The following is a 56936-nucleotide window of genomic DNA, read 5'->3' as shown; positions in this document are numbered from 1 at the left end:
TTGGTCGGCCAACAGCGCGCGCACGGCAGGGGTCAGGGCAGCGGGCTCGGCGCGCAGGTCTTCACGCCGCACGCCATGGGTGGCGCAGTCGGCATCGGTCAGGTAGTGGCGCCCGCGCGGCAGGTCCACGCTGAAGTCCTGCCAGAAATTGATCAATTGCAGAGCGGTGCAGATGGCGTCGCTGCGGGCCAGCGATTCGGCATCATCCACCCCGTACAGATGCAGCAGCAGCCGGCCCACGGGGTTGGCCGAGCGGCGGCAGTAGTCGAGCAGCTCGGCGCGGTCGGCGTAGGTGGTGCCGGATTCGGTCTTGTGCACGTCCTGCGCGAAGGCGCTGAGCAGGTCGTCCATCAGCGCCAGCGGCAGCTTGTGGGCGCGTACTTGCGGCGCCAGCCCTGCAAAGACAAGAGGCCAGGCCGTGCGGGCGAGCATGGAGGCCTCGCCTTCGGTGCCCAGCGCCATCAGGTCGGCACGGTAGGCGGCCAGCGCGGCCAGGCGCTCGGACGGCGTGGCGTCGCCCTCGTCGGCCAGATCGTCTGCAGTGCGTGCGAAGTGGTAGAGCGCGGCAATCGGCGGGCGCAAGCGGGGCGGGCACAGCCAGGACGCAACGGGAAAGTTCTCGTAGTGCGTGACCGGGGCGGGGGAGGCGGGCAGGGTGGGAGCGTTGGACTTCACGGTGGCCGATTGTCGATGCTGCGCGCAAGGCCATGCATTTCACTTGACGGGCTCAAGGGCTTCTCCTAAATTACTAACCCGTCAGTCAGTAAACGGCGCCAGCCAGCTGCCGCGGCATGTTGCCCGGACCTTGCAGCCCGCAGCCGCTTTTCGCACCAGCCCTCCCGGATCCACATGCCCGACTTGCCATCGAACCCTGCCGCGCCCGCTTTGCCGCGCCATCTTCTTCTTGCCCCTCTGTGCCTGGCCGCCGCGCTGGCGCTGGGCGCCTGCTCCAAGGCCGAGCCGCCGCCCGAGCCGGTGCGCGCCGTCAAGCTGCTCACCGTAGGCGTGGGCGCGCTGGACACGCAGCTGGAGTACGCGGGCGAGGTGCGCGCGCGCATAGAGTCGCGCCTGGGCTTTCGCGTGGCTGGCAAGCTCGTTCGCCGCGAGGTGGAACTGGGCCAGCACGTGCAGGCAGGCCAGTTGCTGGCGCGGCTCGATGCCAGCGACTACCGGCTGGGAGCTGACGCCGCGCGCGCCCAGGTGGCGGCCGCGACCACGCAGCGCGATCTTGCCGCCGCCGATGTGAGGCGTTACTCGCAGCTGCAGGCGCAGAATTTCATCAGCGGTGCGGAGCTGGAGCGGCGCGAGGCCACGCTCAAGTCCGCCCAGGCCACGCTGGACCAGGCCAAGGCGCAGCTGGCATCGCAGAGCAATCAGGAGTCCTACGCGCAGCTGCTGGCCGATGTGCCCGGCGTGGTGACCGGCATAGACGCCGAGCCCGGCCAGGTGGTGTCGGCCGGATCGCCCGTGGTGCGCATTGCCCAGGACGGCCCGCGCGACGTGGTGTTCGTGGTGCCGGAGGACAAGCGCGGCGCCATCCGCGTGGGCCAGAAGGTGAATGTGCGCCCCTGGTCGGCCGGCATGCAGCCGCTGCAGGGCCAGGTGCGCGAGGTGGCGGCCAGTGCCGATCCCGTCACGCGAACCTACCAGGTGAAGGTGGCACTGCCCACTTCGGACGCCGCCGCCGTGCCGCCGCTGGGTGCCACGGTCCACGCACTGCCCGAGGGCATGGGCCCCACGGGCCAGCCCGTGATCAAGCTGCCCACCACCGCGCTGCGCCAGGAAGGCGGCGGTGGCCAGGGCACGGCCGTGTGGGTGTTCGATGCCGCCAGCAGCACGGTGAAGCTGCAGCCCGTGCAACTGGCCACGGCCGATGGCAACGAGGCCGTGATTGCCGCAGGACTGACGCCCGGCATGCAGGTGGTGGCCGCCGGCGTGCATGTGCTCACGCCAGGCCAGAAGGTCACGGTCTATCAGGACCGTTATGACAAGGCCCCGCAGCCGGCACAGCAGCGACCGCAACAGACACTGCCTGCACAGGCGCCTGCCGCCGCAGGCGCTGCGCCCAGCGGAGCGGCCCAATGAGCGGGCCCAAACACAAGGCGCCGCAGGGCGGGCACTTCAATCTTTCGCGCTGGGCGCTGGACCATGTGGCGCTGACGCGCTATTTCATCGTCGTGCTGCTCCTGCTGGGCTTTGCCTCGTACTTCCAGCTGGGGCAGGACGAGGACCCGCCCTTCACCTTCCGCGCCATGGTGGTGCGCACCAACTGGCCCGGCGCCACGGCGCAGCAGATGGCCGAGCAGGTCACCGACAAGATCGAGCGCACGCTGCAGGAGGTGCCCTACGCCGACAAGATCAGCAGCTACTCCAAGCCCGGCGAGTCGATGATCATCTTCCAGCTCAAGGACAACTCGCGCCCCGGCGATGTCCAGCAGCTGTGGTACACGGTGCGCAAGAAGATCGGCGACATGCGCTACACCCTGCCGCAGGGCGTGCAGGGGCCGTTCTTCAATGACGAGTTCGGCGATGTCTATGGCGTGATCTACGCCCTGCAGGCCGACGGCTTCAGCTACGCCGAGCTCAAGACCATGGCCGACGACGTGCGCCAGCGCCTGCTGCGCGTGCCCGATGTGGCCAAGGTCGAGCTGTTCGGCGTGCAGGACGAGAAGGTCTACATCGAGCTGTCGCAGCGCCGCCTGTCGCAGCTGGGCCTGGACATGAACCAGGTGCTGGGCCAACTGGGCCAGCAAAACGCCATCGAGGGCGCAGGCGTGCTGCAGACGCCGCGCGAGGATGTGCAGGTACGCGTGGCCGGCCAGTTCCTGGCGGTGGACGAGCTGCGCGCCATGCCGATCCGCGGCGCATCGGGCGCGCAGCTGCGCCTGGGCGATATCGCCGAGATCCGCCGCGGCTATGCCGATCCGGCCAATGTGAAGGTACGCCACCAGGGCCGCGAGACCATTGCCCTGGGCGTGTCCATGACCAAGGGCGGCGACATCATCCGTCTGGGCAAGTCCCTGCGCGGCGCCGTGGGCGACATCGCGCGTACGCTGCCGGCCGGGGTGGAGCTGGCCAACATGCAGGACCAGCCCAAGGCGGTGGCCGATTCGGTCAACGAATTCCTGCAGGTGCTGATCGAGGCCGTGGTGGTGGTGCTGGCCGTGAGCTTCATCAGCCTGGGCCTGCACAAGCGCGAGGGCCACCAGCCGCTGTGGAAGCGCTGGTACATCGATCCGCGCCCGGGCCTGGTGGTGGCCATCACCATTCCGCTGGTGCTGGCCGCGACCTTCCTGGCCATGTGGTACTGGAACATCGGCCTGCACAAGGTGTCGCTGGGCTCGCTGATCATCGCGCTGGGCCTGCTGGTGGACGACGCCATCATTGCCGTGGAGATGATGGTGCGCAAGATGGAGGAGGGCTACGAGAAGTACCGCGCCGCCACCTTCGCCTACGAGATCACGGCCAAGCCCATGCTGACCGGCACGCTGATCACGGCGGCGGGCTTCCTGCCCATCGGCATGGCCAAGTCCATGACGGGCGAGTACACCTTCGCCATCTTCGCGGTGACGGTGATTGCGCTGGTGCTCAGCTGGTTCGCCTCGGTGTACTTCGTGCCCTACCTGGGCATGCTGCTGCTCAAGCGCCCGCCGCACGCGGCCACGCTGCCGCCCGAGGTGGCCTCGGGCGAGGTGCCCATCGAGGAGACCAACCTCAATGCATCGTCGGCCGAGCATGAAGTCTTCGACAGCCCGTTCTACAACCGCTTCCGGCGCGCCGTGAACTGGTGCGTGACGCACCGCTGGCTGACCATCGCCATCACGGTGCTGGTCTTCGCGCTGGGCCTGGTGGGCATGTCGCGCGTGCAGCAGCAGTTCTTCCCGGATTCCAGCCGGCCCGAAGTGCTGGTGGACATCTGGTTCCCCGAGGGCACGTCGCTGGCCGCCAACGAAGCCGTCACGCGCCGTGTGGAAGAGCGCTTCATGCAGCTGGACGGCGTGCGCACGGTCAGCGAGTGGGTGGGCTCGGGCGTGCCGCGTTTCTACCTGCCGCTGGACCAGGTGTTCCCGCAGAACAACGTCTCGCAGTTCATCCTGGTCGCCCAGGACCTGCCCACGCGCGAGCGTCTGCGCAAATCGCTGCCGGCGCTGCTGGCCCAGGAGTTCCCCGAGGTGCGGGGCCGCGTCAAGCTGCTGCCCAACGGGCCTCCCGTGCCCTATCCGGTGCAGTTCCGCGTGTCCGGCACCGATCCGCAAAAGCTGCGTGCCTATGCCGACGAGGTCAAGCAGGTCATGATCGCCAACGCCGACATGCGCGGCGTGAACGACAACTGGAACGAGTCCGTCAAGGCCGTGCGCCTGGAGGTGGACCAGGACAAGGCGCGCGCCCTGGGCGTGAGCAGCCAGGCCATCGCACAGGCGGCCCGGGTCATGCTCAGCGGCTCCACCGTGGGCCAGTTCCGCGAGGGTGACAAGCTCATCGACATCGTGCTGCGCACGCCGTATTCGGAGCGCGACGCCATCACCGACATCGCCAACGCCTACCTGCCCACGGCGTCGGGCAAGTCGATCCCGCTCACGCAGATCGCCAAGCCCGTGATGGTCTGGGAGCCCGGCGTGATGTGGCGAGAAAAGCGCATGTTCGCCATCACGGTGCAGGGCGATGTGCGCGAAGGCCTGCAGGGCGCAACGCTGACCCATGCGCTGCTGCCGGGCCTGCGCGAGATCGAGGCGCGCTGGCACGCTGCGGGCGACACGGCCTACCGCATCGATGTGGCCGGCGCCGTGGAGGAAAGCTCCAAGGGCTCGGACGCCATCGTCGCTGGTGTGCCCGTGATGCTGTTCCTCACCTTCACGCTGCTCATGCTGCAGCTGCGCAGTGTCAGCCGTTCACTGCTGGTGTTCATCACCGGGCCGCTGGGCATTCCCGGCGTGGCGGCGGCGCTGCTGCTGTTGGGCCGGCCCTTCGGCTTCGTTGCGCTGCTGGGCGTGGTGGCGCTGATGGGCATGATCCAGCGCAATTCGGTGATCCTGATCGACCAGATCGAGACCGACCGCGCGCGCGGCGTGCCGGCCTGGGACGCCATCATCGAAGCCGCCGTGCGCCGCCTGCGCCCCATCGTGCTGACGGCCGCCGCCGCCGTGCTGGCCATGATCCCGCTGTCGCGCAGCGTGTTCTGGGGCCCCATGGCCGTGGCCATCATGGGCGGGCTGATCGTGGCCACGGTGCTGACACTGCTGGCCCTGCCGGCCATGTACGCCGCCGTGTTCCGCGTGCGCCGCGAGCCCACGCATTGATGCGGCGAAAACGCAGAGGCCGCCGCTCAAATCCGGGGTATGGCAATCCACCCCGCAATTGCGGCTAGAATCTGCGCCCTGACCTAGGAGCCGCTGCGCAGGCGGCTCCCCCAAGAACCAGCGCGGGTGGCGAAATTGGTAGACGCACCAGGTTTAGGTCCTGACGCCAGCAATGGTGTGGGGGTTCGAGTCCCCCCCCGCGCACCACAATAGAGAAAAGGCAAAGTACGCCTAATCTCACTTAAACCCGTTTTCTTCGACGAAAACGGGTTTTTTTTCGCCTCTGCATGTCACGGACGTGGGGGTAACAGGTGTGTGGATGTGATGCCGCTATGCCACAGCAACGTTCTTGGAAGGCTTGTAGCGAGATAAATGAAAATATCACCTGAGCATGATATATTTGCAATATTATCTTGAGGTAATAATTTGAATTAATCATCTTGAGATGATATTTTGAATGCCCTGGCCAGGAGAACACCATGGACCACCTGTTGCAACTGCCCGATCAGCTTGCGCTGCACCTGAAGTCGCTGCGCAAGGCCGCTGGCGTGAGCCAGGCCCAACTGGCACAGCGGCTGGGCGTGTCCCAGTCGCGTGTGGCGGCGATAGAGCGTGACCCGGCCGCCATCAGCGTGCGCCAGCTGATGGAGATCCTGCAGCTGCTGGATGCCGATCTGCTCATGCGGCCCAGGGCGGATGCGGTGGCTTCTTCTGCGTCTGCACCTGTGCCTGGGCCTGTGCCTGCTGCGTTGAGGGTTGCCGAGCCAGCTCCACAACCGTACGCGGGTGACAACGTGCCCCGCAAGCCTGCCGACCGCCCCGTGACCTTCAAGCCGCAGGCGCTGCCGCCGCACTGGCAGGACCGCAAGCCGAAAGGGTCCTGGTGATGGCGGCGCTGGGCGTCTGGATGAATGGGGAGCGGGTGGGCACCTGGGAGGTCACGCGCACGGGCCGCCATGTGTTCGCCTATGACCCGGCCTGGCCGCAGAGCGCGCATGCGCGGCCGCTGTCGCTGTCCATGCCCTTCACCCGCGACCTGACGGTGGCGGGCGAGGTGGTGGCCCACTATTTCGACAACCTGCTGCCGGACGGTGAGGGCATTCGCCGGCGCATTCACCAGCGCTTCGGGCTGCGCGGGATCGATGCGTTTTCGCTGCTGGAAGCCATTGGCCGCGATTGCGTGGGTGCCGTGCAGCTGCTGCCCGAGGGGGCCGTGCCCGAAGGGTTCGACCAGGTGCGCTTCGAGCCGCTGAGCGAGGCGCAGATTGCAGAGCACCTAGCCAGCCTGGGTGGCGGGTTTGGTGCGCTGGAGGTGGACCAGGAGTTCCGGCTGTCCATTGCCGGTGCGCAGGAGAAGACGGCGGTGCTGCGCCAGGGCGACCAGTGGTGCCGCCCGCTGGGTGCGACGCCGACCACGCATATCCTGAAGCCGGCCATCGGCGTGGTGCCGCACTGGCACTACGACCTGAGCGAGTCAGTGGCCAATGAGTGGCTGTGCGCCCGCCTGCTGGCCGAGCTGGGCTTTGCCGTGGCCGACAGCAGCATCGAGAGCTTTGGCGGGCAGCAGGTGCTGTGCGTGGAGCGCTTTGACCGCGCCTGGACGGCCCAGGGCTGGATTGCGCGTCTGCCCCAGGAAGATTTCTGCCAGGTGCGCGGCGTTGCCAGCGCCAACAAGTACGAGACCCACGGCGGGCCCGGCATGCTGCAGTGCCTGCAGGTGCTGCAGCATGGCAGCGAGCCTGCCCAGGATTGCGCCCGCTTCGTGATGGCCCAGCTGGCGTTCTGGCTGCTGGCGGCCACGGACGGGCATGCCAAGAATTTCTCGGTGTTCCTGCAGCCGGGCGGCGGCTATGAGATGACGCCTCTGTACGACGTGCTGTCGGCCTGGCCCATCATCGGTCACGGCCACGGCAAGATTGCCCGCCAGCGCGCCAGGATGGCCATGGCCCTGCCGGGGCGCAGCCGCCACTACCGCCTGGCCGAGATCCAGCGCCGCCACTGGAAGGCCTTGGCCGAGACCACGCGCATCGCAGGCCTGTGGGAAAGCATGGTGGAGATGGTCGAGGCGCTGGATGGCGCCATCGACCGGCTGCAGCCGCGCCTGCCGGCCAGCGTGCCGCAGCCTATGGCCCGGCAGATCTTCGACGGGGCGCGCGACCAGGCACGGCGCTTTCTGCTTAGGGGTGATCACTGAGCCATATGGGCGGCTGGCTCAGTATCGCGATGTTGCTGTGCATCGAATTCTGACAATGGCATGGCTGCCATCTGTCGTGCGACTTCCCGGCGCTTGATGTGTGTGCTTATCGGAAGTATCACAGACGGATTGGGGATGGCGCTGGGAGAGATAGTGCGGTTGATCTCCGTCACTGCTGAAAATACGTGGCCACATTCGAAGTTGCGGCACTGGAATATGGTTTCCCGGCTGGTGTTGGTCAATTGCAAGCTGGTGCGTGTGTACGCGTGTTCATTGCAGTGTGGGCACATCATTCGCATGGGTCATGTTCCTTTCGAGGCCAGTTGACGGTATGAGCGGCTGTTCAACAGCAGGGCTTATGGGATGCCAGGCTTCCTGGTCTTGGGGTGAGCACTTGCGTTGCACGCATGCGGGCGTAGCCGCCTATCCAGGCGTCCAGCGTGATGCCCATGCTTTCGAGGCCCTTTGGACATTGCTTTTCACCATCGATGGCAATCTGTTGGGCAACGCGGTAGGGCATGTCATGCAAGGCCTCCTGGATGAACTCGGCGACCCAAGGCGGTCCGTAGTTTTCCAGCACGTAGGCATCCAGGTACTCGGCGAGATACTGCTCGTGGCCTTCGCTGCTGGCATGGCTGGATGCCGCCGTGTGGGCCCAGCAGGCTGTAGACGCGTTTGCTTTCATGGCTGTCTGCAATCGATGTGGCAAGGCGAGGTGGGTGTGCGTGGTTGCTGGAACCGATGTCTTGAATATACCTTAAGGTTCTGTTTTTGATGGTTCTTTAGGTATTGTCCTTTGGGTATTTATGGGTATTGTTGACAAAAAAAGCCACCCCTGAGGGTGGCTTGGTAGTCTTCTGTGCGGGTTAGTAGACTTTGCTTTCCCAGGCGCGCAGCACCTTGGCCAGGATCTGAAGGTTCATGCCGGGTTTGATGTACCACTCCCGGTATTTCTTGTTCTCGCTGATCACCAGAATGCCCTCGCCGGGAATTCGCTGAAGGCGCTTGATAAAACCTTCTCCGTCGACCGAGAAGAAGTAGACGCCATCGAACTCGCACTCCCTGACGCCAGTGTCCACCAGGAGTGGATCGCCTGGATTGAACATCCCCAGCATGGAGTCTCCAAAGCCCGTCACGATGGCCAGGTTGTCGTAGGACGTCACGTAGGGGAGGTTTTTCTGGGCCCACTCACTGTTCACGCTCCAGCTGTTGATGACGCCGGGTTGGTCTCGCAAGACCAGTCCGCCGCCCATGGCGCCACCTGTGGAGTACTGTCGAATCACTATTTCGTCTCGTGTGAGTTTCTTGTTGGTATTTTCCACCAGGTGGGGGGTGTGCTTTAGAGCTGCGGCTGCCTCATTGGGTGTCATTTCCCAAAATCCGCGCGGCAGATCGAATGCCGTCCGCGTGGCTTCCATCAACTCTTGCCCAATTCCTTTGGCGCCCTTCTTGTCTTGAGGGTAGAAAAGTCGGTTGACGTAGCTTGCGTCCTTTCCTATGGCGCGTGCCATCGCGGCCCGATTGCCTTGGGTGAATTCCGAGCAGACGATTGTAAGAAGTTGTTGCAGGCGTGTGTGCTGATCCATGGGCTGATTTTCGCGTTGAGTACCTGTGGGTACAAGATACCTTTGGGTATCTTTTTATGGGTTCCTTGGGTATCATGTGCTGCATGAACCCATTCAAATTGTTTTTTTGTGAACTGGATCGTCGCGGGCGTGCCGAGTTCGCCGAGCGGTGTGGCACCACGCCAGGGCTGCTCAGCAAGCTGGTCTATGGCGGCGGGAAAGTGGAGTTGGGGCTGGCTGACGTGATGGTGGCTTTGGGGGGCGGCAGGTTTTCCCTGGATGCGCTGCCATTGACCGAAAGGGCTCGTTTCCAGAACGAAGCTCGCTCGATAGGCCATGGGAGGTGCGCATGACAAGCCAATGCAATGCCGTTCTGCCTGATCCCATGGTGCCCTGCGACTGTGATCTTTCCGACTTTCCGTTCATGCCACTGGATGTAGCCCGGCTGAGGGATTCGGACCTGGCGGCCAATGAGACCCCCGATGCATGCTGGGCCGCCGTGCTGCTGTGGTCTGCCGCCTGGCACCAAGTTCCCGCTGGCTCCATGCCGGACAACGATGCCTGGATCGCGAAACAGGCGGGCTATGCCCTGCGGGGACGTATTGACCCCAAGTGGAAACGCGTGCGTGAGGGAGCCATGCGAGGCTGGGTGCTATGCAGCGACGGACGCTACCACCACGCGGTGGTAGCGGAGAAGGTTCGCGACGCCTGGAGTGCCAAGTTGCTGCAGCGTTGGCGCACCGAATGCAGCCGCATCAAAAAGCACAACGACAGGCACGGGACAGATGTGCGCCGTCCATCGTATGAGGAATGGATAGATTGCGGCCGTCCCACCGGACAGGTGCTGTCCATGTCCGGGGACGGTTACGCATGTCCGGGGGAACAAGATGACAGTGTCCCTGGGGGCAGTGCTCCGGTGTCCCGTGGAGGCTGTGTTGCGGTCTCTGCGGAAAGCGCCTCCAAGGGACAGGGAAAGGGAAAGAGACAGGGACACCCTGATGTTCGCTCCAATCCTGGCGGTTCGATCCGCCAGCCCGTTCCTGCCAGCGACTGCAGCGAGATCATTTTCGGCTATGGGCTGTCTCTGCTGGTCAACTCGGGTACGCCGGAAAGACAGGCACGGTCCTTCCTTGGTGGGTTGCGCAAGGTCCATGGTGACGATGCGTTGATCGACAGGCTGCGTGCCTGCGCCCAGGCCAGGCCGCTGCAACCGCTGGAATGGCTGGCTGCCGCACTTCCGCCACCGACGAGGGCCGCTATTCGTCGCTCCGTCCCCGTGGGCAGGCACGGCGCAGCTTACGCGGCCATCATGGAGGCGTAGGCATGCAGAGCATTTCTGCCCTGTCGTCCGTTGCGATAACGGGAGAGCTCCGGCAGCAGGCCGCGAGTTCCGCCGTGAAAAACCTGTTCCTGGTCATGCAGGGGTCCTACGGTTCGCTGTTTCTGAGCAAATTCGCCACAGGCGTTCTGGATGATGGCGGGCGAGATCTCGGGGTCCGCGCGGCCATGCGTGTCTGGAGCGCAGCGCTGGCGAAATACGACTCCAGTGTGATTGAAACTGCCGTGGCCCGACTGCCTGCGGCCCATCCGGATTTCCCGCCGCACCTGCCTCAGTTTGAAGCGCTGTGCCGTGCCGCCACCCCCCGCAGCACACATGCCGAGTTGCAGGGGTGGGCTCGTCTGCCAGCACCTGGTGCTTCGCCTGTCCGTGTGCAACTGGTGCCTGTAGGCGATGGCAAGGACTGGGCGCGCCGCATCCTGGCCCGAACCCGGGCCGGTGACCAGACCATCACCCGCGCAGTGCTTCGCAATGCCATGCAGGCCCTGAGCATGGATGGGTGGCCGCGATGACTGTCCAGACTTGTCCGAATGCCCTCCACAGCCTATCTCCGTCGTCCTGACGTCACTGCCTGCTGCGCTGTGGCACCAATCGCCCCCTGCCGTGCCCAGAGCCGCCCCGTTTCCCAGCCTTCCATTGAAAGGGTAGAACCTTGAATTCCACGCTTTTTCGCAACAACGTATTCCAGTGGCCTGAACGGCGCGGCCCGGTGTGCGCCATCCATGCCGGATCGGCTCGTTGGTTGCCACATCTGAGCCTGGCTGAAGCCCGTGCAGGAAAGGTCTGAACGTATGGGAGACGAAGCGATCAACTGGCTGGCGGGGCAACTGCAAGGCCGAAAGGATGGCAGGCCCAGGAATCACAACCCTCGCCCTGCCGGAGTCGTGCGCCCAGGCAGTGGTACGGACGCATTGTTGCGCCATCTGCAGCAAATGCCGGACCGCTGGTTCTTCCATTGCGAACTGGTGCTGGCGCTAGGGCGTTCAAAAGGAGAGATCGATTGGGCGCTGCAGTACCTGACGGGGCGGGGCCTGGTCCAAGCCAGGCTCACCGAATTGCCCGGGCGCAAGCCTGTTCTGCGCTACCGACTGATCTGCGACCGTCGCGAGGTGCCGGCGAATTCTTCGGGCCTGCCTGATGGCGCGTCCCAAGCCTGACAGGTTCGCAGGCATGAAAACGCTAATCTCCAACACCGTCCTTTCCGGGGGGGAGCAAGTCTCCTCCTCCCGTCAGCACAGCAGCACGCAGGAGCGGCATCGTTGCTTTGCACGGGAGTACGTTGCATCGGGTTTCAATGCCACGCGGGCGGCAGTCGCCGCAGGCTACAGTCCATCCTCTGCGGCATCTCAGGGCGCCAGGCTGCTGAAGGATCCACGGGTGCAGGACTATGTCAGGGAGTGCAGCCAGCGCGTCGCGGAGCACGCCGAGGTTCGGGCCGAGGAAGTGGTGCGCCGGCTCCATGAAATGCTGATGGCCGATCCGCGCGATCTGGTCGAGGTTCACGTATCGTGCTGCCGGCATTGCTACGGAGCCGCCCATGACTACCAGTACACGCTGTCCGAGTACAACTCCAAGCGTGAAAAGTGGATTGATGCCGGCAAGCAATTTCAGGACTTTCCCGAGCTCGGCGGGGTGGGCTACGAGGCCCACCGTCCCCCCCTGGCGGAGTGTCCTGAGTGTTTTGGCGCCGGCCTGCCACGCACGGTCGTCAAGGACACGCGCGGCCTTGGGCGGGGTGCGCTGGCGCTGTTCGGTGGCGCAAAGGAAGGCAAGTACGGCACGGAGATCAGCCTCCGCAGCCAGTTGGATGTGATAGAGAAACTGATGCGCTATCACGGCCTGTACCAGCGGGACACCGCTCAGAAAAGCATGGGCATGGGGCACTTCGAAGTGCATTTCATTGAGCCACCCCGGCGCAGTGACGATCCTCGCGAGGAGCGTGCATGAGCACCATGTCTGATGAATTGCCGATGCTCGCGCTCGACAGCCTGCCTTCGGGCGAGCCTCCTGATTTTGCAGCCGACTATGAGGTCGAGCGCTCGCGCGTCACCGTCGAGTTCCCGCTCAAGCTCAGGCCGCTCTTCGAGCCGCGGCGGTTCAAGGTCATGTACGGTGGCCGCGGAGGCGCGAAGTCGTGGTCCGTGGCCATGGCCTTGCTGGTGCTGGGCAGCAACCGCCCCTTGCGCATCCTTTGTGCGCGCGAGGTGCAGAAGTCCATGCGCGAGTCCGTGCATCGCCTGTTGCAGGACCAGATCGAGGCCCTGGGGTTGGGGGCGTTCTACGAGGTGCTGGGTACGGAAATCCGCGGAGCCAACGGAACACTGATCCTGTTCGCAGGCCTGCAGGCCCATACGGTGAACTCCATCAAGTCGTTCGAGGCCATCGATATCGTCTGGGTGGAGGAGGCGCAGGGCGTCAGCGCGGGCAGTTGGGAGGTGCTGGTGCCCACCATTCGGCGTCCAGGATCCGAGATCTGGCTGACGCTCAATCCTGGCCTGGCCAGTGACCCAACCTATGACCGCTTCATCACCCATGCGGATGGTGATACTTGGCTCTGCGAAATCAACTGGCGCGACAACCCATGGTTTCCCGATGTGCTGGACAAGGAACGGGGACGCCATTTCAAGCGTGATCCAGACAGCTATTGGAACATCTGGGAGGGCCGTCCCAGACGCAGTCTGGCTGGTGCCATCTACGCCAAGGAGGTAGAGCGCCTGCACAACGACGGCCGCGTTTGCCCCGTCCCCTGCAATCCCAGGTTGCCCGTGCATACTGTCTGGGACCTGGGATGGGCCGACGACATGGCGATCGCTTTCGTGCAGCGCACGGCCGTGGACTTTCGGATCATTCATTTCATGCAAGGCCACCAGAAGACCTTGGAGTGGTACGTGCAGGAGATGGAAAAACTCCCCTATCTATGGGGCACAGACTTCCTCCCGCACGATGGCGCGCATGGAGATTTCAAGACCGGGCAGACTTCGCAGCAGATCCTGCAGGATATGGGCCGAGAGGTCGAGGTGCTCGAGCGATTCGGGCTGGAGGCCGGCATACGGATGGCGCGTGGCATCTTTGCCCAGGCCTATGTCGATGCCGGCAGGTGCGCCCAATTGCTGGATTGCCTGAGCCGGTATCGACGCCAGGTAGACCCCCGAACCCAGGAGCCTGGCGCGCCGCTGCATGACGACGCCAGCCACGGCGCAGATGTGTGGCGCTATCTGGCCATGGCCCTGCCGCGCATGGATAACGCGACCCAGGGCGCGATGAGGAATCGGCGGCGCGGAGGCGGCATGGCGCGTTGAGACCGTGCCAAGCCTGCCATTGTCATGGCATGCCTGCATGCATCGATCTTCGCAAGTCCCACCTCCACCGCCGGCACGGCGACCTGCTGGCCATCTACACCTGGATCAATGGAGAGAGGGCCCTGGTCCTGATCCCCAGTCTGCGTCCCAAAGCGCCCTGGTATGTGGTGATGGAGAGCGCCGCCTATCTCTATGACCATCCGTCTTACCTTGCACGCATGTGCGTGAAGGCTTGCGAGGTTTTGGGTATTGAACCCAGCCGGGCCAACTGGGTGCGGGTGGCCTCCATCATCAATGAAGGGTTGCCTGATCTGGTGGCCATGCCCAGCGAGCCGACATGGGAGCGCCGGGGCCGCGAGTTCGGTCACCTGGTGATCAAGATGGAAGGCAAGGAAATTGCAGCGCAGGCTTTGACCGTTCCTGATGTGGGGGCCGAATATGTCCCTGCTTGAACCCCGCTTCAACCGCCGAGCAGGCGTGGGCGAGCACGTCCTGAACGATGAGCCGCCGGCTTTCGATGTGGTGGACACAGCGCCCCAGCATCCGCTGGACCAGGCCGAGGCCCGCAATACGCTGCGAAAGCTCCTGAGCTGGTACTACCGCGAACGCGAGATCCAGGCCGAGAACCGCCTGCAGATGTCCATCGACGCCGACTACTACGACGGCGACCAATGGGATCCTGCCGACGCAGCCACGCTGGAGGGGCGCGGCCAGGTGCCCCTGGTATTCAACGAGGTGGCCGTGATGTGCGACTGGCTGATTGGTACGGAGCGGCGCGCGCGCGTGGACTGGAGCGTGCTGCCACGCACCGAGGAAGGCGTGCAGATGGCTGACATCAAGACCAAGGTGCTCAAGTACGTGTCCGATGTGAATCGCACGGGCTTCAACCGCAGCCGGGCTTTTGAAGACACCATCAAGGTGGGGGTCGGCTGGCTGGACGACGGGGTACGGAACGACCCAACCAAGGACATCATCTACTCCAAGTACGAAGACTGGCGCAACGTGCTCTGGGACTCCATGGCAATGGAAAACGATCTGAGCGACGCGCGCTATATCTTCCGCACCCGTTGGGTGGACGAGGATGTGGCCATCACCATGTATCCAGCTCGCCGCGACGTGCTGCAGCGTGAAGTGGAGCAGGGACAGGAGCACAGCGCGCAGCAGTGGGCTGAGGACGCATTCCATTACCAGGGCCATTCCTCCAGTCAGCATTCGCGGGGTGGCCTGGCCAGTGGTTATGGCGATGCCGATGACGAGCAGCGCCGCCGCGTGCGGTTGATCGAGTGCCAGTTCCGCATGCCGGCCTCGGTTCGCGTCGTGACCGAAGGGCCGTTCAAGGGCGCGTTCGTTGAACCCTGGGACCAGGCTTTGATGCAAGCCATCGGTCAGGCTGGCGGGGCCATCGTGGACCGGGTGGTCATGCGCATGCACGTGGCCGTATTCACCGAAGGCCATCTGCTTGCGCTGGGGCCCATGCCCATGCGGCACAACAGCTTCAGCCTCACGCCCATCTGGTGCTATCGCCGCGGCCGCGATCGCATGCCCTATGGCGTGGTGCGGCGTGTACGCGATCTGCAAATGGACCTGAACAAGCGGGCCAGCAAAGCATTGTTCCTGTTGTCCACCAACCAGATATTCGCCGAGAAGGGCGCCTTCGACGATATCAACGAGGCGCGCGAGGAAATCAATCAGCCCGATGGGGTCGTGATCTATCGCGCCGGACGGAAATTCGAGGTGCACCGCGACAGCGAGATGGCCTCCGGCCAGATGCAGATGATGAACCTGGATACCCAGGCGATACAGAAGTCCGCCGGCATCGGCAGCGAGAACCTGGGCCGGCAGACGAATGCCAGCTCCGGCATTGCGATCAAGGCGCGCCAGATGCAAGGATCGGTCGTGACCACACAGCCATTCGACAATCACCGGCTGGCTGTGCAGATCCAGGGCGAGAAGCAACTGAGCCTGATCGAGCAGTGGTACACGGAGGAAAAGGTCATTCGTCTGTCAGGCCACAAAGGGCGTCTCGACTGGGTACGCATCAACCTGCCCGAGCTGCAGCCGGATGGCAGCGTGCGCTACCTCAACGACATCACAGCAAGCCTGGCTGATTTCATTGTGTCCGAGCAGGACTATGCGGGCACGTTGCGCCAGGTCATGTTCGAGTCGCTTTCACAGATGGCCGGCCGCATGCCGCCCGAGGCTGCGTTGCGCCTGTTGACCATCGCCATGGACTACTCCGACCTGCCCAATAGGGAGCAGATCGCAGATGAGATGCGCAAGCTGACCGGTGAGCGCGACCCCGCCAAACCTCTTACACCCGAAGAGCAGCAACAGATGCAGCAGCAGATGCAGGCCCAGGCCGAGGCCCTGCAAATGCAGCAGGAGGGCGCGCGCCAGGCGCTTGCCGAGCAGGTGGCCAAGGTCCGTGAAGTCAATGCCCGTGCCGAGAAGCTGGAGGCCGAGGCCGAGCACATGCGCGCCAGCGGCGGGGACCAGGCTCTGGCCTTGCGCATGGCGGGTGCGGCCGCCTCAGTGCGGCGCGATGCGGATGTCGAGCTGGACAACATGCGCCAGCAACTTGCCAAGGCCAATGCAGACCTCGCCAACAAGACGCTGCAGATCCGGGCAGACGAGGACGTGCGCCTGCAGGTGGCGTGCATCGAGGCCGATTCGCGCGAGCGCGTGGCGCAAATCCAGGCCTTGAGCCGCCAGCATCTCGATTCGATGTCGGGTCGCCTCGCCCAGTTTGAACAACAAGGAGTGATGGATGGGCAATGACGTCACGCAGGCCGCGCTCGAAGCTGCGGCCAACGCAACAAACGCTGGGGCGGCGGCGGCCATGAGCAGCAAGGTCGGCTGGAGCGGACTCGGACTGGGTGGCTTTGGCTGGCTCTTGACCTCCGAAGCCGGTGTCGCTATCGGCATAGTGGTGGGTGTCGCAGGCTTTTCGGTCAGCTGGTACTACCGCCGCAAGGAATTTCAACTGAAGTTGGCGGAAGAGGCTCGTGATCAGGCCGAGCACGAATTGCGCATGAGCCTCATGCGCCGCAGCGGTACGCGCAATGCCCCAGACGAGGAGGGTGGGCAATGAAGCAAGATCGATGGACCGCCGCCTTGCCTGGGCGAACTGCCGGGCCATGGGTGCATGCCCAGGGGAATGCATGATGGCTGAGCAGACTTCCAAGGTGCCGGCATGGCTGGCAGGCCGGCTGGCCGCGCTGGTGTTGCTGGCCGGGTTGGGCAGTGGAGGGGCAATCGTGGCCCGGCACATTGACGGCCCGGCACTCAACGATCCCTATGTGCAGGCCGTTGCGGCAGATACCCAAACCTCGCCCGGCGTGAAGGTTGCGATGGTACTGGGCTCGTTCTACGAGAGCAGCGGGCGCCATGTGGGAATGCCCTATGTCGACAAGCTGGGCAAGGGCCAGCCACTGACTGTCTGCAATGGCGTCACTGGAGAGGGGGTCACGGCGGGCCGCTGGTACAGCTCCTCAGACTGCTATGCACTGGAACTTGGCCGCTACCTGATTGCAGAGCGCCATGCACGGCAAATGCTTGTGGACTGGGCGGCGTATGACCCATTCGTGCAAGGGCAATTCATCGACTTCGTGCACAACAAGGGGGTGGGTAGCCTGGCTTCCAGCACGCTGCTGCGCAAAGCCAACGCCGGTGATCTGGCAGGGGCCTGCAACGAGAACCCTCGCTGGAACAGGGGCACGGTCAAGGGCGTTTCCACCGTGCTGCCGGGGCTGCAACTGCGAGGCGATGCGAATGGCGAAATCTGCCGAGAGTGGAGGGTCATGCCTTGAGCTCCCGCTTCTTCGTCCAGTCCATGGCTGCAGGACTGGCCTTCATCCTCGGTGCAGGTTGCGCGTGGTGGACTCAGGATCAACGCTACGGAGTGCGCCTGGAGCAACTGAGGCAACAGGCTGTCAGCGACGAACTGTCCCGTGTGCGCCAGGCCGCGCAGGACATGGCTGCTTTTTCCAAGGGACTTGACGATGCACTTGCCACATTCCAACGTACCCAGCAGCGCAATGCGCTGGTCCAGCAGGATCTTGAGCGCAGCCTGCGCGACATGCACATTGCTGCTGCAGGCTTGCGCGGTGACTTCGCCGGTTTGCCAGAACGTATCAGCGCAGCTACCCGGCCCTCTCTTGCCCAGTACGCCAGCACCTGCACAGCCTTACTCGAAAGTCTGGCAGAGCGAGGTACAAGAATGGCACAGCGCGGTGCAGACATCGCGCGAGCGGCTGATGGCCATGCCGCTGACGTCCGATTGATGGGTGATGCCTGGCCCCGTGCCAAGCCTGCCAATCTCCCTTGAGCACGCACATCAGGAACTGCCAACCATGACCAATCAAGACGACCAACTGCGCCTTCTGTCCGAAGCCGAGCGCGCCACGTTGCAGGAAGACGACTATGACCCCAGCGAGGACAATGCGGCAGCACTTGCTGCGTTGGGCCGTGGCAGTCTCGATGGGAGCCCCGAAGATGAGCCAATGGGGCAAGCCGATGGCCGTGACAGTGATGACGCGCCAGCATCCACGCTGAAAGCCGGGGCGGAAGCGTCAACGAGCCATTCGCCCGAAACAGACCACAATGCCGAACGCCACGGCGCCGGGGGATCCTCTAAGCCGTTGCCATCTGGCTACAGGGTGGATCTGCCCTTGGATTACCAGGACCAGGTCTGGGCCAACAAATCTGCCATGGCCGAAGTCCGCCGCAGGTTCAACGACGGTGATCTGGACCACTCGGAAATGGAGGCTGAACTGGACAGGCTGCAAGATGAGCGTGACCAGCTACGCGATGTGAAAACGCGTGCCACTGTCTCTGCGGAAATGCGCCAGCAGTCTGAAATGGATGCATGGACCCACTCCATCCACACGTTCCTGGATGACGCTGCAAAAATGCCTGAACTGGGTCGCGTGAATTACCACGCGGACTTGGAAAAACAGGCTGACCTGGACGCTTTCGTCAAGGCACTTGGGGCAGCTCCCGCCAACCAGCACAGGCCTTTTCGCTGGTTTCTGGAGGAAGCGCACAGGCGTGTTCTGGCCCTGCATGGGATCCCCACCACCAAAAAGTCCGTGGACATGCGACGCCGGGCAGATCCGTCCGACATAGTCACCAACCTGGCCGACGTGCCCGGCGGCGCAGGCGATGCCGACCCCGCGGGCGACGAGTTCGCCGAGCTGGACAAGCTCACCGGCCTGGACTACGAGCGCGCGCTGGGCCGCCTGTCCGAAGAAAAGCGTGCGCAGTTCCTGCGCTCGGTGTGAAGGGCCCCATGGCACAGGCTGCAGCATCGACGCCCGGCGTGCGCCGCATCTTCATCGAGTTGCGCACGGGGGATGTGCTGGAGGTGGGCGGCGTTCGCATCCAGCTGGAGTACAAGAAGGGGCAGGCCGCGCGCATGGTGATCGCGGCGGAGCCCGAGACCTGCGTGCGAAAGATCGCAGCTGCCTCGCGGCCCGTACCAAGCCTGCCATCTTGAGGGCTGAACCATTTTTCAACCGGGGCGCTGGAGTGCTCGCTACCACACAGGAGCACTCCTATGGGCAAAACAGTGGTGGGCGTGAACAGCCCCCGCGCGGTCAAGCGCTTTTCCGGCGACCTGGCTCTCGATGTCTCTCAAGCCTCGTACTTCGGCAAGCGCTTCGCGGCCGTGGGCCAGGGCGCCAAGACGCCAATCCAACTGCTGACGGATCTGGAATCCGAGGCGGGTGACCTGGTCAGCTATGACCTGCTGGCCGAGCTGCGCATGGCGCCCGTCGAGGGCGACGATGTGCTGGAGGGCAAGGAAGAAGGGCAGCGTTTCTACACCGATGAGCTGTACATCGACCAGGCGCGTGGCGGCGTCAACACGGGTGGCCGTATGTCGCGCAAGCGCACGCTGCACGATCTGCGCATGCGCGCCAAGCAGCAGCAGGCCAACTGGTGGGGCCGCTTCCAGGACGAGCTGACCTTCACCTACCTGTCGGGCTCGCGCGGCGTCAATGCCAACTTCATCCTGCCGTTGGGCTACCAGGGCCGTGCCAAGAACCCGCTGACGGCGCCTACGCCCAACCAGCACCTGTTCGGCGGCGATGCCACGGCGGTGGCCAACCTGGATGCCACCGACAAGATGTCGCTGGCTGTGGTGGACCGTGCCCGCGTGCGCGCAGACAGCCAAGGCGGCGGCGCCACCAACATCCCCGTCATGCAGCCCTGCGTGGTCGATGGCGAGGAAGTGTTCGTCATGGTCATGCACACCTTCCAGGAAGACGACCTGCGCAAGGAAACCGGCACGGGCGGCTGGCTGGAACTGCAAAAGGCTGCAGCCGCTGCGGTGGGCTTCAAGTCGCCGCTGTTCAAGAGCGCGCTGGGCATGTACCGCAACGTGGTGCTGCACTCGCACCGCAACGTGATTCGCCACAACACCCACGGTGCCACGGGCGACCTGGAAACGGCGCGCGCGCTGTTCATGGGTGCGCAGGCCGGCGTGATGGCGTTCGGCTCGCCGGGCACGGGCATGCGCTACGGCTGGCATGAGGAAACCCGCGACAACGGCAACCAGGTCGTGATCACCACGTCGTCCATCTTCGGCGTCAAGAAGTCGGTCTTCGAGATCGAGGGCGAGAAGCAGGACCACGGCGTCTACGGCATCGACACGGCCGCTGCTTCGCGCTGATCCCCACCGAACGAAAGGAGTCATTCATGGCTTTCAAGCAACTCAGTGCCGTGGCCGCAGGCCATCAGGCCCCCATCACCCCCGGCGGCTCCGAGCTGGTGCGCTCGCGCTTCGGCCAGCCCCTGGCAGTGGCAGACCACGCAGTGGGTACCCGTGGCGTCATCGGCATCCTGCCCGCCGGCATGCTGCCCGTGTCGCTGTACATCCGCGTGCCTGCTGCCCTGGGCGCGGGCTTCAAGGCCTCCATTGGCCTGGCGGATGCGGCTGGCGACATCAGCACAGCGGCCGACGACGGCGGCGGCGCCTGGGTGACGGACAACGATGTGGGTGCAGCCGGTGGTTACGCGCACCTCGTGCCAGCGGCCTTCGCCAAACTCGCAACCAAGGATGAAGACCGACGCATCATCCTCAAGGTTTCGGGCGCAGGCACGGCTGCCGGCCTGTTCACGCTGGACCTGATCTACACGAACGCCTGACAGCGCGCTCATGTGTGCGCCCCCGCAAGGGGCTTTCCCCGGTGGCATCGGCCGCCGGGGCTTTTTGAACCCCGGAGAACCATCACCATGAAGCTGTTCACTTCGCTGCCCGCACGCAAGGACGGAACCCTGATCGTGCGCATCAAGGGCGCCATCTATGTTTTCGAGGGCAAGCCGCTGGCCTGCGACGTCGAGAACGAGGCCCATGCCGAGCATCTGCGCGCCGGCAACTTCCAGACCGAGGAGGAGTTCGAGGCCGAGCAGAAATTCCAGCGCCTGGCCGCCGAGCGCGAAGCCCGCCGCGCGACCCTGGACGGCAAGGCCCCGTCCTCGCGCGGCACCTTCTCGCCAGGCATGGGCTCTGGCGATGATGACAACCTGGACGGCGGCACAGGTATGCCCCAGGAGTCCGACTCCACTCCCACCGGCCGTGTGCGCAAGGCCTCGCGCGCTTCCAACGTGACCGGCTGATCGCACCATGGCCAGCTGGGAGAACTGGATGCCTGAGCTGGTACTGGCTGCCCCCAAGGCGCCGGTACCGCTCATTCACCTGGCGTTGAACCGCGCCGCGCGCACCTTTCTCAAGGCAACGCGCGCCTGGCAGGAATGGCTGGAGCCCACGGACGTGACTGGCGAGGCCTTCGCCGAATACACCTTCGAGCTGCCCCAGGGCGCAGAGCTGCTGCGCTTGGAGCGCGCCACGCTGGCTGGGCGCCCGCTGGAGGTGGCGAAGGCGCGCGACCTTCCGGCCGATCCCTGGCAGCACGAGTTGCGCGGCCGGGCCTACCTGGTCACGACCAACCTGCGCGAGTTCACGGTGCGCACCAGCAGTGCCGGCCGCCTGCAGGTCTACGCCTCGCTGATGCCGTCCCTGCGCGGCAACAGCGTGCCCGACGAGGTGGCCTCGCTCTACCATGAGGCGATCCGCGAGGGCGCCAAGGCCGAGCTGCTGGCCACCGAGGGCACGGACTACTACAAGCCCGACCAGGCCGGCGTGGCCCTGGCGTTCTTCCAGCGCGCCATGGATGACGCCACGGCCGACGTGTGGCGCTCCAATACCAGCCGCGGCTCGCGCGGGAGGGCATCATGGCTTTGACCGTGGCCCAGCTGCTGGACGATGCAGCGCGCGACCTGCAGGACAAGGGGCACATTCGCTGGACCCGCGCGGATCTGCTGGACTGGTTCAACGCGGCGCAGCGCGCCTTTGCCGAGCAGCGGCCCGACCAGATGGTCCAGCCGCGCGACCTTGTGCTGGCCGCCGGGTGGCGGCAGGAGCTGCCGGCCGACGTGCTCACGCTGATCGACATCACCAACAACGCCAACGCCACGCAGCGGCGCATCACCAAGACCGACCTGTGGGTGCTGGACGCCGTGGCCGGCGCCTGGCGCTCGGGCTCCCCGGGCCGCGAGGTGCAGCACTACATGCACAACCTGGGCACGCCGCAGGAATTCCTGGTCTATCCGCCCGTGGTCGCCGGCACCAAGGTGCGCGCCATGGTGGGTGTCGCGGCTGTGGACCTGGCCGACGAGAATGGCACGCCCTCGGTTCCCGAGCGCTGGATGGACGCCGTGCGGCACTTCGTGCTGTTCCGGGCCTGGTCCATCGACGCCGAGTTCGGCGGCAACGCGACCATCGCGGCGGCGCACCGTGCCCTCTACAACGAGGCGCTGGGCATTCAGGCCCAGGCTGCGGCCACCACGGCCGTGGCCCAGAAGTGAACCAAGCCTGCCATCCTGGCGGGCATCTTCAATCGGGGCGCTGGAGTGCTCGAAGCCATAGGAGCCATCATGGCTGGTTTCAGCACATCCCTCGCCAACGCGATCATCAGCGCCACGCTGCGCAAGCAGGCCTTCCCGGCCATCCGCAACACCTTCTTCGCCCTGTTCACGGCGGACCCCACCGACGCCTTCACCGCCGGCACCGAGGTGGCAGCACCGTGGTACCAGCGCGTGGCCACGGGCGCCTTTGCCGCGCCCAACAACGGCGCCACCTACAACGCCGTGCGTGCGGAGTTTCCGCCCGTCACGGGCGCCCAGGTCACGGTCACGCACATCGGAATCATGGAAGGTGACTCGGCCACCGATGGCACGGCCACGCTCATGTATTCCGAGCCGCTGCCCACGCCGCGCACGCTGCAGATCAATGACGTGTTCCTGGTAGACAGTCAGGCACTGACGGGCGACTTCACGCTGCAGCTGCTGTAAGCCATGAACAGGGGAGCACTCAATGGCTTCGCGCTGAACGGGCGGGCCTCCGATCCCGTGGTGCGCATCCGCGTGGACGCCAAGGGCTATGCCCGTGTGCGTGCTGGCGGGAGAGTGCTCGCCTATGCCGTGGTCCACTCGGCACCAGCTGCTGCGCTCACCGGCCCGCTGGGCCGCGTGCACGCCAAGCTCTCGGCCGATTCCCTGGCGCGTGCAGCTGTCGATGGCGTGCTGGGCCGGGTCCATGTGCGCAGCCTGCTGGCAGCCACGGGCCGCGCCATCGTCAAGGTCACGCTGCCGCCCGTGCGCGGGCGTGTGGCAGTCCAGGCCCGGGCCAGCGCCACGGTCACGGCCCATGTGCAGGCCCGCGTTGGCGTGGACGCGACCGCGCGTGCCAACTTCAAGCCCCAGGCGCGTTTGCTGCGCCGTGGCCCTGTGCAATCCACGCCCACGGCGCGCGGCTCTGCCGATGGCCACATCTACGTGCGCCGCTGGCTGCGTTCGCCTGTGGACGGCAAGGGCCAGGCCTTTGTTATCACGCAGGGGCGGGTCGAGGCGCGCCTGGCCGCGCTGGTCCAGGCCAAAGCTGCCATCACAGCCCGTGGGCAGCGTCTGGTGCGCGCGCCGTTGCAGGCCCAGGGCGTGGCCTTCATCGACATCGATCCGGCTGTCCACAAGCGCCTGCCCTTCGATGAGCAGGCGCCTGAATCCCGAACCTTCCTCGTGCCCGCAGGAATGACCACCTTCTACGTCACAGACCAGGGGCAAAGCATGTTCCGCACTTCCCCCATGCAGCCTGCAGACACGCAGGACTACGACATCGAGTTCGCCGACTGGTTTCCGCCCGGCGACGAGATTGTTTCCGTCGAACTCAAGGTGCAGCCGGCCATGCCGATGCCGCCGTCCTTTGCCTTCGTGGGCCAGCGCGTGAAGGTCTGGATCTACGCGGGCGGCCTGAGCGGCCAGAAGTACCAGATCAGCGTGGCCGCAACGACCAACGACGGCCGCACGAAAGAGGTGGAGCTGATCGTGCCCATCAAGGAAAAATAGAAATGCCGCAGCTGTTCCTGAACAACTTCCAAACCCAGTTCATTGCCGACGTGCGCGCGGCGCCGCAGACAGGTGCCCCGGCCAGCGAGCTGGACTACGGCGTGCTGCGCGTGTCCGATGGCGCGGCCGGCGCGCTGCTGAATCCGCCCGCCGGCGGCTGGTACGTGCTGACAGCCTACAAGCGCAACGGCTCGCTCGAAACCGATTACGAGATCCTGCGCGTCACCGCCGTGGACAACTCGGTGATTGGCGAATGCCGCCTGACGGTGCTGCGCGGCCAGGAAGGCACGGCGCCCCGTGCCTACAACTCGGGCGACCTGCTGGAGATGCGCATGACGGCCGGGGGTATGCGCGAGTTGGTGCAGACCACGGATGAGCGCATGTCGAATCCGCGTGCACCGACCGGCGCGGCCGGCGGCGTGCTAGCCGGTCAGTACCCGAACCCCACGTTTGCCCAACCCATGGCCACGGCGGCGGATCTGCAGGGCAAGGTGGACAAGGTGCCCGGTAAGGGCCTGAGCGCCAACGATTTCACCGACGAGGCTGCGGCAAAGCTCGGCGGTGTGGCGACGGGTGCCACCAAGAACGCCACGGATGCACAGCTGCGCGACCGCAGTACGCACACAGGGACGCAGGCGATAGAAACTGTTGCCGGTCTGCAGGTGGCCCTGGATGCTGCAAGGCAGTTCAGCAATCTCGCCGGCAAACCCACCACGGGGGCCGGCTACGGGATCACGGATGTGTTGACCAGCAAACCCATCTTGTTGGCCGCAGGCACAGATTTGAATTTGTTGCCTGATGAGAACAGGATCTATGACGGGTTCAATTTCAAGAACAGCCCGTGGGGTCCGGATATGTGGTGCTACGTGGAAACGAGGGCGCACACATCGCCTAACTACCAGTATCAGATTACCCGTCTACTGACAGAAGAAAGCCCGATTATGGAGCGCCGAAAAATGGGTGTTCTTGGGTTTGGGTCGTGGAGAATCCAGAGCGCATTTTCTGTGCAGCCAATATCCGCAGGAGGGACAGGGGCTGCAAGCGCAGTAGCTGCAAGGCAGAATCTATCCGTTCGGCAATACTCCCCTGTCGGCATGACGTTCTATGTTCGCGCTGATGGAAATGACAATAATACGGGTCTGGAGGATTCGGCTGCAGGAGCATTCAGAACCATTACTCGGGCTGTAAATTATGCGAGCCTAATTGATCGATCTACAGTTTGGACAATTATTAAGATTGGTCCGGGAAATTTTGCCGGGGTATCCATTGGAGCCTACTCGGGATTCAGCGGGAACATGACCTTTGAAGGGGCAGGTGCGGGAGTTACGAACGTGGAGGCGGTGGCTGGTGTATCCGCATTTTCGTTGGTCGCGTGCCGTGTCACGATCAAGAATTTGTCCCTTGTGGCTGCGCAAGGAAGCAGCAACACCTACCTTGTGGTCGCTGATCACAATTGCTTGCTTGATCTGTTTGATGTGACGTTTGGCGGTAACGGAGTGGTTCCCTATGTACTGCTTTATTCTGCAAATGGCGGGAATATCATTCTGGGGAATATCACAATCAATGGCACTTTTGGCTATGGCTTGTATGCCACCTACTATGGAAGAATATATGTAGCAAGTCAGAGAACAAATTTTGTGAATGCTGCTTGTCAGAACTATTTTATCAACGTTCTCACTAATTCAGCTGTGGCATGGGCTAATACGACTGTGACAGGGTCACTCGCAGGCTCAGGCGGTAAATATTACGCAATCGGTAATTCCACAATTAGCACGGGTGGTGCGGGTGCCAGTGCAATTCCTGGAGTAAATCCTGGTAGCTTGGTTTCGGGAGGACAATTGACATGAAAAACTCAATCTATCGACTGTCCCATGACAAACTGGTGCTTCGCAGCAATGTGGATGGCACTATTTCTACCATTGCGCTCACTGATACACCCGAGTTCCCCAACAGGAACCCGGACTACCTGGCCTACCTGGCCTGGTGCGCGGCAGGCAACGTGCCTGCGCCTGCGGACCCGCTGCCAGTACCCGTGCCCCAGGCCATCACCCGAGCCCAGGGCAAAGCGGCGCTGATCCAGGCGGGTCTGTGGCCGCAGGTGCAGGCCTTCATGGCCGGCATCGAAGATCCCAACGAGCAGCTGCTGGCCGAGGTCGCTTTGAACGACACCGTGACCTGGGAGCGCAGCAGCCCGTTCCTCGCGCGTGTCGCCGTGGCGCTGGGCCTGAGCGAGCAGCAGCTCGATGAGCTGTTCATCGCGGCGGCGGCCGTGGTGCTGTAGCGGCCTGTCCGAGCTGGTGCCAAGCCTGACACGGTAGCGGGCCATGACCACCTACAAGCTGTCCGCATTCCCGGGCGAGGCGCCCAGCGTGTCCGACCGCGCGCTGGGCGCGAACTTCGCCCGGGAGCACTTCAATCTCTTCCTGCCCAGCGCCGAGTTCTGGCCGCTGGCCACCGACCGGCGCCACTCGGCATGCCTGGCCGGCACCCGCACGCTGCACCGCTTCGCGCGAGATGCCAGCGGAGCCGTGGTGCAGAACCCGGCCGCACCCATCCGCTCCTGGGCGCAGGAACTGTCCCTCGTCAAGGGCCAGATCAACGACGAGGCCACCGAGCGCACCTACCAGACCACCAACGACGGCAGCGCGGCGCCGCGTGCGCTGGACGTGCGCGGCAACGACCGGCTGCTGGGCGTGGTGCGCCCGGTCAAGCCAACGGTCACCCTGCAGGTGGTGGACGAGTTCACGACCGAGGAGGCCAAGACCTGGCTGTATGGCGACTTCGCCGAGCTGGTGCGCGCGGACCTGCTGGCCACGGTGATCCAGCACGAGGGCCACCAGGAGGCGATCCGCTGGGATGCCAATGGCAAGGCCTATGCCGGCGCCACATCCAACTACGGGCTGTCCCTGTCTACCGCCGTAGGGGCCGGCGCCTGGGCCGGGAATCTCTATGCCGTGGTCTCGGCCGCCCGCGCCAAGGCCTGCGAGATGGACACCACGCGGCTCGGAGCCATCAGCACGGGCAGCGGCTGGGCCGTGCCGGTGGCGGCCATGCCCTACAGCTATCCCTTCCGCAGGCCCGCGCTGCTGGAGGCGCTGCAGCAGCATGAGTTTCCGGACACGGCCGGCGAGCGCTCCGGTGAAACCGTGCTCACGGCCGACCAGGCCGCCAAGCTGGCCGACCTGGTGGAGGAGGCCGTGGCCCCCGGCACCAAGTGCGCCAACTGGCGCAGCGAGCTGGACAAGCTGGTGAAGGAGTTCGCCGACCTGGGCCTGGCCAAGGCCTGGGCCACGCCCGGCGCTGCGCCCGTGAAGCCCAGCGAGCCCAAGGCCGCGCAGTACTACTTCGACTCCGACAACAACGCCATCGAGCATGCCGACTGGGTGCAGTACCGGCGCGACCTGGAGGCCTACTACAAGGCCCTGGACACCTACACGGAAGGCAAGACCGCTGCCACCTCGCAGGCGGCCAGCCTGAATGCCCGCATGGTGGAGATCCAGCAGCGCTGCGCCACCCTGGTGTCTAGCATCCAGACCCAGCTGGCCAGCCAGTACATCGCCGCCACGGGCGACACGGCCGTGATCGGCACCTGGCTGGACCAGTTGGGCGGCGTGGCCGACCTGGCGGGCAAGACTGTGGAGCGCGTGGTGGACTCGCGCTTTTACGTCGTGGCCTTTGTGACCGACTGGGGCGAGGAGTCCGAGCCGTCGCCCATCTCCGAGATGCTGGAGGTGGACCAGAACGACACCGTGACCATCCAGCGGCCCCAGGCCATGACGGGCGAGCAGCATGCCGCGCGCCACGTCGTGAAGTGGCGCATCTACCGCAGCAACGCCTCGGCCGCAGCGGCGGCCTGGCAACTGGTGCAGGAGCTGCAGATCTCCGTGGCCAGCTTCCTCGATGACAAGAAGGGCGAGGAGCTGGACAGCCTGCAGCCGCAGTTCACCTGGGCCGCGCCGCCCTACCGCATGGACAGCCAGTACGAGGGCGACAACAAGCCCAGCGTGGGCGCCAATCCCTACCTGCGCGGGCTCACTGGCATGCCCAACGGCATCATGGCCGGCTTCATCGACAACACCGTGGCGTTCTGCGAGCCCTACGTGCCCTACGCCTGGCCCGTGGACTACCAGGTCACGACCGAATGGCCCATCGTGGGCATGGCCGTGTTCGACCAGACGCTGTTCGTGGGCACGGCCGGCAATCCGTACTTCGTGACGGGCGCGCACTCGGCGCAGATGTCGGCCATCAAGCTGGACAGCAACCAGTCCTGCAGCGCACGCCGCTCCATCGTGCCCGCGCAGGGCGGCGTGCTCTATGCCTCTGCTGATGGCCTGTGCCTGGCCAGCCCGGGCGGCGTGCAGGTGGTGACGCGGCAGCTGATCGCACGCCAGGACTGGCAGCGCATGCAGCCGGCCACCATGTTCGCGGCCGAGCACGAGGGCGTGTATTACCTGTTCTACGCCGGGGCCGGCGGCGGCTGCCTGGCGTTCAGCGCGCAAGACGGGGCCAAGCTGGGCCATACCGACCTGGGCGGCGCGACAGTGACGGCGGTTTGGGTGGACCGCTTCAACGACCTCATGTACGTGGCGCGCGGCCAGGACATCCTGGAATGCTTCACGGGCGATGCCCTGCGCACGGCGCGCTGGCGCACAGGCCTGGCCACCCAGGGCCAGCAGCTGCCGCTGGCCTGGGCCAAGGTCTACGGCCTGCAGGACGCCCAGCACCCGATCACGCTGCGCCTGTGGGGCGACGGCCAGCTGCAGCACACGGCCCAGTTCACCGACCTGCAGCCGCAGCGCCTGCCGCCCGGGCGCTGGCTGGAGCACCAGGTGGAGATCGAGGGCGCGGCCCGCGTCACCAGCGTGGTGCTGTGCTCGACCACAGAGGAGCTGCGCAGCGTATGACCAACCGCAAGAAGATCGACACGGGCGCGGCCCGCCTGCCGGCCCTGGCCCGGGTCAACGTCCAGGACAAGGCCCTGTCCAACTGGATGCAGGCCGTGACCGAGCACCTGGAGGTGCGGGCCGGCGGCCGGGGCAACGAGTTCGAGCGCGGCGTGACCCTGCGCGAGCTGGTGGCCCTGCAGGGCTCGGTGCAGGGCGTCACCCAACTGCTGGCCACGGACAAGACACCGGGTGAGGGCGAGATCGTCATCGACCTGGGCGGCGGGCTGTCGGCCACCGTGGCCGTGGAGCGCTTCGCCCAATCCATCATCGAATCGCGCCTGTTCAAGAGCCTGGCCAAGACCCTGGACGACCCCAGCCGCTTCGACCACCTGGCGCAGGAGATCCGCGACGAGCTGCTGCGCTCCATCGCCGACGAGGCCGCCAAGCGCGGCGCCGAGGTGCGCGAGCTGCAGACCGTGGTGCAGAGCAACGAGCGCAGCCTGGCCATGGCCGTGCGCGAGGTCACTGCCAGCCTGCGCAACGCCAGCGCAGGCCTGCGCGCCACGCAGGCGGCGTTCGCGGACGGCCAGCGGGCCATGGCCACCAACGTGCTGCAGCTGCAGGCCTCCCTGGGCAACTACTACCAGGACGGCAAACCGGGCCGCGCCATGCTGGAGCAGGAGATGACGGTGCTGGCGGGCTACAGCGAAGGCCTGCGCGCGCAGTACACGCTCAAGGTGCAGGCCGGCGGGGCCCTGGCCGGCTACGGCATCGCGGCCGAGGAGGTCAACGGCAAGACATCCAGTGCCTTCATCATCATGGCGGACAAGTTCGCCATCGTCTCCCCCAGCTACAACGCCGGCCAGATGAGCACGCCCCGGCCCGAAGACGTGGTGTTCGGCGTCGATGGCGACGGCATCTACCTGCAGCGCAACGTCTATCTCAAGGGCAACATGCGCATCGACGGCCTGGGCAAGAAGCTCGTGGACGGCCTGCGCGGCTCGGTGCTGCTGTCGGCCAGCGGCAGCTTCTGGAGCGATGCCACCGCGCGCCAGGCCGTCTGGCAGGCCCTGGGCAACAGCGGCAGCGCGCCCAACACCAACCACCTGATCGTGGGCGATGCCGTGACCATCACCAACGGGTCCAGCTTCACCCAGACCCGGCATTGGATGGGCGCGGCCTGGGTGATCCCCGCCGCCGTGCTCAACGGCGACCTGCTGGTGGACGGCACAGTGGCGGCCCGCAAGGTGGACACGCGCGGCCTCACCGTGCGCGACAACGCGGGCAACGTCATCCTGGACGCGAACGGCCTGGATGCGCAATGGCTGCGCAATCTCAAGGCCGCCCAGGTCAACGGCCTGGGGCCACTGGCCACCAAGGACAAGGCCCGCATCGGCGACACCGTGGCGTTTCCGGACGGCACGACGATGAACACCAGCGACTTCATCAACCGGCTGCAGCGCATCACGTCCAACAACATCGGTGTGTTCATGGACACGGCGGCCATCGGCACGGCCTACATCGGCCAGGCGGCCATTGGCACGCTGCAGATCGCGGGCGGCTCGGTCACGTCCATGGCCAGCGGCGCAGGCGGCATGACCACGATCTACGGCGATAGAGAGGTTGAGCTGTGTTCGGCCTGGGTGAACAACGCCGCTGGCGGCTCCGGCGTGGTGGTCATCGCCCTGGTCAATGCCATGCCCGTGAACAGCAACGGCAGCCTGAGCCTCACCATTTACCGGGGCGAGATCGGCCTGCAGTACACCGGCACGTCGATGCCCAACGGCTACCGGACTTCGGCGCACAACAGCTGCTTCGACAGCAGCCCGCCGTCCGGCTGGACCTCATACCGGCTCATGGCGCGGGCCGGCCCCGGGGAGACAGTCACGGTCTTTCTGTCCAACATCATCGCCACAGGAGGGCGCCGATGATCCACTTCATCCAGATCGACGGCGCCGGCTGCATCCTGCGCTCGGGCAGCGCGCCGTGCCGTCACCTCAAGGATCTGCCCGGGGCGAATGGAAGCTTTCGCCGCGTGCCGCATCCCGTGCCGGACCCGAATGCCTTCTATTGGGACGGTGGCCTGGTGGCCGTGCCGGCGGCGCCCAGCGCGTTCCACCGCTTCGACCTGGCCAGCCGGGGCTGGGTCATCGACCTGGGGCAGGCTTGGTCCGCCGTGCGTGCGGAGCGGGACAGGCGCCTGGCCGCGTGCGACTGGGTGACGCTGCGCGCTCAGGAGACGGGCGAGCCCGTGCCGGCGCCTTGGCTGGCCTACCGGCAGGCCCTGCGTGACATCAGTGACCAGCCGGACCCGCTCACCATCGTGTGGCCCACGCCGCCGGCCTGATGCGTGCCAAGCCTGCCACTCTGGCCGGCATGCTGGACTACGACACCCCCGCCATCTACACCTTCCTGCGCATGCGTATCCCTGGCCTGTTGAGCACCGAGGGCGCAGTGGGCATCGGCTGGAAGCGCGGCGGGGTGCTGGTGGCCGGGGCCGTCTTCGAGCAGCACAACGGCCGCACCGTGTGGGCGCATGTCGCCATCGACGCGCCGCTATCACGCCGCTTCCTGCGCGCGTTTCTTGACTACCCGTTCGCTGTGTGCGCGGTCGATGCGCTGCGCGGCTACGTGCTCGCTTCCAACACCAGGCTGCGTGCACTGGCCCGCCGGCTGGGCGCCGTGGAGGAAGCGGTGCTGGCAGGCGCTGCGCGCGACGGCGGCGATGTGGTGGTCTGCACCCTTTGGAGAGGAAACCTGAAACATGACACGCTGGCACAGCACTGAATTTGATTTCCTGCCCGAGCAGGCATTCCGACCTCGGCCCGGGGGCGGCATGACGTTGGAGGGTGGCGGCGCCTCGACCCCAGCACCCGATCCGCGGCTGGTGGAAGCGCAGGTGAAGAACCTGGGCATCCAGGACGACATGATCCAGCAGATCATCGGCAACGCGAACGACATGGCGCCGCTGCAGAAGGAGCAAACGCAGTTCGCGCTCGACACCTCGCGCACGGCCTGGGAGCAGTCTCAGGCCGACCGCGACTATGCGCTGGGGCGCCGCGACAAGCTGACGGGCCTGCAGGACACGATGGTGGAGGACGCGCGGACCTTCGACACGGAGGGCAAGCGCGAGGAGCTGGCGAGCCAGGCGGCTGCCGATGTCTCCAACGCCTACGAAAGCGCCAAGCGCACACAGGGCGCGGAAATGGCCCGCATGGGCGTCAACCCCGCCGATAGCAAGTACGGCGCCGGGTCCAATGCCTTGGTTGCCAGCGAGGCACTGGCCACTGCCGCCGGAAAGAACTCGGCCCGAACCGCTGCACGCGCGGAATGGCGGGCGCTGACGGATCGGGCCTCGAATGCGCTGGCCGGCTATCCCGCCATGGGCATGCAGACGACGGCTGCCACGGCCGGCTACGGCGCCTCGGGCCAGAACATCGCCAACACCGGCCTGGCCGGCCTGAACTCCGGCTACGGGCAGGCGGCGGGCATGGCGGGGAACGCCGGCAACAGCGCGGCCAACATGTGGGGCCAGCAGTCCAACGCCTACCAGCAGGCGCAGGCCACCAGTGGCGCCGGAACGGGCGCCATCGTGGGCGCGGGACTCGGTGCAGCCGCTCTCATCATATGAACTTGCAAAAAATCCAAAGCGTCGCTGAATCCACGCAGTCAGAACTGTTGGCGGCTTTCGCCGATGGCCGGAGAACGGCACTTCAGTTTTCGGGCGGCAAGGACTCCTTGGCATGCCTGTATCTGCTGCGTCCTTCCATCCTGCGGGGCATGCCGGTCTACTGGCTGCACACCGGCGACACCATCCCTGAGACGGTCGCCGTGGTTGAACAGGTTCGCTCCTGGATACCCGATTTCCGCGAGGTGCGATCTGATGTGATGTCCTGGAGAGCAATCCATGGGATGCCCAGCGACGTGACGACAGCGCAGACCAGCTGGATAGGGCGGCAATACGGCATGAGCCATACCTCCCTGGTGGGGCGGATGGACTGTTGTGCAGCCAATCTGATGATGCCCATGCATCAACGCATGATTGCCGATGGCATTGAAGTGGTAGTGCGTGGAACGAAAGTGGCCGATACAGGGGTCGTGCCGGCGCACGGTAAGACAGATTGTTATGACGTGGTTTTGCCGCTCTTGCACTGGAGTCACGCTGAGGTGTTTGCGTATCTGGATTTAGTGGATGCACCACGCAACCCAGTCTATGAAAATTTCCGATCCATAAGTGCCCCCGAGTGCCTGAATTGCACTGCTTGGTGGGATGACGGCAAGGGCGCCTATCTGAAACAGAGACACCCCGGAAAAATCGAGCAATACCGAGTGAGTCTGCAGACCATCCGTGCCGAACTGGCGCGACGAATGCAGGAGTTGGACAGTGAATTAGAGGAGTGTGGGTCATGAGCTTGGGTAATGGGTTTGGCGCCGGTTTGGGCCAAGGAATGCAATTCGTCAGAGGTATTGCTGATGCGTATCGCACTGGTCAGCAAATGAACGATGCGCGCGACCAGGCGGCGCAGAAAGAGGCGTTGAAGGGTATTGCCAGTGCCACAGCCGTGGAGTCCACGGGCTACACCGCCGACCAGGGCAAGGAGCTGGAAGGCCTGGCCGCCAACGGCTACAAGATCGACTTTGACGGCGCGCAGAAGGCCTATGTCGCGCGCAACGATGCGGGCGACACCAAGACCATCGCCATGCAGGGGGTGACCGACTTCATGGGCGAGCGCTCGGCGGGGTCGATGAGCCGCGAGCAGCAGGACAGCACGCGCATGCTGGCCATGGCCGACGTGATCGGCCGCACGGACCCTGAGCGCAGCCTGCAGATGCGCCAACAGCTCACGCTGGGGGCGCACGATGTCAAACGCCAGGCTAGAGAGATGAAGCAATGGCAGCAGGATGACGAAGTGGGGCGCATCGAGGGCGAGCAACGAAAGCAGTTCCAGGCATCGTTGATTGACCAGAGCGGCAAGTCACGCGAAGCGACGATGGACGACCACCTTGCCCATAGTCAGCGCCGTATAGCGGCGCTGACACAGGCTGGGCATCTCAAGGCTGCGGACCAGGCTACCCAGGATTTGATGGCGCAGTCGCACATCAAAATCCAGATGGATACAAAAACGCGTCAGGAGGCATCTGACAAAGCCGCTGCTGGCCTGGCGGTGGGCGACTATGCCCCGCTGATGGAGCTCTACAACCGCTATGTTCCCAGTGGCTACAAAATTTCCGGCATCGAGGCGGGACAGGGAGGGGCTTTGCAGATCAAGCGCACGGACCTGAATGGCCGGGAGGCGGCGCCAGTCACTCTTAAGGACAGTGGCGAGGCTCTTGGACTTCTCAAGTCCATGGCCAGCCCGGCGGCACTGTACCAGTATTCCCAGGGCGAGTTCCAACGCAGCTTGCGTCCGAGCCGAGAAACCGTCCCGAGCGGCTTGCCGTATGGCGCCTCCAGGTAGCGCAGCACTGATCCTGGGATGCAGCCACCAAGGCCCGCTTCAGCGGGCCTTGCCGTTTCAGGAGCCCGGGCGCCGCTGCCTGTCGTGCCAAGCCTGCCAGTCTGTGCTTCTTGCCACAAGGGGATCAGATGAGCAGCAAGAAGTACAAGCGCGAAAGGCTGGACCAGCCGGGCGGCCGGGCCTACGAGCCAGAGGCATTCGAATTGCTGGACGGGATGGATGTGACCGGCATCGGTGCCGGCGCACGCTACCGGCCCGTGCCTGCCCAGCCGCCTGCACAGCCACAGGAGCGCAGCTGGGGTGAGGCGATCGCAGATGCCGGCGTGCAAAGCGCTGAAGGGGTGAATACAACCTTGGGCAGCGTTGTCAACCTTTTTTCGCCCTCATCCGGTGTCGCGGATTTTTTCCGCAGCAATGGCGAGCATTGGCGCAAGGCACAAAGCCCCGTGACGCAGCGCAAGCTGGCCGAAGCCGAAAAGGTGATCAGCGCGGCGGACCAGGATTCGATCATCGAACAATCCATCGCGGCAGCGCGGGCCTACAGCTCGGACCCCGTACTGATCTCGCGCTTCATCTTCACGAATCTGCCCAGTGTGCTCCCGGGCCTTGGCGCGTCGAGGGTGGGGCAGATCGCCACGCTGGCCGCAGGAGGAAGCACTGCCCTGGCGGCTGCGGCCGGCACCACCATGGCAGGTGCCACGGAGGCACTGATGAATGCGGGAGGCGCCCGTGGAAAGGCTTTCGAAGAGATCCGTGACACGCTGCGCAAGCAAAGCGTCCCGGAAGACGAGGCGGTACGGATCGCCCTCGGCAAGTCGGTGATGCCAGCTGCCATAGGCAGCTTGACCGGCTTGCTGCCTGGCAAGCGCCGCATCGAGCGTGCTCTGGCGGGCAGGGGATATGCCGCGACCGGAGCACTGGCATCAGCGATGCTGGGCAAGCAGCTCGATGACGTACTGCCCCAGGTGGCGACAAACCACCAGGCTGGGGAGGTCGATGGGCGGCCGTTGTCGCGCAATGTCGGACGCACGGCGGTGGAGGCCGCTGTCAGCGGCCTGCCGCCTGCGGGCGTAGCCGCTATCGCCGCCAGGCGCCATCAGGCGCAAAGGCGCAAGGTGGGCAGTGACGGCGATGCAGCGCTCCCCGTCAGCCGCCCGGAATCTGCAACCCCGTCGCATCCCGGATCGCCGGCACCTGCGGACGCAGGACAGGCTTCCATGGAGATCTCCGCCGGTCCTGCCAGAATGGACAAGGCCGTCAGCACGGTGCCTGCAGAATCCGGCCGTGGAGCCGATGGCGAGGCGAAGCCGCAAGGCGCCAAGCAGCGCGGGCAAGTGCCGGCCGATGACTTCGCTGGTGGCGATGCGCCAGCCTTCGACCCAGCCACGGTGCAGGCCCGCAATTGGCTGCAGTTCGTGTCCGAGCGCGGCGAGAACATCGGCAGGCTGCGCAGGGGTACGCCTGCCTGGGAATTGCTGCAGGATGACTGGAAAGCCGTGCAGGCTGCACGCAGGGACGCCTCGGCTGATCGCACAGCGCCCGTGGAGGATGCCACGGTCCGTGCGCCGGGCGACGAGAATGCGCCCGCCGCCCCTGTCGCTGAAGACAGCGCACCGGTGCCGGGCAGCGAGAAGGCATCCATGCAACCTGCCCCGGGTGTGCGGCGGAGTGGGGAGCCTACTGCGGATGAGGCTTCTGGTGCACAGGACTCCTCCGGGCCGCCTGCCGCTGCGGCGCAACGGCCCCGTCCGGATGGAGAACTGCCCGCCGCGTTGCCAGCTGCAGTGAAGGTCGGTGCGGGCGATGGCGCCTGGGCACCCGATACCGCGCCTGCTGCGGCCCAGCCAGCTTCGCGCCAGGACGCAGACAAGAGTGCAAGCCCGGCGCCTGATGCCTCCATGGGCAAGGTGAAAGAGGTGGCTGATGCCATTAGTGCCTCATGGACCAAGGGACCTCCGGTGCGCATCATCTTCGACCTGAAGGAGCCCCGCCTGGCGCAGGCAATGCGTGATGCCGGCCGGGAACCGGGGGCCGATGGCGGCACGCAGGGGCCGCGCGGTTTCTATGCCGATGGTCAGCTCCACCTGCTTGCCAATGCAAGCCACACGCCGGCCCAGGTTGCACGGGTCGTATACCGGCAGGCGCTAGGCCAGCATGGTCTTCAGGGTGCCTTTGGCGAAGGGATGGATGCCGTGCTCGACCAGATCGTCGCAGCGCGCCCGCGCGATGTGCGTGAGAAGGTCCAGGAGCACGGACTGGCCGAGGGCCGGGAGGGTCGGCGTGCCGCCGCCCAGGATGTGCTGGCGGCCATGGCCGAGCAGTCGCCGCAGGCGGGGTTCGTTCGAAAGGCGGTCGAGGCGGTCCGCTCGCGGCTGCGTGCTCAACTGCCGTCCATCAGGCCCATGGCGATGTCCGATGCCAGGATCATCGAGGACTTCATCCTGCCTGCCCGCGACTGGGTGCGGCGGGGCGGGCAGCCTGCTGGCAACAGCCCGCCCACCGCCATGGCTGCGCCACACGCCGAAGCGGATGTGCAGCGGCAGAGGGTGGACGCGCAGGCCTACACCGGCTTGGACAAGGGCGAGTCCGGCGATGTGGGCTCCGGGCAGTGACGCGGGGCTCGGGGCAGGAGTCGCCGACCCGGGACGTTGCACACCATGACGACAACCATTGAATCCGTCTGCCCGCCCGAGGACTCGGCGGCGCAGTTGCTGGAGTGCGAGCTGCTGGAGATTGCCGAGCAGGAGCTTGGCCTGAGCGGCCCGCAGGCCTTGTCCGTTGCCCAGGCCATGTTGCGCGGGTTGCGAAAGCGCTATGGCGGCATGCGCATGGGCACGCGCGGCGCCGCCATCTACGTGCCCGCGCCCAGCAAGAAGGAGCGCAACGAAGCCATCCGCCAGGAATTCAACGGGGTCAACCGCCAGCAGTTGCAGACCAAATATGGACTCCAGCGGGCTCAGCTGTACCGCATCCTGGGCGAGCGGCCAGGCTCGGTTCGCAACGGCTTTTCCAGTCCGGAGACATCGCTTTGCGTAGAGGGCTGAGCCGTGCAGCGCAGCGGCGGACGGCGACCGCTGCTGGGCCTGGCATGCGCTTGAAAACAGTCTCATTTGTCGGCAGGAAATGAGACGCGAGGACAGAGAAACTGTCTGAACACGCCCAGCAGGGCGCAATGGAACCCAAGGATACAGGCGGTCTTTTTCCTATGTTCACCCACTCGAGAAACAACACCTTCAACACTGCGGCCCCGGTCGCAGGCTTGCCGGATGCAGCGGACGGTTGTGTCCGCAGCCAGACGGCCGCCATCAGAGCGTGCGCCTGATGCTGCAGCTCGAATCCATCCTGGCCTCCCGCCTCAAGTCGTTGCCGGCCTTCGGGGGCTGGCGCGTCAGCGGAGCCAGTGAGTCCGTCGACGGCTCGGCCGTGCCTGCTGCGCAGGTGCGCATGGCATCTGCCACAGGGGTGGCCGCCATGAGGACCGCGGCGCAGTTGCAGCCGACCTGGGTTGCCGCCCTGATGGTGCCGCGCGGCGCACAGGCTGCTGCCGCGCTGGGCGAGGCACTCGCGGCCTTGGTCGAAGCACTGCACAACTGGTCGCCGGGAGCGGTCGCTGACCGCTTCTGGACCCCCTTCCAGTTCGCCTCCATCCAGGAGGCGGTTTTCCCCGACCCAGGCCTCGTGGGGTACGAGGTCGCATTCACCACCACGGCCCTGTTCGACGGCCAGCCGTGATTTCTTACCTTTGATTGGAGCAGCGACATGCCGATTGCACACCCGAAAAATGACTACCAGATTCCACGAGGCCGCGTCTACATCGACCTCTATGACGCCAACGAGCAACTGACGGGCGAGATTCCCATGGGCAACTGCCCGGGCTTCACCCTCACCGTCGCGGCAGAAAAGGCTGAGCACTTCAGCAGCGAAGAGGGCATGTCCGAGAAGGACGGCAGCTGGCCCATCAAGGTTACCCGCACCGGCGCCCTGACCTGCGACAACATCAGCGCGCGCAACGTGGCCTCCTGGCTGTCCGGCACCCATGCGCTGAAGACTCAGGACGCCACCCCCGTGGACAACGAGATCCGCGCCGTGGTCCCCGGCCGCCAGTACCAGCTGGGCGCCACCGCTGCCAATCCGCTGGGTGTGCGCAACGTCTCCACCGTGTCCATCAAGAGCGAGGACGGCCAGACCAGCTACGTCGCGGGCCGCGACTACAACCTGAGCCTGGAGACCGGCCGTGTCCAGATCATCGAAGGCGGCCAGATCGCCGCCGGCAAGGTGGTCTTCGGCTACACGCCCGTGGCCGGCCAGTTCGAGTCGGTGATGACGGGCGCCAAGTCCGACATGACCTGTGCGATCCGCATCGTGTCCGACAGCGCTGCCGGCCTGGACAGCGACTGGTACATGCCGCTGGTGGCGCTCACGCCCACGGGCGAGATGCCTCTGATCACCGAGGACACCAAGCCCGTGAGCATGCAGTTCTCGCTGGAAGTTCTCAAGGGTCCCAACGCGCAGGCCATCTACCGCGACGGCCGTCCCGTGTCCATCCCCTGATGTGAACCATCCCACCTGGCCGCGTGCCGGGTGGTTCGCCCTGCCGCCTGGACAGGCGGCAGCGCCAACCAGACATGCCTACAAAAGAACCCTGAATCATGGACGAGAAACCCATTTCCATGCTCACCCGCGCCAAGGACGCCGCAGAGAAGGCGTTCGATAGCCTCAAGGCCAAGGCAGCCGAGGTGGGCACATCAATGCTCCAGAGTTTTGGTGCTGCGGCCAGGTCTGCTTTCGACAGCGCGGCCAAAGCGCTCAGCAATTTCCAGACGGTGATGGACGGTGTGCAGGCCGTGTTGCAAAGTTTGGCGGACAAGGGCGCCCAGGGAGCCCAGTCCTTCATGGCGCTCGGCACGGCGGCCGGCTCTGCGGTGAGCGGGATGGTGAGCCGGGGCGCGGCCTCGTTGGACAGTCTTGCCACCAAACTGTCCGAGGTGGGGGCATCCATGCTCAAGGGCTTTGGTGCTTCGGCTGGAGAGACCTTCAAGAATGCCGTCACGGCTGCGGCGGATTTCGAGTCGGCAATGGACCGTGTCCAGGTCGCCACCGGCAGTTCGGCCGAGGAGATGGCCGCGCTGACCAAGGCGGCCACGGATGCCGGACTCACCACGCAGTACTCGGGAGTGCAAGCTGCCGGTGCGCTGGAAAGTCTGGCGCAGGCGGGGTTGACGGCCCAGGAGAGCATTGCCACTTTGCCGGCGGTTCTGAACCTCGCGCAGGCCGGCGGCATGGAACTGTCCGCCGCCAGCGAAGCCGTGACCAAGGCAGTCTCGGGCATGGGCCTGCAATTCGAGGATGCAGGGCGCGTGGCTGATGTGCTGGCCAAAGGGTCGGTGCTCACCGGCACCAGTATCGGCAGCCTGGCCGAGACCCTGGGCACGGTGGGCCCTGCTGCCGGACGCGTGGGACTGAGCCTGGAGAGCACGGTGGCCATGATCGGCCAGTTCTCGCAGGCTGGGACCGATGCGGAGAAGGCCGGCTCGGCGTTCAACACCATCCTGGGCCAGTTCGCGGATCCGGCCAGCGCGTTCCGCAAGGAGCTGGGCGAGGCCGGCATTGTCACCGACGATTTCGAGCAGGCATTGCAGCAACTGGCCGGCAAGGGCCCGGAAGGTGCGCAGGCCATCAAGGCACTGGGGACGGAGGCCGGTCCCGTGCTGTCCGGGCTGCTCAGCCAGGGCATGGGCTCACTGAATGCTCTCTCCACCACGCTGGGCAACGCTTCCGGCAGTGCCGCCGACATGGCAGCAACCATGTCGGACAACCTCAATGGCTCGGTCAAGGGGTTCGAAAATGTCTGGGAGGGTGTCAAGACCACGCTGGGCACGCCCGTGCTGCCTGTTCTCAAGGAGGCGGTGGATGCGGTGGCAGAGGGCTTCCGCACTGCCGTTGCTGACGGCGCCATCGGGCGCTTCGGCGAATCGATTGCCGCGGCCTTCCGCTCCGGCCTGGAATTCGCCAAGGGCTTCATTTCCACGATCGATTTCAAGGCCGTGGGCGAAAAGCTGCAGGCCTTCGCGGACCAGGCCAAGGACGCCCTGACTCGGGTGCAGGAGTACGGCACGAACACCGGCAACGTGCTGAAGATTGCCTGGGGCACGATGAGCGCTGGCGTCAATGGCGTAATGACCGTCATCTATGGCCTGGGCGCGGGGTTCGCCGAGATCGCCAGCGCTGTCATGACCGGAGTGGCGAAGTTGCGCGAAGGTCTGGCCGCCGTGACGTTCGGCCAACTGTCCCAATCCTTCAAGCTGGCCGCGCAGGACGCCGAGGTGATGGCGGGCGGCTTCGGGGCTTCGGCCCAGGCCATGCGCGACAAGGCCGCCGAGTCCCTGCAGGCCGTGGCCGATGCCGCGCAGACGGCGCGCAATGGATTCACCGGCCTGGTGCAAGGCTCCCAGGAGGCCAGTACGGCGAGCGGCGAATCGGAGCGCGCCTTCCGGCAGATGGCTGCTTCCATCGAGGAGACCGGCCGAAAGAGCATGGAAACCAAGGTGGCGCTGGAGAGTACGGCTACGGCGACGGCCACCGCGTCACAAAGCGTCAGCCAGTTGCGTTCCGAATATCGGCAACTGATGGAGGCGGGCAACCTGCAGGCCGCTGCAGAGAAGCTGGAGGAAATCAACAAGATCCAGAAGGCGCTTCCCGAGTCCGCTCAGAGCGCGCAGCAGGCGGCCAAGGCGGTGGATGAAGCCTATACGGGCCTGGACAAGGGCAAAGCCTCCTTGCAAGGTCTCAAGTCCGAGTTGGACAAGACAGGGAAAAGCACCAGGGACCTGAAAGACGCTGCCGACAAGACGAAAGGCTCGAACGATCAGGTAACCCGTGCCGTGAACGACCAGCGTACTGCACTGGAGCGCTTGAATGCCGAGCGTGAGCGAGAGATCGCCGCGCAGGAAAAGGCCAACGAGCTCAAGGAACGAGAGCTGGAGCTGCACCGAAAGAAATGGAATATCGACAAGGAAGGCCACAGCCTGAACACCGCAGGCGAGCGAGTGGCACTCACCATTCTTTCGCGCACGGCCGTGCTCGAAATGGCCAAGGGCCAGGGGCTGGATGACGCGGCCGCATTGCGCGTCGTGGACCAGTTCGAGCAGCAGTACGACAAACCCGCCGGCATTTTCGGCGGGATCCAGGGCGGCGTGAATCCGAACGAGGTGAACAGGGCTATCGCCGATGCTGTTTTGCAGCAGGCGAGGGACAAGGTTGCCCAAGCGCAGAGGGCACCGCTGGAGTCTCCCACCAACACGTCCACGGTTGGGGCCGCAGCTCGGGTCATCGACCTGCGGATCAACGGCAGCTCGCTGGGCAATGTAAGGACCGACGCCGATGGCGAACGGGCGATCGAACGCCTGCTGTCGGAGCTTGAGCGAAGCAAGAACCTTTCCGGAATATGACGATGACAGCCAAGAACCACCTATTGGGAACGCTTGAGATTCCCCGCGGGATGACCTGGATGGATGAATTCACATGGTCCGCCGTGGCGCGCAGTACGGCGCGCAGCATCACGGGGGCGCTGATCGTGGACGAAGCCGGCAAGTCTGCGGGACGTCCGATCACTCTGGAGGGGGATGAGTCCCATGGCTGGATCCGCCGCGCCACCTTGCTCGTGCTGCTGCAGATGGCTGGCGCCGCAGGCCAGGTCTACAGCCTGCGGCTGGCGGATGGCCGCGCCTTCGACGTGCAGTTTTCCGGCGACGAACCCATCACGGCCCGGCCCGTCGGCAGGCCCGAGCTTCCCGCGCTCGCCAATCCCTATGTCGCAACGTTGCGGCTCATCACAGTTTGAGGAGTTGAAAATATGACAATCAGAGACGGCGATATCCGCCTGCTCGAGTCCAAGGTCATGACCGATGACCCCAATGGCGGCGGCGGCCCCACGGGCAACGTCATCGCCTGGGGCAAGAGCAATGGCATCTTCGAGGACATCACCGAAGTGGACCGCGCCGGCGGCGACGTGAGCATCCGTCAGGTGCATGCGGCCGTGCAGACGCCGACGACCGAGGCACTGATGGATACCAATATCATCGTCTCGGCAGTACCCAGTGATCCCAACGTATCCATCACCATGGCGGCCTGTGGTGTGTTCGCGCGCCGCTCGGAGATCGCGGCAGCCATCGCCGCCTACCTGATCCCGGGCACGGAGTGGAGCGGTTTCCTGCTGGAAAACCACGTCCAGGGACAGGCCTCGATCAAGATATTCCATCGTCCCGGAACCCCTGCACCGACCATTGGTCGCACGCTGATCCTCGTCCACAACGAGGGTCTGGCCAGCCAGGTGCTGCAATACGTGCGTGTGCTGCGCGCGGAGACGGAGACGCAGACCTTCACACACAGCGGCAACGGCTTTGTGGACTATCAGGCCAGTGTCACCACCTGTGAGGTCACACCCCGGCTGCGCAGCGCGTTCCCCGGCACGGCACCCAACCGCAACTATGTCCTGGACACCACGAAGACTCGCATCCGGGACACCACCGTGGCGGATGCGGCCAGCTTTTTCGGTGCCCAGCCGCTGACCGCTGCCGCACAACTGGGCGAGAGCATGCTGCGCGTGGCCGGCATCCATACCCAGCTGGTGCCCAACTCGCGTACCGAGACAGCGGCTCTGGATCAGCGCCCGGCCGGCGTGCGGCAGTTGGTGCTCGCTACCTCGCCGCGTGAGATCCGGGTGCCCAATTCCCCGCATACCAGGCGAATCAAGGTAGGCCAGGAAAACCGTGGTTTCAGCTGGGTGGCCATCCTCAAGCCCTTTCCGGCGCCCGGCACGCTTGTGGTGTCCTTCCAAGTGATGGGCGTCTGGTACACCGCATCCGACAACGGGCAGGGCGGGCTGACGGGCTCGGCCGTGGGCACGGTGAACTATGCCAATGGCTCGGTGTCCGTGACGCTGCCCGCTTTGCCTGATGTGGGCAGCTCCATCATCTTCCAGTGGGGCGAGGCCTCGGCCTTCGTCAACCGCTCCAGCGCCACGGGCTGGCGGCTGCCCGAGCACGCCATGCGCCTGCCGCACCAGGGCATCAAGCCGGGCTCGCTGGTCATCAAGTGGACCTCGGGCGGCGTGCTGCGCACGGCCACGGACAACGGCCAGGGTGACCTGCAGGGCGCCGCCACGGGCGAGATCAACTACGCATCAGCCGCGCTGCTACTGCGCCCGCAATTCATGATCGACGCAGGCGGGCAGTTCGCCATCGAGTACGACTATGCCGTGACGGTGAGCAAGAACGTCTCGGTCGTCCTCGACGCAGGCGGCTACGGCGCGATCACCCTGGACACCATCCCCGCGCCCGGCTCCGTGGCTGTGGCATGGATCACCGTGCGCAATCTGTCGGCCAGCTCCGGCGCCTCGTCTGGCGGCACCTCGGCCTCGAAAAACGGCGGCAGCGGCAAATTCAGCTACCTGCCCCAGGTGCCCCCGGCGCCTGCGCCCGTCATCACCTCGCGTGTGCCTCTATCCGATGGATCGACCACAGGCAAGTACATGGCCCAGGGCGGCGCGCGCGCCAGCGGCGGGGCCGTCTATATCGAGGTCGGCGCCACCAGCTCGCCCACGGGTAATCAGTACGTGCCGCCCGATGTCGATGGCGTGGTCTGGACGGATGCCGAGTACACGGCGGGCGTCAAGTCCATCGGCGGCGTGGATTACCGGCGCTGGGGCGCCTGATCAATTAAGGGAGAAAAACCATGGCAGAAGTATCAGTGGGCCGCGTATCGGGCGGCGTTGTCATGCAGACAACAAAGACATCGGCAAGCTCGTCTTCGACACACAGCCGGTCCAGCTACCAGACAAGCAAGACCCAGGACACGGTGCGCCACCTGTTGACGGATGACGGCCGGGGCACGTTCGGCCCGGACGGCACCATCAACTACGCGGGCAAGTTCCTCAACATCAAGTTCGTGCAGCTGGACAGCAAGACCGAGGGCTACAACAGTGACTACGAAAACGCCCTGAGTTTTGAAGAAACCACGATGGGCGGCAATGGCAGCGACCCCAGCTTCTCCACCATGTCCAAGGGCGGTGACCGCCGCGATACCTCGGTGAGCGAAGAACTGCTGGCGGCCAGCACGGTGACGGTGACTTACGCTGAGGACTTCACCAGCGCGCAGCACCATGTGATGAATTTCACACCGGAGCCCGTGGTGCTGGACCTGTGCCCCTACACCACCGACTACATCGTGCCGGGCAGCGTGCGGTTTCGGTGGATGGGCCATGTCTACGAGGACTACGACGGCGTGCTGGTGCGCGACCGCACGTCCACGGCGCTGGGCATCGTGGCTGGCGCGCTGGACTACTCCAGCGGCGTGGCGCGGATCTTCGACTATGTGGTCGATGGTCCGGCCACCGACCTGGTGGTCGAGAGCCTGTGGACCGTGCGCCAGAACTGGACCACGGCCAGCATCTTCATGCGCACGGCCGCCGCGCCCATCAAGCCCTCCGGCTTTGTCATGAACCTGTCCGATGCCACGGGCGAGCAGATCACGGCCTCGGCCGGCATCGACGGCGTGATCTCGGGCACACACCTGCGCGGCAAGATCGACTACCAGAGCGGCGTGGTCGAGCTGCAGTTCGGCGACTATGTGCTGGACACCTCTCTGACCGCTGCCCAGAAGACCGAGTGGTGGTATTCGGCTGACGACATCGGGGCCGTGCAGCCAAACCGCATCTGGCGCCCCTGGCCCGTGGACCCGACCACGCTGCGCTACAACAGCGTCAGCTACTTCTACTTGCCGCTGGACGCTGATGTCATCGGCCTGGACCCGGTGCGCCTGCCGCCCGATGGCCGCGTGCCCATCTACCGGGTGGGCAGCTACATCGTGATCGGCCACACAGGCCAGGTCGGCCCCGTCACCGTGACTAACGGCCAGGTCATCAACTGTGGCCGCGTGCGGCTCTCGCGTGCCTATGTCATCGGCGCCGATGGCCAGCGCATCCAGCAGGGCTGGAGCGTGGATCTTGAGTCGGGCAAGATCACGGTTAGCGACATCACGGGCTGGGCCCAGCCGGTCACGTTCCAGCACCGCATCGAGGAGATGGCGCGCGTCAGCGATGTGCAGATCAACGGCATGCTGGCGATCACCAAGCAGCTGAGCCACGAGTTCCCTGTGGGCAGCGTGGTGTCCAGCGCGCTGATGGCCGGAACGCTGCGCGCGCGTGTCAGCCTCATGTTTGATCAGGACAACTGGGGCAACCGATGGCAGGACACGGTGGATGGAGCCGAGGCCCTGGCCAGCTACAACGACACCATTGCTCCTCTCATCGTGACCAACGCCGGCGCGCTGCCCGAGCGCTGGATGTGCCGCTTCACCAGCGCCACGACGTTCGAGTTCATCGGAGAGCACGTGGGCAACCTGGGCCCCGGCTCCACGAATGCGGACTTCGCGCCCATCAACCCCATCAGCGGCGTGCCCTACATCACCATCCGCGCCCTGGGCTGGGGCCAGGGCTGGCGCGCAGGCAACGTGCTGCGCATCAACACCGAGGGCGGCATCGCACCCCATGCCCTCATCCGCACCGTGCAGCCCAGCGAGGCTGTGGCCGACGACTACCAGTTCGAGCACCTGGTGCGCGGCAGCGTCGACCGTCCCTGACTTTTTGGAGATCACCCATGGCATCCCTTGTCGATACCAGCGTCAAGCACTTCCTCTCATCAATGTATGGCGCGCCTGTGCAAAACGGCCAGGCTGGCAGCAAGATCGCCGTCCTTGACGCCTGCCTTCTCACGGGCTTCGGCCTGCGCGCGGCCACGCGCATCACCGTGGCAGCCGGCGTTGCTTCGGTGGAGTTCTCGGTGGGCGCGGCGCTGCCTCCGCCGGCGGACAGCGTGCTGCTGATCGAAGGCGCTGCGCAAGCTCTGCTCAACGGTGAACAGCGCGTGTCCGAGTCGGCCAGCGGCCTGTTCAAGTTCCGCACGGCTGCGCCTGACAGCGTGGACACAGGCGCGAGCATTACGTTCAAGTACGCGCCACTGGGCTGGGTCAAGGTTTTCAGTGGCACGAATCAGGCCGTGTATCGCTCCACCGATCCGCAGAGCTACGGCATGCACCTCTATGTGGATGACCGCGACACCCGGTCGACAGCCATGCGGGGCTACGAGAGCATGTCGGCCATCGATGTGGGTCAGGGGCCGTTTCCGACAGCCGTCCAGCAGGCTGTGGGGTTGTATTGGGGCAAAAGCACAGTCGCAAGCTCGGCTGCGGTGCGGTGGTGCCTTGTCGGCGACACGCGGTTTTTTCTCGAAAACGTGGCACCGGGTTCGTCAAATTCGACGACGGCTACTGCGGGCGGGAGTCGTGCATTTGGTGATTTGCTGGCGTTGCGCCGTGCAGGCGATGCATTTGCCACGGCGCTCATGGGGGCGACAAGCCTTGCCGATGCTTACGCAACCCCAAACATGGGAGCGCTTGAGGCGAACACAACGAATTCCAGAATCTATCTTCCGAGGGCAATAACGGGGTTGGGTGGTGCTGTGGTTCCGCGTTACAGCAGCTTCATTGGGTCGAGTACGTCTGGGGCAGACAGCTTTTTGGGGAATTTCCCCAGCGATGTGGATGGCGAGCTCAAGCTCACACGTACCTTCGTAGACAACACGCCAGTCTCAACCTATGTTCCACGCGCCTTGATACCTGGCTTCCGGTATGTGCCCCAAGCCAACACTGCGGCGTACTTTGAGCGCGATACTTATTTGTTAGAAGAGGGCACTGGCAGGCGCTTGCTTGCGTTGCCCCAGTCATCATCTGCATCTGCGCCATCTGGCTACGGGTTCGTTGACATCACAGGCCCCTGGCGGTGATGGCCATGGCGCAAGTAACTTACCCCGTCAGTCTGTTGGGGCTGACCGCCGTGGTAGGAGTTGGCGGTCGAGGCCTCTATTCCAACATCGCCAGGCCGCTGCAGGTCGGATCGGCCGGTCAGCAAGACTACGTGCTGGGTGGCAACGGCCTGGGCCGCGTGCGTGGTCGCACGGTCGAACAGCAAGACAAGAACAGTCCCAAGGTGCCAGTTTCGCGCCGCGTGCGGCTGTACCGCGACCGCGACGGCCTGCTGATCCGCGAGGCCTGGAGCAACGCCCAGGGCGACTACGAATTCGCCCGCATCGACAGCACCACCGCATACACCGTGCTCAGCTACGACCATGAGGGCGACTTCCGCGCCGTGGTCGCCGACCGCGTCACGCCGGAGGCCATGCCATGACACAGCGCAGTGTTGAAATCACGGTGCAGGCCAACGAGGCCCGCTTGCAGGGCCTGCGCGATCTGCTGCTGGACGTGGGTCCGGGCACGGCCTGCGTGCGCTTCTTTGCGGACGCCCAGCGGCCCGCCTTCGGCGAGCCCTCAGCCCTGCCCATGCTGGTGGAGCTGCCGCTGGCCAGACCCTGTGGCGAGATCGTGGCCGGCCGGCTGCGGCTGCTGGCCCGTGATGCGGCCGGCGCCATGATCCTGGAGTCCGGCATCGCCACCTGGGGCCGCGTCGTCTCGGCCAGCGGTGCGCTGGTGCTCGACGCGGATGTGTCGATCGAAGGTGGCGAGGGCCAGATCCAGATCCCGGACAGCACCCAGTTGTACGCGGGCGGCTATCTGACGCTGGCACTAACCAGCTACATCGAGTAGCGCCATGGCACGCATTGAGCTGATCTTCCATCGCCCACGGGCCGCTGGCTCACCCAGCCAGATGGTGTTCGGCAACGAGGACGATTCGGGCCCGGGCTCGACTCAGGACGCAGTCGCACGGATGGCCATCCGGCTGCCGGGGACGAGCGTGGCCATCGGTGCCTTGCGTCGCAAGACCGCTGGCGCCGGCATTCGCCTGCCTGGGACGCGCATGGCGCTTGGGGCGGCGTACCAGACGCGCACCGACAGGCCGGCCGTGGGGGGCACATTGTCGGGATTTGAAGAGGCCGCCCTGGCACAGGGCGGCCTGGTGTCTGTCTACCAGCAGGCGGCCATTGCCGACAGGGTCACGCAGATTCGCGGTTGGCGAGCGCTGCACGCAGGCGCGGCCGCCGTGCAGCGCTGGCAGGACTCGGCGCGCCTGCGCCTGACCACGCGCCAAGGCATGGGCTTTGCCATGGACGTGGGGGGACTCACGGCCCAGGCCTGGCAAGAGGGTACGCGCTTGCGCCTGGCCACGCGCCAGGGCCTGGCCAACGCACTGGCTGGCCAGGCGGTTGTGCTGCAGAGGTTCCAGGAGGGCATCATTTTGCGCCGTGCCATGCGGCAGGCTTTCAGCGACGGCCTCTGCGAAGGTGCCTGGCACGCCAGCAGCATGGGCGATGCCCGGGTGCTGGGCATCGTGATGGGCGGTGCCCGCCATCAGGACGCCATGGCGCCGCTGCCCGGCGTCACGCCGGGCCGCCCTGTCGATCCGCCCAAGCCGCCACCGTGCTATCGGCCGCCGCCGGGTGGGGCCGTCGAGCTGGCGTTCTCGAGCGTCTGGAGCGAAAGCTCCGAACTCGTGTTCATCTGCTGCAGGCCGGGCACGGATCCCCAACCACCCCGCTATGTCATCCCGCAACTGAAGGTTTACATGACAGTACACACGATGGAGGCAGCCCTGCTGCCGGGCATGGAAGCCGTTGCGCTGAGCGATGTGACGATCGCCAGCGATGACGACGGCTTCGGATGGAGCTTTTCGGCCAATGGTCCGGAACACCTGCTGGATCAACTGGCGCCGTCCGGGGGACTGCCTGCACGGCTGCGCGTGGTGGTCGATGGCATCGACTTCGTCTTTGTCGTACAAAGCCTGAGCCGCACGCGCAGCTTCGGCAACCATCGCGTGGCCGTACAGGGCGTGAGTGCCACCGCCTTGCTGAGCAGTCCCTACATGCCGGAGCAGACCTGGCTGAACACGGCGCCGGCCACGGCGCAGCAACTGATCCGCAATGCGCTGGAGTTCACCGGCGTGCAGCTGGACTGGAAGGTGTCGGACTGGCTGTTGCCGGCCGGCGCCTGGAGCCACCGTGGCACGCCGTTGTCGGCCGTGATGCGCGTGGCCGCATCGATTGGTGCGGTGGTGAGCAGCCATCGGACGCAGGAGCGCCTGATCGTTGCGCCGCGCTTCGCGCATCTGCCATGGAATTGGGCGGATGCGACGCCTGACGTGCGCATGCCGGCGGACGTCATCGTGACGGACGAGCTGCGGCCCGAGCCGCGTGCCGCCTACAACGCGATCTATGTCAGCGGCCAGGCGGGCGGCATCCTCGGCCACGTGCGCCGGGCCGGGACGGCTGGCAACAGGCTGGCTCCCCAGGTCACGGATGCCCTGATCACCGAGGCCGTGGCTGCACGCCAGCGTGGCGAGGCCGTGCTGGGAGCATCGGGCAACAAGCTGGTCCAGTCCATCACCATGCCCTTGCTTTCCGGTGGGACGGCACCAGGCCTGATCCGGCCCGGCCAATTGATCGAAGTCGTCGATACCGACGAATCCTGGCGCGGCCTGGTCCGTGGAACCCGTCTCAGCGCTGCCATGCCCGTGGTGCGGCAGCAGATTACCGTGGAGCGCGCAACCGTATGACCTATGTCAATCTCTTCAAGCGTCTTGTCCAACTGCTGCCTGACGAGCCTGTGCTCACCGGACGGATCAGCGCGGTGCATGGCGACGGAACAGCCACGGTCGATCTGCCTGGCAATGGCCAATTGCGCGTACGCAATCCCCTGGGCAGCCAGGAGGGCGGCAGCGTCTATGTCCAGGGGCAGGCGATCACGGGTGAAGCCCCTCAATTGACCTATGTGCTCATTGATATCTAAGGGGTGCGCCAGGGCTTCGATGCAGGGTGATCGGGCAACTGGGTCGTGCTGCGGGGAGGTGCGGTCCCCGCGCTGCCGCCTCACACTGAAAACCGAGGGCAAATCCCCAATGCGGCCTTTCTGATGGGAAAAGCGCCTCGTTTATAATACTTGGCTTCGCTTATCACGGGTTGAGCGAACCATGCGAGGTCCAGGCGGCCAGGCGCATGCGATGTAAGCCCTTGAAATCTGAGGTGCCGCGCGGCCGACTGGCTTCGGTCCGCGATGCACCGTGACTTTGCGCAATACGGTGCGGGCTGCATGTCAGCCGGCACGGTCCAATCCCTCATAGGAACAAACATGGCCGTTACTGTTGAAACCCTTGAAAAGCTCGAGCGCAAGATCACGCTGAGCCTGCCCCTGAACTCCATCCAGAGCGAAGTCGAGAACCGTCTGAAGCAGGTGGCGCGCACCGTGAAGATGGACGGCTTCCGTCCCGGCAAGGTGCCGATGAGCGTGGTGGCCCAGCGTTATGGCTACTCGGTGCAGTACGAAGTGCTCAACGACAAGGTTGGCGAGGCTTTTGCACAGGCCGTCAACGAAGCCAAGCTGCGCGTGGCTGGCCAGCCCCGCATCTCCGAAAAGGAAGGCGCTCCCGAGGGCGAGGCCCAGTTCGAAGCCATCTTCGAAGTGATGCCTGAAGTCAAGATCGGTGACCTGACCTCGGCCGAAGTCGAGAAGCTGACCGCCGAAGTGGACGACGCCGCCATCGACAAGACCGTGGACATCCTGCGCAAGCAGCGCCGCACCTTCGCGCAGCGCGCCCAGGCCGATGTGGCCGTGGACGGCGACCGCGTGACCGTGGACTTCGAAGGCAAGATCGACGGCGAGACCTTCTCCGGCGGCAAGGCTGAAGACTTCCAGTTCCTGGTCGGCGAAGGCCAGATGCTCAAGGAATTCGAAGACGCAGTGCGCGGCATGAAGGCTGGCGAGTCCAAGACCTTCCCGCTGGCATTCCCCGCTGACTACCATGGCAAGGACGTGGCCGGCAAGACCGCCGATTTCCTGGTGACGGTCAAGAAGATCGAAGCCGCCAACCTGCCCGAAGTGGACGAGGCCTTTGCCAAGGCACTGGGCGTGGCTGAAGGCACGGTCGAAGGCCTGCGCGCCGACATCAAGAAGAACCTGGAGCGTGAAGTCAAGTTCCGCGTCCAAGGCCGCAACAAGCAGGCCGTTATGGACGCCCTGGTGTCCAAGGCCGAGCTGGAACTGCCCAAGGCTTCGGTGCAGGCTGAAGTCGCACGTCTGCTGGAAGGCGCCCGCGCCGAGCTGCAGCAGCGCGGCATCAAGGACGCCGAGAAGGCCGAGATCCCTGAAGACGTGTTCCTGCCCCAAGCCGAGCGCCGCGTGCGCCTGGGCCTGGTGGTGGCCGAGCTGGTGCGCGCCAACGAGCTGCACGCCACGCCCGACCAGATCAAGGCCCACGTGGAAGAGCTGGCCGCCAGCTACGAAAAGCCCGAAGACGTGGCACGCTGGTACTTCGGCGACCGCCAACGCCTGGCTGAAGTCGAAGCCGTTGTCATCGAAAACAACGTGACCGAGTTCGTGCTGGGCAAGGCCAAGGTCTCCGACAAGGCCGTGTCCTTCGACGAACTGATGGGCCAGGCCTGAGGGTTTGAGCACCGCCTGCCTGCCGCTTCGTGAGATCGGCGGGCGGGTTGGCATCTGCGGGGCTTGTGCTTTGGCGCACAAGCCCCATTTTCTTTCCGGATACGGCTAAAGTAGCCCCCTAGTACTGGAGAAAACATGAGCGCATTGGAAACTCAGGGTTTGGGCATGATCCCAATGGTCATCGAACAGTCCGGCCGCGGAGAGCGGTCGTACGACATCTACTCGCGCCTGCTCAAGGACCGGGTGATCTTCCTGGTGGGCCCTGTCAATGACCAGACGGCCAACCTCGTCGTGGCCCAGCTGCTGTTCCTTGAAAGCGAAAACCCCGACAAGGACATTTCGTTCTACATCAACAGCCCCGGCGGCTCCGTGAGCGCCGGCCTGGCCATCTTCGACACGATGAACTTCATCAAGCCCGATGTGTCCACGCTGTGCACCGGCATCGCAGCCAGCATGGGCGCCTTCCTGCTGGCCGCTGGCACCAAGGGCAAGCGCTTTGCGCTGCCTAACTCCCAGGTCATGATCCACCAGCCGCTGGGCGGCATGCAGGGCCAGGCCACCGAGATCGAAATCCACGCCCGCGAGATCCTCAAGACCCGCGAGCGCCTGAACAAGATCCTGGCCGAGCGCACGGGCCAGCCGCTGGAAAAGATCCAGCACGACACCGAGCGCGACTACTTCCTGTCCGCCGAGGAAGCCAAGGACTACGGCCTGGTCGATCAGGTGATCAACAAGCGCTCCTGAAGTCCGGAGGCTGCATGAGAATGGGCGGCGTTTTCCCCCTACGGAAAACGCCGCTTTCCATTTGGTTATCATCCTTTTCCATATTTCTGTAACAAGGCACCGACCCCATGGCCGAGAAAAAAGGCTCCTCCAGCGAAAAAAACCTTTATTGCACCTTCTGCGGCAAGAGCCAGCATGAGGTCAAGAAGCTGATCGCGGGTCCGTCAGTCTTTATCTGCGACGAGTGCATTGATCTCTGCAACGAGATCATCCGCGACGAGCAGCCCAGCACCGAGGCCAAGGACGGCCGAGGCGACCTGCCCACGCCCGCCGAAATCAAGGCCAACCTTGACAACTACGTAATCGGCCAGGACCTGCCCAAGCGCACGCTGGCTGTCGCCGTATACAACCACTACAAGCGCCTGCGTCACAAGGACAAGGCCGGCAAGGACGAGATTGAGCTGGCCAAGAGCAACATCCTGCTCATCGGTCCCACTGGCTCCGGCAAGACGCTGCTGGCGCAGACGCTGGCGCGCATGCTCAACGTTCCCTTCGTCATGGCCGATGCCACCACGCTGACCGAAGCCGGCTACGTGGGCGAGGACGTCGAGAACATCATCCAGAAGCTGCTGCAAAGCTGCGAGTACGACGTTGAGCGTGCACAGCGCGGCATCGTCTACATCGACGAGATCGACAAGATCTCGCGCAAGTCCGACAACCCCAGCATCACGCGCGACGTGTCGGGCGAGGGCGTGCAGCAGGCCCTGCTCAAGCTCATCGAAGGCACCATGGCCAGCGTCCCTCCGCAAGGCGGCCGCAAGCATCCGAACCAGGACTTCCTGCAGATCGACACGACCAACATCCTGTTCATCTGCGGCGGCGCGTTCGCGGGCCTGGAGAAGGTCATCGAGAACCGCACCGAGGCGTCTGGCATCGGCTTTGGCGCCACGGTCAAGAGCAAGAAGCAGCGTTCCATCTCGGAAGTGTTCCAGGAGATCGAGCCTGAAGACCTGATCAAGTTCGGCATCATCCCCGAGCTGGTCGGCCGCATGCCCGTGGTCACGGCTCTGGCCGAACTGGGCGAAGACGCCCTGGTGCAGATCCTGACCGAGCCCAAGAACGCCCTGGTCAAGCAGTACAGCAAGCTGCTGGCCATGGAAGGCGTGGAGCTGGAGATCCGGCCTGCCGCGCTCAAGGCCATCGCCCGCAAGGCGCTGGCGCGCAAGACGGGTGCCCGTGGCCTGCGCTCCATCCTGGAGCAATCGCTGATCGGCACCATGTACGAGCTGCCCAATGCCGACAATGTCGAAAAGGTAGTGGTGGACGAGTCCACCATCGAAGACGGAAAGGCGCCGCTGCTGGTTTACCGCGAAGCGGCCAAGAAGGCCTGATGCGCCGCCGCCTGCAAAGGTCCGGCAGCGCAAGTCCCTGCGGCCCGAAATCCTTTCGGGCCGCAGGGTTGAAATACACCGGTGTGCGGACCATCTTCCGCTGACAAACCGAGGATTCCCATGTCAGGACATACCCCTTTGCCTTCCACCCCCCTAGACCTGGCGCTGCTGCCGCTGCGCGATGTGGTCGTGTTCCCCCACATGGTGATCCCGCTGTTCGTGGGGCGCGCCAAGAGCATCAAGGCGCTGGAGTTGGCCATGGAGGGCGACCGCCGCATCATGCTGGTGGCCCAGAAGACCGCCTCCAAGGACGAGCCCACGGCCGCTGACATGTTCGATGTCGGCTGCGTCTCCACCATCCTGCAGATGCTCAAGCTGCCCGACGGCACGGTCAAGGTGCTGGTCGAAGGCCAGCAGCGCGCGCTGGTCAAGCAGGTCATGGACGAGGAGACCCACTTCGTGGGCTCCGTCGTGCCCGTGGCGCCCGAGGCCGAAACCCACAAGCCCAGCGAGATCGAGGCCCTGCGCCGCGCCGTGACGCAGCAGTTCGACCAGTACGTCAAGCTCAACAAGAAGATCCCGCCCGAGATCCTCACCTCCATCGCCAGCATCGACGATGCCGGCCGCCTGGCTGACACCATCGCCGCGCACCTGCCGCTCAAGCTTGAGAACAAGCAGGCCGTGCTCGACCTGGTGGACATCAAGGAACGCCTGGAGAACCTCTTCGAGCAACTGGACCGCGAAGTCGACATCCTCAACGTCGACAAGCGCATCCGCGGCCGCGTCAAGCGCCAGATGGAGAAGAACCAGCGCGACTTCTATCTGAACGAGCAGGTCAAGGCCATCCAGAAGGAACTGGGCGAGGGCGAAGACGGCGCCGACATCGAAGAGATCGAAAAGAAGATCAAGCTCGCCCGCATGCCCGCCGAGGCGCGCAAGAAGGCCGAGGCCGAGCTCAAGAAGCTCAAGCTCATGTCGCCCATGTCGGCCGAAGCCACCGTGGTGCGCAACTACATCGACGTGCTCACGGGCCTGCCCTGGAGCAAGAAAACCAAGATCAAGCACGACCTGGCCAATGCCGAGGACGTGCTCAATGCCGACCACTTCGGCCTCGAAAAGGTCAAGGACCGCATCCTTGAATATCTTGCTGTGCAGCAGCGCGTGGACAAGGTCAAGGCGCCCATCCTGTGCCTGGTCGGACCTCCGGGCGTGGGCAAGACCTCGCTGGGCCAGTCCATCGCCAAGGCCACGGGCCGCAAGTACGTGCGCATGGCGCTGGGCGGCATGCGTGACGAGGCGGAAATCCGCGGCCACCGCCGCACCTACATCGGCGCCATGCCGGGCAAGGTGCTGCAAAGCCTGGACAAGGTCGGCACGCGCAACCCGCTGTTCCTGCTGGACGAAATCGACAAGCTCGGAATGGACTTCCGTGGCGACCCGTCGAGCGCCCTGCTGGAAGTGCTGGACCCCGAGCAGAACCACACCTTCGGCGATCACTACGTCGAGGTGGACTTCGACCTCAGCGACGTGATGTTCGTGGCGACCTCCAACTCCATGAACATCCCGCCCGCGCTGTTGGACCGCATGGAAGTGATCCGCCTGTCGGGTTACACCGAGGACGAAAAGGTCAACATCGCCATCCGCTACCTGCTGCCCAAGCAACTCACCAACAACGGTGTGAAGGACGGCGAAATGCAGGTCGACGAGTCCGCCATCCGCGACATCGTGCGCTACTACACGCGTGAAGCCGGCGTGCGCTCGCTGGAACGCGAGCTCTCCAAGATCTGCCGCAAGGTGGTCAAGGGACTGCAGCTCAAGAAGCTGGAGCCCACCGTCGTCGTCAATGCCGACAACCTCACCGACTACCTGGGTGTGCGCAAGTACAGCTACGGCCGTGCCGAGCACAACAACCAGGTCGGCCAGGTCGTGGGCCTGGCATGGACCGAGGTCGGTGGCGATCTGCTGACCATCGAAGCCGCCATCATGCCCGGCAAGGGCGTGATCTCGCGCACCGGCTCGCTGGGCGACGTGATGAAGGAATCCGTGGAAGCCGCCCGCACCGTGGTGCGCAGCCGTTCGCGCATGCTCGGCATCAAGGACGAGGCCTTCGAGAAGAAGGACATCCACGTGCACGTGCCCGATGGCGCCACGCCCAAGGACGGCCCCAGCGCGGGTGCGGCCATGACGACGGCCTTCGTCTCTGCGCTGACCGGTATCCCGGTGCGTGCCGATGTCGCCATGACTGGCGAAATCACGCTGCGCGGCGAGGTCACCGCCATCGGCGGCCTCAAGGAAAAGCTGCTGGCGGCCCTGCGGGGCGGCATCAAGACGGTGCTGATCCCGGAAGAGAACGTCAAGGACCTCCAGGAGATCCCCGACAACGTCAAGAGCGGCCTGGAAATCATCCCCGTCAAGTGGATCGACCAGGTCCTCAAGGTGGCGCTGGAGCGCGTGCCCGAGCCCTTGTCCGAGGAGGAGGCCGCAGCGCCGCCGCCAGCGGAATCCAAGCCTGTGGAGCCAGCCGTCAAGCACTGAAGATGAAAAAATGTAGCGTTTTTCCTGAACCCTCCAAGAACTACGCTACAATTCATCCCATCGCAGCAAACGACGTTGTAGAATGTCAGGCTTCGGTAGAAATGCGGGAATAGCTCAGTTGGTAGAGCGCAACCTTGCCAAGGTTGAGGTCGACGGTTCGAACCCGTTTTCCCGCTCCAGATTTTGAACATGCTTTCGGGTGTGTTCGGTTCTGGTGGCGGTTGGCTGCCAGAATGGATGATTCAAGCGGGAATAGCTCAGTTGGTAGAGCGCAACCTTGCCAAGGTTGAGGTCGACGGTTCGAACCCGTTTTCCCGCTCCAGTTTTGGATGTGCCTAGTGCATATCGAATTCAGGTGACGGTTGGTTGCTTGAATTTTTTGCGGGAATAGCTCAGTTGGTA

General features: G+C 64.9%; 54 protein-coding genes and 3 tRNA genes (1 of these 57 only partly in view). 53 read left to right on the top strand and 4 right to left on the bottom strand.

All coding sequences use genetic code 11. From position 1 onward, the window contains the following. Positions 1-675, bottom strand: partial view of a squalene synthase HpnC gene (gene hpnC, locus KDK82_RS15180; protein ID WP_088165356.1) — the 5' portion only. It extends 210 nt beyond the left edge of the window; 675 of the gene's 885 nt are visible here — the first part of the coding sequence; it begins with the start codon at positions 673-675; the stop codon falls past the left edge of the window. A 174-nt stretch (positions 676-849) separates the two neighbouring features. On the opposite strand from hpnC, the gene KDK82_RS15175 reads away from it, so the two are divergent. The 5 genes from KDK82_RS15175 (at position 850) to KDK82_RS15155 (ending at position 7491) form a co-directional block, all read left to right on the top strand. After that, a complete protein-coding gene (locus tag KDK82_RS15175; RefSeq protein WP_088165355.1) occupies positions 850-2085 on the top strand; it encodes an efflux RND transporter periplasmic adaptor subunit in 1236 nt (411 codons plus the stop codon). Continuing rightward, positions 2082-5297: an efflux RND transporter permease subunit gene (locus KDK82_RS15170; RefSeq protein WP_034391680.1), complete on the top strand. Its 3216-nt coding sequence runs from the start codon at positions 2082-2084 to the stop codon at positions 5295-5297. Before KDK82_RS15175 ends, KDK82_RS15170 begins: the two co-directional genes overlap by 4 nt. A 120-nt stretch (positions 5298-5417) precedes the next feature. After that, positions 5418-5504, top strand: a tRNA-Leu gene (locus tag KDK82_RS15165). Positions 5505-5776: 272 nt separating this feature from the next. Further along, the gene (locus tag KDK82_RS15160) at positions 5777-6184 is read left to right on the top strand and encodes a helix-turn-helix transcriptional regulator (RefSeq protein WP_088165354.1); all 408 of its coding nucleotides are present in this window, start codon (positions 5777-5779) and stop codon (positions 6182-6184) included. Beyond that, positions 6184-7491 (top strand): type II toxin-antitoxin system HipA family toxin, encoded by a 1308-nt coding sequence (locus KDK82_RS15155; RefSeq protein WP_088165353.1) that lies wholly within the window; start codon positions 6184-6186, stop codon positions 7489-7491. The genes KDK82_RS15160 and KDK82_RS15155 overlap by 1 nt, the downstream gene beginning before the upstream one ends. On the opposite strand, the gene KDK82_RS15150 is transcribed toward KDK82_RS15155, so the two are convergent. From KDK82_RS15150 to KDK82_RS15140, 3 genes are all read right to left on the bottom strand, one after another. Continuing rightward, a complete protein-coding gene (locus KDK82_RS15150; RefSeq protein ID WP_080736824.1) occupies positions 7485-7790 on the bottom strand; it encodes an ogr/Delta-like zinc finger family protein in 306 nt (101 codons plus the stop codon). The genes KDK82_RS15155 and KDK82_RS15150 overlap by 7 nt on opposite strands. Positions 7791-7834: 44 nt before the next feature. Beyond that, complete coding sequence (locus tag KDK82_RS15145; RefSeq protein ID WP_051940597.1) at positions 7835-8176, bottom strand: hypothetical protein; 342 nt, start codon at positions 8174-8176, stop codon at positions 7835-7837. Between the two features lie 181 nt (positions 8177-8357). Beyond that, the gene (locus KDK82_RS15140) at positions 8358-9077 is read right to left on the bottom strand and encodes a LexA family transcriptional regulator (protein ID WP_088165352.1); all 720 of its coding nucleotides are present in this window, start codon (positions 9075-9077) and stop codon (positions 8358-8360) included. A gap of 83 nt (positions 9078-9160) precedes the next feature. Here KDK82_RS15140 and KDK82_RS15135 point away from each other — a divergent pair, with 83 nt between their 5' ends. The 48 genes from KDK82_RS15135 to KDK82_RS14900 all read left to right on the top strand — a co-directional run bounded on the left by KDK82_RS15135 (position 9161) and on the right by KDK82_RS14900 (position 56856). Next, complete coding sequence (locus tag KDK82_RS15135) at positions 9161-9409, top strand: hypothetical protein (protein ID WP_141441628.1); 249 nt, start codon at positions 9161-9163, stop codon at positions 9407-9409. After that, positions 9406-10377: a DUF1376 domain-containing protein gene (locus KDK82_RS15130; RefSeq protein ID WP_088165544.1), complete on the top strand. Its 972-nt coding sequence runs from the start codon at positions 9406-9408 to the stop codon at positions 10375-10377. The genes KDK82_RS15135 and KDK82_RS15130 overlap by 4 nt, the downstream gene beginning before the upstream one ends. 2 nt (positions 10378-10379) lie before the next feature. After that, positions 10380-10907, top strand: coding sequence for a hypothetical protein (locus tag KDK82_RS15125; RefSeq protein WP_088165350.1), 528 nt, complete (start codon positions 10380-10382; stop codon positions 10905-10907). Between the two features lie 279 nt (positions 10908-11186). Then, positions 11187-11552: a hypothetical protein gene (locus KDK82_RS15120; protein WP_034391692.1), complete on the top strand. Its 366-nt coding sequence runs from the start codon at positions 11187-11189 to the stop codon at positions 11550-11552. Between the two features lie 13 nt (positions 11553-11565). Next, on the top strand, positions 11566-12342 hold the full coding sequence (locus KDK82_RS15115; protein ID WP_088165543.1) for a terminase small subunit: 777 nt from the start codon (positions 11566-11568) through the stop codon (positions 12340-12342). Further along, complete coding sequence (locus tag KDK82_RS15110) at positions 12339-13694, top strand: PBSX family phage terminase large subunit (protein ID WP_088165349.1); 1356 nt, start codon at positions 12339-12341, stop codon at positions 13692-13694. The genes KDK82_RS15115 and KDK82_RS15110 overlap by 4 nt, the downstream gene beginning before the upstream one ends. Before the next feature lie 29 nt (positions 13695-13723). Next, complete coding sequence (locus KDK82_RS15105; RefSeq protein ID WP_034391694.1) at positions 13724-14146, top strand: hypothetical protein; 423 nt, start codon at positions 13724-13726, stop codon at positions 14144-14146. Continuing rightward, on the top strand, positions 14133-16472 hold the full coding sequence (locus KDK82_RS15100) for a hypothetical protein (protein WP_088165348.1): 2340 nt from the start codon (positions 14133-14135) through the stop codon (positions 16470-16472). Before KDK82_RS15105 ends, KDK82_RS15100 begins: the two co-directional genes overlap by 14 nt. Further along, the gene (locus KDK82_RS15095) at positions 16462-16785 is read left to right on the top strand and encodes a holin (RefSeq protein ID WP_051940599.1); all 324 of its coding nucleotides are present in this window, start codon (positions 16462-16464) and stop codon (positions 16783-16785) included. The genes KDK82_RS15100 and KDK82_RS15095 overlap by 11 nt, the downstream gene beginning before the upstream one ends. A gap of 73 nt (positions 16786-16858) precedes the next feature. After that, positions 16859-17503 carry a lysozyme gene (locus KDK82_RS15090; protein WP_237736647.1) on the top strand — a complete coding sequence of 215 codons (645 nt, stop codon included), beginning with the start codon at positions 16859-16861 and terminating at the stop codon, positions 17501-17503. Continuing rightward, complete coding sequence (locus KDK82_RS15085; protein ID WP_080736826.1) at positions 17500-18021, top strand: hypothetical protein; 522 nt, start codon at positions 17500-17502, stop codon at positions 18019-18021. Before KDK82_RS15090 ends, KDK82_RS15085 begins: the two co-directional genes overlap by 4 nt. 25 nt (positions 18022-18046) lie before the next feature. After that, the gene (locus KDK82_RS15080; RefSeq protein ID WP_034391700.1) at positions 18047-18976 is read left to right on the top strand and encodes a hypothetical protein; all 930 of its coding nucleotides are present in this window, start codon (positions 18047-18049) and stop codon (positions 18974-18976) included. Positions 18977-18984: 8 nt separating this feature from the next. Further along, positions 18985-19191: a hypothetical protein gene (locus tag KDK82_RS15075; RefSeq protein WP_013803293.1), complete on the top strand. Its 207-nt coding sequence runs from the start codon at positions 18985-18987 to the stop codon at positions 19189-19191. A gap of 60 nt (positions 19192-19251) precedes the next feature. After that, the gene (locus tag KDK82_RS15070; protein ID WP_013803292.1) at positions 19252-20367 is read left to right on the top strand and encodes a N4-gp56 family major capsid protein; all 1116 of its coding nucleotides are present in this window, start codon (positions 19252-19254) and stop codon (positions 20365-20367) included. 26 nt (positions 20368-20393) lie between these two features. Continuing rightward, entirely contained in the window at positions 20394-20843 is a 450-nt protein-coding gene (locus KDK82_RS15065; RefSeq protein ID WP_013803291.1) for a hypothetical protein, read from the top strand. A gap of 87 nt (positions 20844-20930) precedes the next feature. After that, a complete protein-coding gene (locus KDK82_RS15060; RefSeq protein ID WP_088165346.1) occupies positions 20931-21314 on the top strand; it encodes a hypothetical protein in 384 nt (127 codons plus the stop codon). Between the two features lie 28 nt (positions 21315-21342). Beyond that, on the top strand, positions 21343-21939 hold the full coding sequence (locus KDK82_RS15055; protein WP_179217910.1) for a hypothetical protein: 597 nt from the start codon (positions 21343-21345) through the stop codon (positions 21937-21939). Continuing rightward, positions 21930-22562: a DUF6682 family protein gene (locus tag KDK82_RS15050; RefSeq protein WP_063326671.1), complete on the top strand. Its 633-nt coding sequence runs from the start codon at positions 21930-21932 to the stop codon at positions 22560-22562. The genes KDK82_RS15055 and KDK82_RS15050 overlap by 10 nt, the downstream gene beginning before the upstream one ends. 69 nt (positions 22563-22631) lie before the next feature. Next, complete coding sequence (locus KDK82_RS15045) at positions 22632-23048, top strand: hypothetical protein (protein WP_013803287.1); 417 nt, start codon at positions 22632-22634, stop codon at positions 23046-23048. A 3-nt stretch (positions 23049-23051) separates the two neighbouring features. Then, positions 23052-24098: a hypothetical protein gene (locus tag KDK82_RS15040; protein ID WP_088165344.1), complete on the top strand. Its 1047-nt coding sequence runs from the start codon at positions 23052-23054 to the stop codon at positions 24096-24098. A 2-nt stretch (positions 24099-24100) separates the two neighbouring features. After that, positions 24101-25945: a hypothetical protein gene (locus KDK82_RS15035; protein WP_088165343.1), complete on the top strand. Its 1845-nt coding sequence runs from the start codon at positions 24101-24103 to the stop codon at positions 25943-25945. After that, positions 25942-26379, top strand: coding sequence for a hypothetical protein (locus KDK82_RS15030; RefSeq protein ID WP_088165342.1), 438 nt, complete (start codon positions 25942-25944; stop codon positions 26377-26379). The genes KDK82_RS15035 and KDK82_RS15030 overlap by 4 nt, the downstream gene beginning before the upstream one ends. A gap of 43 nt (positions 26380-26422) precedes the next feature. Further along, positions 26423-29002, top strand: a complete 2580-nt coding sequence (locus tag KDK82_RS15025; RefSeq protein WP_088165341.1) for a hypothetical protein — start codon at positions 26423-26425, stop codon at positions 29000-29002. Next, positions 28999-30915: a DUF1983 domain-containing protein gene (locus KDK82_RS15020; RefSeq protein ID WP_088165340.1), complete on the top strand. Its 1917-nt coding sequence runs from the start codon at positions 28999-29001 to the stop codon at positions 30913-30915. Before KDK82_RS15025 ends, KDK82_RS15020 begins: the two co-directional genes overlap by 4 nt. Next, complete coding sequence (locus tag KDK82_RS15015) at positions 30912-31331, top strand: tail fiber assembly protein (RefSeq protein WP_088165339.1); 420 nt, start codon at positions 30912-30914, stop codon at positions 31329-31331. Before KDK82_RS15020 ends, KDK82_RS15015 begins: the two co-directional genes overlap by 4 nt. After that, positions 31331-31771, top strand: a complete 441-nt coding sequence (locus tag KDK82_RS15010) for a GNAT family N-acetyltransferase (protein ID WP_179217909.1) — start codon at positions 31331-31333, stop codon at positions 31769-31771. Before KDK82_RS15015 ends, KDK82_RS15010 begins: the two co-directional genes overlap by 1 nt. Then, positions 31749-32615: a hypothetical protein gene (locus tag KDK82_RS15005; RefSeq protein WP_088165337.1), complete on the top strand. Its 867-nt coding sequence runs from the start codon at positions 31749-31751 to the stop codon at positions 32613-32615. The genes KDK82_RS15010 and KDK82_RS15005 overlap by 23 nt, the downstream gene beginning before the upstream one ends. Next, positions 32612-33394, top strand: coding sequence for a phosphoadenosine phosphosulfate reductase family protein (locus KDK82_RS15000; protein WP_088165336.1), 783 nt, complete (start codon positions 32612-32614; stop codon positions 33392-33394). Before KDK82_RS15005 ends, KDK82_RS15000 begins: the two co-directional genes overlap by 4 nt. After that, positions 33391-34443, top strand: coding sequence for a hypothetical protein (locus tag KDK82_RS14995; protein ID WP_143343469.1), 1053 nt, complete (start codon positions 33391-33393; stop codon positions 34441-34443). Before KDK82_RS15000 ends, KDK82_RS14995 begins: the two co-directional genes overlap by 4 nt. A 128-nt stretch (positions 34444-34571) precedes the next feature. After that, complete coding sequence (locus KDK82_RS14990; RefSeq protein ID WP_088165334.1) at positions 34572-37055, top strand: hypothetical protein; 2484 nt, start codon at positions 34572-34574, stop codon at positions 37053-37055. A gap of 45 nt (positions 37056-37100) precedes the next feature. Further along, positions 37101-37487: a Mor transcription activator family protein gene (locus KDK82_RS14985; RefSeq protein WP_088165333.1), complete on the top strand. Its 387-nt coding sequence runs from the start codon at positions 37101-37103 to the stop codon at positions 37485-37487. Between the two features lie 277 nt (positions 37488-37764). Beyond that, positions 37765-38175, top strand: coding sequence for a hypothetical protein (locus KDK82_RS14980; protein ID WP_088165332.1), 411 nt, complete (start codon positions 37765-37767; stop codon positions 38173-38175). 27 nt (positions 38176-38202) lie between these two features. Further along, positions 38203-38994 carry a hypothetical protein gene (locus KDK82_RS14975; protein WP_088165331.1) on the top strand — a complete coding sequence of 264 codons (792 nt, stop codon included), beginning with the start codon at positions 38203-38205 and terminating at the stop codon, positions 38992-38994. A gap of 98 nt (positions 38995-39092) precedes the next feature. After that, on the top strand, positions 39093-41891 hold the full coding sequence (locus tag KDK82_RS14970) for a phage tail tape measure protein (protein ID WP_088165330.1): 2799 nt from the start codon (positions 39093-39095) through the stop codon (positions 41889-41891). A 2-nt stretch (positions 41892-41893) separates the two neighbouring features. After that, positions 41894-42283: a hypothetical protein gene (locus KDK82_RS14965; protein ID WP_231890527.1), complete on the top strand. Its 390-nt coding sequence runs from the start codon at positions 41894-41896 to the stop codon at positions 42281-42283. A 12-nt stretch (positions 42284-42295) separates the two neighbouring features. Then, positions 42296-44155 (top strand): hypothetical protein, encoded by a 1860-nt coding sequence (locus KDK82_RS14960; RefSeq protein ID WP_088165329.1) that lies wholly within the window; start codon positions 42296-42298, stop codon positions 44153-44155. 20 nt (positions 44156-44175) lie between these two features. Continuing rightward, positions 44176-46080: a hypothetical protein gene (locus tag KDK82_RS14955; RefSeq protein WP_088165328.1), complete on the top strand. Its 1905-nt coding sequence runs from the start codon at positions 44176-44178 to the stop codon at positions 46078-46080. Between the two features lie 17 nt (positions 46081-46097). Continuing rightward, a complete protein-coding gene (locus KDK82_RS14950; protein WP_088165327.1) occupies positions 46098-47282 on the top strand; it encodes a hypothetical protein in 1185 nt (394 codons plus the stop codon). A 5-nt stretch (positions 47283-47287) separates the two neighbouring features. Then, complete coding sequence (locus KDK82_RS14945) at positions 47288-47683, top strand: hypothetical protein (protein WP_088165542.1); 396 nt, start codon at positions 47288-47290, stop codon at positions 47681-47683. Beyond that, a complete protein-coding gene (locus KDK82_RS14940) occupies positions 47680-48099 on the top strand; it encodes a hypothetical protein (protein ID WP_034391735.1) in 420 nt (139 codons plus the stop codon). The genes KDK82_RS14945 and KDK82_RS14940 overlap by 4 nt, the downstream gene beginning before the upstream one ends. 4 nt (positions 48100-48103) lie before the next feature. Then, the gene (locus KDK82_RS14935; RefSeq protein WP_088165326.1) at positions 48104-50002 is read left to right on the top strand and encodes a hypothetical protein; all 1899 of its coding nucleotides are present in this window, start codon (positions 48104-48106) and stop codon (positions 50000-50002) included. Beyond that, positions 49999-50235, top strand: coding sequence for a hypothetical protein (locus tag KDK82_RS14930; RefSeq protein WP_088165325.1), 237 nt, complete (start codon positions 49999-50001; stop codon positions 50233-50235). Before KDK82_RS14935 ends, KDK82_RS14930 begins: the two co-directional genes overlap by 4 nt. A 339-nt stretch (positions 50236-50574) precedes the next feature. Continuing rightward, positions 50575-51885 (top strand): trigger factor, encoded by a 1311-nt coding sequence (tig, locus tag KDK82_RS14925; protein ID WP_012204528.1) that lies wholly within the window; start codon positions 50575-50577, stop codon positions 51883-51885. 135 nt (positions 51886-52020) lie between these two features. Beyond that, entirely contained in the window at positions 52021-52629 is a 609-nt protein-coding gene (gene clpP, locus KDK82_RS14920; RefSeq protein ID WP_012204529.1) for an ATP-dependent Clp endopeptidase proteolytic subunit ClpP, read from the top strand. A gap of 107 nt (positions 52630-52736) precedes the next feature. Then, the gene (gene clpX, locus KDK82_RS14915; RefSeq protein ID WP_012204530.1) at positions 52737-53999 is read left to right on the top strand and encodes an ATP-dependent Clp protease ATP-binding subunit ClpX; all 1263 of its coding nucleotides are present in this window, start codon (positions 52737-52739) and stop codon (positions 53997-53999) included. Positions 54000-54119: 120 nt separating this feature from the next. After that, the gene (lon, locus tag KDK82_RS14910; protein WP_012204531.1) at positions 54120-56534 is read left to right on the top strand and encodes an endopeptidase La; all 2415 of its coding nucleotides are present in this window, start codon (positions 54120-54122) and stop codon (positions 56532-56534) included. 103 nt (positions 56535-56637) lie between these two features. After that, positions 56638-56713, top strand: a tRNA-Gly gene (locus KDK82_RS14905). A gap of 67 nt (positions 56714-56780) precedes the next feature. Beyond that, positions 56781-56856, top strand: a tRNA-Gly gene (locus tag KDK82_RS14900). Positions 56857-56936 lie beyond the last annotated feature (80 nt).

The organism is Delftia sp. K82, from assembly GCF_002193035.1.
GTDB lineage: Bacteria > Pseudomonadota > Gammaproteobacteria > Burkholderiales > Burkholderiaceae_C > Comamonas > Comamonas acidovorans.
This window is presented reverse-complemented; position numbering and strand designations above follow the sequence as displayed.

Coding starts and splice junctions, on each gene's coding strand:
- KDK82_RS15175 (WP_088165355.1), top strand. CDS start 850: ATGCCCGACTTGCCATCGAACCCTGCCGCGCCCGCTTTGCCGCGCCAT.
- KDK82_RS15170 (WP_034391680.1), top strand. CDS start 2,082: ATGAGCGGGCCCAAACACAAGGCGCCGCAGGGCGGGCACTTCAATCTT.
- KDK82_RS15160 (WP_088165354.1), top strand. CDS start 5,777: ATGGACCACCTGTTGCAACTGCCCGATCAGCTTGCGCTGCACCTGAAG.
- KDK82_RS15155 (WP_088165353.1), top strand. CDS start 6,184: ATGGCGGCGCTGGGCGTCTGGATGAATGGGGAGCGGGTGGGCACCTGG.
- KDK82_RS15150 (WP_080736824.1), bottom strand. CDS start 7,790: ATGCGAATGATGTGCCCACACTGCAATGAACACGCGTACACACGCACC.
- KDK82_RS15145 (WP_051940597.1), bottom strand. CDS start 8,176: ATGAAAGCAAACGCGTCTACAGCCTGCTGGGCCCACACGGCGGCATCC.
- KDK82_RS15140 (WP_088165352.1), bottom strand. CDS start 9,077: ATGGATCAGCACACACGCCTGCAACAACTTCTTACAATCGTCTGCTCG.
- KDK82_RS15135 (WP_141441628.1), top strand. CDS start 9,161: ATGAACCCATTCAAATTGTTTTTTTGTGAACTGGATCGTCGCGGGCGT.
- KDK82_RS15130 (WP_088165544.1), top strand. CDS start 9,406: ATGACAAGCCAATGCAATGCCGTTCTGCCTGATCCCATGGTGCCCTGC.
- KDK82_RS15125 (WP_088165350.1), top strand. CDS start 10,380: ATGCAGAGCATTTCTGCCCTGTCGTCCGTTGCGATAACGGGAGAGCTC.
- KDK82_RS15120 (WP_034391692.1), top strand. CDS start 11,187: ATGGGAGACGAAGCGATCAACTGGCTGGCGGGGCAACTGCAAGGCCGA.
- KDK82_RS15115 (WP_088165543.1), top strand. CDS start 11,566: ATGAAAACGCTAATCTCCAACACCGTCCTTTCCGGGGGGGAGCAAGTC.
- KDK82_RS15110 (WP_088165349.1), top strand. CDS start 12,339: ATGAGCACCATGTCTGATGAATTGCCGATGCTCGCGCTCGACAGCCTG.
- KDK82_RS15105 (WP_034391694.1), top strand. CDS start 13,724: ATGCCTGCATGCATCGATCTTCGCAAGTCCCACCTCCACCGCCGGCAC.
- KDK82_RS15100 (WP_088165348.1), top strand. CDS start 14,133: ATGTCCCTGCTTGAACCCCGCTTCAACCGCCGAGCAGGCGTGGGCGAG.
- KDK82_RS15095 (WP_051940599.1), top strand. CDS start 16,462: ATGGGCAATGACGTCACGCAGGCCGCGCTCGAAGCTGCGGCCAACGCA.
- KDK82_RS15090 (WP_237736647.1), top strand. CDS start 16,859: ATGGCTGAGCAGACTTCCAAGGTGCCGGCATGGCTGGCAGGCCGGCTG.
- KDK82_RS15080 (WP_034391700.1), top strand. CDS start 18,047: ATGACCAATCAAGACGACCAACTGCGCCTTCTGTCCGAAGCCGAGCGC.
- KDK82_RS15075 (WP_013803293.1), top strand. CDS start 18,985: ATGGCACAGGCTGCAGCATCGACGCCCGGCGTGCGCCGCATCTTCATC.
- KDK82_RS15070 (WP_013803292.1), top strand. CDS start 19,252: ATGGGCAAAACAGTGGTGGGCGTGAACAGCCCCCGCGCGGTCAAGCGC.
- KDK82_RS15065 (WP_013803291.1), top strand. CDS start 20,394: ATGGCTTTCAAGCAACTCAGTGCCGTGGCCGCAGGCCATCAGGCCCCC.
- KDK82_RS15060 (WP_088165346.1), top strand. CDS start 20,931: ATGAAGCTGTTCACTTCGCTGCCCGCACGCAAGGACGGAACCCTGATC.
- KDK82_RS15055 (WP_179217910.1), top strand. CDS start 21,343: ATGCCTGAGCTGGTACTGGCTGCCCCCAAGGCGCCGGTACCGCTCATT.
- KDK82_RS15050 (WP_063326671.1), top strand. CDS start 21,930: ATGGCTTTGACCGTGGCCCAGCTGCTGGACGATGCAGCGCGCGACCTG.
- KDK82_RS15045 (WP_013803287.1), top strand. CDS start 22,632: ATGGCTGGTTTCAGCACATCCCTCGCCAACGCGATCATCAGCGCCACG.
- KDK82_RS15040 (WP_088165344.1), top strand. CDS start 23,052: ATGAACAGGGGAGCACTCAATGGCTTCGCGCTGAACGGGCGGGCCTCC.
- KDK82_RS15035 (WP_088165343.1), top strand. CDS start 24,101: ATGCCGCAGCTGTTCCTGAACAACTTCCAAACCCAGTTCATTGCCGAC.
- KDK82_RS15030 (WP_088165342.1), top strand. CDS start 25,942: ATGAAAAACTCAATCTATCGACTGTCCCATGACAAACTGGTGCTTCGC.
- KDK82_RS15025 (WP_088165341.1), top strand. CDS start 26,423: ATGACCACCTACAAGCTGTCCGCATTCCCGGGCGAGGCGCCCAGCGTG.
- KDK82_RS15020 (WP_088165340.1), top strand. CDS start 28,999: ATGACCAACCGCAAGAAGATCGACACGGGCGCGGCCCGCCTGCCGGCC.
- KDK82_RS15015 (WP_088165339.1), top strand. CDS start 30,912: ATGATCCACTTCATCCAGATCGACGGCGCCGGCTGCATCCTGCGCTCG.
- KDK82_RS15010 (WP_179217909.1), top strand. CDS start 31,331: ATGCGTGCCAAGCCTGCCACTCTGGCCGGCATGCTGGACTACGACACC.
- KDK82_RS15005 (WP_088165337.1), top strand. CDS start 31,749: ATGACACGCTGGCACAGCACTGAATTTGATTTCCTGCCCGAGCAGGCA.
- KDK82_RS15000 (WP_088165336.1), top strand. CDS start 32,612: ATGAACTTGCAAAAAATCCAAAGCGTCGCTGAATCCACGCAGTCAGAA.
- KDK82_RS14995 (WP_143343469.1), top strand. CDS start 33,391: ATGAGCTTGGGTAATGGGTTTGGCGCCGGTTTGGGCCAAGGAATGCAA.
- KDK82_RS14990 (WP_088165334.1), top strand. CDS start 34,572: ATGAGCAGCAAGAAGTACAAGCGCGAAAGGCTGGACCAGCCGGGCGGC.
- KDK82_RS14985 (WP_088165333.1), top strand. CDS start 37,101: ATGACGACAACCATTGAATCCGTCTGCCCGCCCGAGGACTCGGCGGCG.
- KDK82_RS14980 (WP_088165332.1), top strand. CDS start 37,765: ATGCTGCAGCTCGAATCCATCCTGGCCTCCCGCCTCAAGTCGTTGCCG.
- KDK82_RS14975 (WP_088165331.1), top strand. CDS start 38,203: ATGCCGATTGCACACCCGAAAAATGACTACCAGATTCCACGAGGCCGC.
- KDK82_RS14970 (WP_088165330.1), top strand. CDS start 39,093: ATGGACGAGAAACCCATTTCCATGCTCACCCGCGCCAAGGACGCCGCA.
- KDK82_RS14965 (WP_231890527.1), top strand. CDS start 41,894: ATGACAGCCAAGAACCACCTATTGGGAACGCTTGAGATTCCCCGCGGG.
- KDK82_RS14960 (WP_088165329.1), top strand. CDS start 42,296: ATGACAATCAGAGACGGCGATATCCGCCTGCTCGAGTCCAAGGTCATG.
- KDK82_RS14955 (WP_088165328.1), top strand. CDS start 44,176: ATGGCAGAAGTATCAGTGGGCCGCGTATCGGGCGGCGTTGTCATGCAG.
- KDK82_RS14950 (WP_088165327.1), top strand. CDS start 46,098: ATGGCATCCCTTGTCGATACCAGCGTCAAGCACTTCCTCTCATCAATG.
- KDK82_RS14945 (WP_088165542.1), top strand. CDS start 47,288: ATGGCGCAAGTAACTTACCCCGTCAGTCTGTTGGGGCTGACCGCCGTG.
- KDK82_RS14940 (WP_034391735.1), top strand. CDS start 47,680: ATGACACAGCGCAGTGTTGAAATCACGGTGCAGGCCAACGAGGCCCGC.
- KDK82_RS14935 (WP_088165326.1), top strand. CDS start 48,104: ATGGCACGCATTGAGCTGATCTTCCATCGCCCACGGGCCGCTGGCTCA.
- KDK82_RS14930 (WP_088165325.1), top strand. CDS start 49,999: ATGACCTATGTCAATCTCTTCAAGCGTCTTGTCCAACTGCTGCCTGAC.
- tig (WP_012204528.1), top strand. CDS start 50,575: ATGGCCGTTACTGTTGAAACCCTTGAAAAGCTCGAGCGCAAGATCACG.
- clpP (WP_012204529.1), top strand. CDS start 52,021: ATGAGCGCATTGGAAACTCAGGGTTTGGGCATGATCCCAATGGTCATC.
- clpX (WP_012204530.1), top strand. CDS start 52,737: ATGGCCGAGAAAAAAGGCTCCTCCAGCGAAAAAAACCTTTATTGCACC.
- lon (WP_012204531.1), top strand. CDS start 54,120: ATGTCAGGACATACCCCTTTGCCTTCCACCCCCCTAGACCTGGCGCTG.